Below are 57,671 nucleotides of genomic sequence, written 5' to 3' on the forward strand. Positions count from 1 at the left end.
TTACTGCATTTTTATACCAAAGGTCTTCGATCATTTTGCTATCGTTTTTTCAGTGGTTCTAAAAAAGCAGTGCCATTAAATGCATTTTTTCGATGCAATGCGCGATTCAGCCGATATCCAGGTGCACCCACTCAGCAATATCGGCGCTGTTATGCGTCACGATTTCAGGACTGTATATTTCGATAAACAACTGATTTTCCTGATCAAATTCGCCTTCACGCCATTCTTCTTCGTCACCGCGCCTGAACTTGACCTGTGCACCGTTTTCGGGTAATTCTGTATGTTTTTCCATAAAAAAGCTGGCAAATGCGGAACAACCGTCCCGCTCTGCCAGCTTCCCTACAAAATCTTGCCGGATCACTATTCCTGACTATACATATTGAATGCAAGCAAATGTTTTTTAAATATCGCCTCATATTGTGCGGCTTCCGGCTCCTGCTTCGCACGCTTGCATTCCTGAACGATCGTTTGCAGAATGAACAGGTCTACATTCACATCCCGATTTCGCTGACCATCCTTTTTCTTAACCCAGGTAAGATTATCGTCCGATCTCACTGCCATGATCCGCGCAGAATCAAGCGCTTTCTTATTCTCTCCCACATCAAACAAGGCACCTACAAAACCGACCGATACCTGATCAAACGGAATGGTATCGTCGGGCATCACGGCCATCGCCTTGTCGATCACCTGTCGGGCTTTATCCACGCGCTTTTCGGCGATCAGCTGCTGGGCAAGGCGCAAAAAGGATAGGCGGGCCGTGACCACGGGCGAGCCGCGGTAGGTATCGTCGTAATACACTTCGGGATTATTCATTTCCCGCCAGAAGGTTTTTTTCATTAAATTTTCAAACATAATATCTGAATTCACGTAGCCATCGTCCGCGCCAGGCACGCGCACGGGCAGCAGGCGGAAAGCATAACCTTCCATTTGTAAGTGCTCCTGTAAACCCAGATTCTGGGAAGATCCCATCGTAGAGGAGAAATACACGGGCCTTTTCCAATTGTTGCTAGCGATGATATCCAATATCACCAGGTCTCCTTTCAGTAAGTCCTTATTCCCGATCTTCCAGCTCATCGATTCGCTCAATAAGGGGTTCAGCTCCTCCTTAATAATGTTCATCGCCTTAACCTCGGCCACATTTACCGGCAAAAACAGATTTGATGAAGGCAGAATGGAAGTAACATCCCCACTGGTAAGCGGCACCTGGATCGCCTTGTTATCCTGCTGCACCAGTTCCAGGTATTCTTTCAGGTTAATACCATTTTTGACTGACGGTATTTCGTAAAACGGGATATACTCATTTTTACCCTTCGCATACGCATTACTATCCAGCGAAAGCGGCAATGCATCGGATTTGTTTATTTTCCGTTTTAACTGACTGATATACCAGTCGCTGCTCAGGAATGTCTGCACACAAACACGCACATCGGTTCTGAAACCCTCCACTTCCTGCACGTACCAAAGCGGGAATGTATCGTTATCTCCGCCCGTAAAAAGGATCGCATTCGGGGCGCAGGAGTTGAGCAGGTTCCGGGCGAAATCGACGGAATGATAGCGGTTGCTCCGGTCGTGGTCATCCCAGCCTTTGCCAACCAGGATCAACGGGACTGACAGGCTTGCTGCCACGGCAATTCCCGCCCGCGCCACATTGTTTTTGATCAGTTGCGCCAGCAAGCCAGCGATGGCCAGCACGCCCACGCCGATCCACATACAGAAAATATAAAACGACCCCACATATATATAGTCCCTTTCGCGCGGCTCGGTGGGTGGCGAATTGAGGTAAATAACAAGCGCGACACCGGTAAGCGCAAACAAAAAACCCAGCACGAGCAGATCCTTGCGGCTGCGGTAGTACATATATAGTAGCCCCGAAATCCCCAATAAGAAAGGTAGCATCAAAAAGTTGTTGTGTCCCCTGTTGCTCAGGATCGACTGCGGATACGACGATGCATTCCAGGGCAGCAAAGTGCCTGCTCCTTCGTGGTCACTTTCGCGGCCAACGAAATTCCAGAGAAAATAACGCCAGTACATGTGTCCGAGCTGGTGAGAGAACAAATAGGAGATATTGTGCTGCAGCGTTGGTTTTTCGCCTTCTGCAAGTCCCGTCATTTGCTTGTAAAGTTCAGGGTGGCCAGGCAGGGAACTGTACATTCTGGGCAGTATCATTTTACTTCCTGGCTCGTATTCATAAATCGGGCGGTAGTCGGTCACCACATATTTACCGTCCTTTTTTGTGTAAACGGGCTCTCCCCTTTTCTGGTTGATCGCATTGGAAACAAACGAAGGGCCGTACAGCAGCGGCCTGCTTTCATACTGTTCCCTTTTCAGATAGGAGACAAAACGTAGTACATTACTCGGATCATTTTCATTAATAGGCGGATTGTACCCCGACCGCACCAGCACCAGCATATAGGAAGAATACCCAACCAATACGAATGCGAGGGACAAAAGCGCCGTATTGAGGAGCACTTTTTCGCTTTTATGCGAATACCTGGTCCCCCATGCCAGCGAGCCGATAAATAGGATTACAAAAAATGCGATACCCACATTATAAGGCGTACCAAGCGTATTGACAAAGAAAATCTCAAACTTACCCGCCAGCTCCGGCAGCCCCGGGATAATGCCCGCATTGATAATACCTAATATTAAAAGCCCTGTCAGAAAGGCAATTGTACCGCCGAGCATACCGGGGTTGGGATATTTTTTGAAATAATAAACAAGTGCGAGCGCCGGGATAGTAACGAGGTTGAGCAAATGCACGCCGATAGACAACCCGACGAGGTAGGCGGTAAAGATCATCCACCGGTTTTCGGTAGCGGGATCTTCTGTCCGTTCCCACTGAAATACGGCCCAGATCACGATTGCGGTAAAAAAGGAGGACATTCCGTACACCTCCGCCTCAACTGCCGAAAACCAGAATGAGTCGGACCAGGCGTAGGCCAGCGCGCCGGTTACCCCTGATCCCAGTACCAGAACCGTTTCAGACACGCCCAGCTCCTGTTCCTTCTTGCCTACCAGTTTTACAGTCAGCAATACGATGGTTTTAAACAAAAAGAAAACAGTGAATGCGCTGCTCAATACCGCGACCATATTGACCCAATAGGCAACTTTGGTAAGATCCCCGAATGCAAGCAGAGAGAAAATACGGCCGACCAAAAGAAAAAACGGCGCGCCCGGCGGGTGCGGGACCTGCAATTTAAATGCACAGGCTATGAATTCGCCACAGTCCCAGAAGCTGGCTGTGCGCTCCATCGTCATTACATAGGTGATCAGCGCGAGCAAGAACACGCTCCAACTGGTTACCAGGTTGAGTTTGCGGAAAGATGTCATAATGAACAGTTTTGGATCAAGGTCAGACGAGATCCAAAACTATTCAATGGCTTCGGGGAAGCTGTCGGCGGGAATCTTAAAAAAAGTTAACCGGCGGCGCAAACAGGTGTTCTTTAACTTTCTTTAACAACACCGGTCCATCCCGGACCGAAGCGCCGGAAACTGCGTGACTTATCTGCTGACAATGTAATGGATACTATAAATGATAGAAGTCCATAGAATCGATCCGGCAATGACGGTGAAGATTACCGCGCCGACGATAGAAAAATCCTTTGCGTTAGAGTGGGTTATCAAGGTTCTCATCTCGGTAATAGCTGCTTTTTATATATTTCTACCTTTTTGAATAATTCGAGAATGTTGTTGACTTCGAGCTTGTCGAAGATTCTTGCTTTATAGGTACTTACTGTGCTTTCCTTGATATTAAGCTCGGTCGCAATGTCTTTGGTCCACTTCCCGATCAGCAGCATATCCATGATTTCGAGCTCCCTGTTGGATAAAGTTTCAACCGGGCTTTGCTTACTGTCTTTCTCCAGCAAGCTGTTACTGACAAGCTGATGCTGGATCACGTTGCTGATATACGTTCCGCCTCCGAGAACAGATGTGATCGCCTTTTCTAATTCTTCATTGGAAGCATCCTTCGGCAAATAGCCGTTTGCTCCTGCCTTAAAATAATGCAAGGCGTACAATTCTTCATCCTGAGATGAAAACACTAAAACCTTTACGCGCGACTGAATATCCTTGATCTTGCCGATCATATCGAACCCTTCGCCTCCCGGAATTTTTATATCCAATATGACCAGATCAAAAAATCGGGTCTGCAATTGTTTTAGCGTTTCATTGAAAGTAGCGGCCTCTACAATCGTGACATTCGAAATAAAATCCTCGATCAGCAACCGCACGCCCATTCTGACAATCGAATGATCCTCAACTAGTAAAACTGTTTTCATCAATAATATCTTTCATATTAACTCAGTTTTAAAGTTAATGGAATGCTACGAATTCTGTTTGTAGAAAATTAGCTACCTGGATTATTTTTGGAAAAAATGATATGTATCGCTGTGCCCCTGGGTTCAAACGGGACCGCCAGTAGTTTGACCCTGATCAGTGTGCTGATTTCCTTGACGATCAGCAACCCCATTCCGAAGCTTTGCGGATTATCATCAGGCCCCGGAACCTTCGCCTGGCTGTTGATCCAGTTCCTGATCTCCGGGTTCATTCCCTGCCCGTCGTCACATACGATCAGGTGCAGCTCATTGCGATGATCTTCGACTTTTACAATAATATTCCCGTGCGACGTAACCTTGTTTGCATTGTCGATCAGGTTATGCAATATGATACCGACAAGCTGTAAGTTACTTTTCACGATCACACCCGGGCTCACTTCGTTGACCAGCGTATTGGACTGGTTGACAGCCTGCGCGGAAAAGATCTCGAATTTCTGCGCAACCAGTTCATTCAGATCCATATATGAGAAAGTGATCCCGGTATTCTTGTACCTGAACTCGGTATATTCGAGAAGATTTTTCATGAAATTATACAGCCTGTAACTCGACTGGCTGATCGCCCGGACCGTAGGCAGGTCGGGATAGCTTGTTGCCAGCCGCCCGGTTGTGATCATTAAAAAGCGCAGCGGGCTTTTGATATCATGCGAAATACTGGCCAGTAAATGCATTTGATGGATCATTTCCTCCTTTTGCTTTTGCTGTAAATCCTGCTGCAACCCAAGGTTTGCCGTCAGCTCCACGGTTCGCGCATCAAGCGTACGGATGGTTTCATTAAATGAACTGAAAAAGTAATAATGGATCAGGATGAGGAAGATCAGGTCATTAATAAGCAGCAGACCAACCGCAATTTTGACCGACCCGGCCGCGCCCAGTGGAATTGAAGAACCGACTGTGTGACCGGTGAGCAAAAAGGTTAAGAATGCCAGCAACACAATGAAAGAATAGATGACGCCCCATCGGCTCCCAAGTCCATAAAAAGCGCAAACGATCAGGATTACAGCATATTGCAGCGTAACAAGGCTGATAAAATTGTCGACCAGGAGCAAATTCCCCCAGATGATCAACATGAATATCATCACGGCCGTATGAATAGCCTTTTTCCATGGCAGCCCCATTGAAAGCGCCACATAAAACAGAATAGAAGTAACGAGAAGCCCCGCGACGCGGATTGTTTGCTGTGAATAGTCACCAGAGAGATAAAATACCAGTAATATCGCCATCGAAAGTATTCTCAGATGAAGAATATAAGCCAGTACTTTTATACGAAGACGGTTTAGTGTGTTTGTTTCAGTCGCCAGTTGCTTTCGGACCGGCCATTCTAAAAATGCTAAACTCATGCGCGGGGTTTTATGTGATCGCACTGTTGTACCCTTATGCCTATACGGAAGACAATGCATAAGGTACAGAAATAGGCTGACTGATGTTAAATCGATATAACGTCAATTTGAATTCATATCAATACGCTTTGTCAGCTAAATCTACTTGCCCGACACACGTTGATAACTGACAAGCGCACTCGATGTCAAGAAACGAAACTATCAGAAATATAAAAAACGAAACATGAATTGTAGAGAAATTACTACAAGATAAAAAAGGGTGACCGACACCGAAAAATGAACGGGTGTCGTATAATTGTGACTAATTATTGGTCTTAATTAAGAAATCGTCATTCAAACGACTATAATCTGATCCGGGGCCGAATCGAAATTTGTTATAAACGTTGAGTATATCTTACACCTTCCGGTAGCTACCGCGAAGGTGTTTTGTTATATAGCGTTGAATCACAGATATAAAAATGAGGAACGAGAGCGGATAGTGTTGCGCCAGGTTGAGCGCGGTATTAATTTTTCGAAGAGACGCTTGGCAGACAGGGCAATGCTATTAAACTGTTTTGTCAGGATTTTCCCGCTGCATTTTTTTCGCTTTTTTCACTTCGCCCGGCGTAAATTCTCCATTGATCCACCTTACGAAATTTTTTGATTGAACCTGATATACCTGAGCTGACAAAGGTTTCAGATCCGATTTCTCAATTTCTAACAGATAGTCCGCGAGGAGTCTCTTAATTTCTTCCAAATACTTACTCTGTGTTTTCATGCTGAATTATTATGGGGTTTACTGACAAAAAGAATTTTTCCAATGCGGAAGTTGGCATTTCAGTGATCCAACCAGCTGCAATTATAATTTATTCGTTTTATTCAGTTTTGCTTTTTGTGGTGACCTCGGCAAAATCAAGGGTTAAGCCGGCGGTTCATGGGGCGGTTTGCACACCCCATATCAACAAAAAGCGGTACCGCCAGCGCAAAGCCCGGCAGTACCGCAAATTTCTGGCTAATAGTATGGTTACTTCTTCTGACGTAAATACACGTTGTTACTGATCGATTCAAGTCGCACGTCCGGCCCGCCGCCTTGAATGGTACCTTCGAGCAGGTAGCCCACAATCGGATTCTTCTCTTTTTTGTTCTTAAAATCAATATTTAAATCTGAATATACCTCACCGGTAATCGTTTTCATGGCGATATTCGCGCCTTTGGTACCCGGCCAGTTCATATCCACGTAACCGCTGATGGTTTTGGCAGATACCGGCGAACTCGCACCTTCAATGTCAATATTGCCGTCGATCGTTTCCAGTTTGAGCTGCGCATTTTTTGGCAGGAATACCTGATAGTGAATGGTTTTGCACAAATAGCGTGACTTGCCTTCTTTATTGGTCCAGCGACCCTTTTTCGTTTCCGGACAGTCTGATTCCAAGCTACCGTCGAGTATTTTCTCATCGAGATCAGTACTCAATTTTACCTCGTCGGAAGTTTGACTTTCCCTGATCACCAGCGCGTCATTAAGCCGGCCACCGTTGATGGTAATATCCATTTTTACGAGCGCCTCGTCTTTGTCCCAGTAACGCACCTTGATGCTGTCAGCGAATTTCAGTTCGAGATTTACGATCTGTCCGCTTTTGTAAGGCAAAGTCTTGTCAATCTTTTTCTGGGCAAATAATGTGGTAGTAAACAAGCAGATGCAGATTATTCTGAAAAGATTTTTCATGTTCATGGCGGTTTATTTCTGTTTACGGATATAGATATTGCTGCTGATCGAGTTGAGCTGTAATTCAACCCCTCCTCCATTGGTACTACCCTCAATGTTGCTCGCGCCGCCCAGCCGGGAAAGCCCGTCTTTCGAATTTTTCACACCCAGCTCAAAGTCCGTGTACATTTCGCCGTTGATCGACCTCAGCTTCATGTTCGACTTCGTTGCAGCTGGCAGCGACACATCAATCTCACCGCTGATACACGAAATGGCGGTTGGCTTCGCCTGGCTCAGGTTGGAGAATACCACATTGATATTTCCGTTTGTACTGTTTGCCACCACCGGTCCCGTCACTTTGTTCAAATTGATATTCGCCCCGTTCGTGCGGATTTCCAGGTCGCCGTCCATATTGTTGATAACCAGATTAGAAGTCCCCTGCCAGCTCGTCTCCTGAAATAACACAGCGACCTGCTTTGGTACGCGGATCGTATATTTGGCTTCCTTGCGCGCCACCTTTTCGATCTTGAGGCCGTTGCTTTCATTGGTAACCGCCAGCCCTATTCCGGTGTTGTCCACACTGGTGTGATACAATGGTTTCAGCCCTTTCGCCCGCTCAGGCGGCGCCTCGTAACCCGCTGAGGCCTGGATCACGATCTCGTCGGTATTGCTTCCTTCGATCTTCACGTCGGCAGCCGCCATTTCTATCACCACTCTTTTGTCCTTCGAGTTGGCTAGTTTGGCCTTAAATTCGTGGGTCTGCGCGCTGGCGCCGGTAAGGCACAGCAATACACCCACACTCACTAACAGTGCTTTTTTCATGGTTTTTGATAAAATTATTTACTTAAATCGATTGGAAACTAATTCTTACAAGCTCTGGACGTGCGTATTACTGAGCTCTCCTATTCCCTGCTCCGCTCTGAGGCGGACCACCTCCATATTCTTCCCATTTCGGGCAAGTTGCTGAAACTGCTCGCTGGCGCGTTTTTCCCGGATAGCAACCAGCGCCTCGATCAGCAATATCTGGATATTGGGATCAGTCTGGATAGATAACGAGTGGATCAGTGCCTCGTTTACCTGCGGCTCATTTTCGAAATGTACCAGCGCCTGGCAGGCTGCGAGCCTGACATTTATATTCGGGTCAAAATTGAGGGTATTGATTAAAAGCTGGGTGGTTTCCGTATCCACATTCGTTAGTTCATAACTTTGGTTTACTGCCTGAATCCGCTCGCTGGCTGAGGTAGAAGCCATTTTTTCGAATGCCAGCGCATTCTTTATCGCGTGCCGCGGTACTTCGTCGGCTGATCCTGCGACGCGATCACCGCTTCTGTCAGAGCCCTTTTGCAAAACATACCCGCCCGCAAAACCGACCAGCAACAAGGCTAATCCAGCCGCTATTTGCACGATCCAGCTTGTAAACCTCCGCACCGGCCCCTGCTGCGGCGGGTCCAGCCGGGCAGCCAGCGCACCTGTGAAAGTAAGCGACGGGTATTCTTCACGTGCCGCCGCAAAATAGCCGAATTGCGCCGCGTGACTTTCCAGATCTTTCGGTACATTTTCCTCCCTGAAAAATCTTTTCAATTCTTTTTCTTCCTCCGTGCTGGTTTCTCCTTCGTAGTATTTTTCCAGCAATTTTTCAATGCTCATTTTCATAATTACTTGCTTTAAGATAGCTCTCCCTCAGTTTCTGCCTCGCTCTTGAAAGGATCACCCGAATGTTGGCATTCGTCAAACCCGTCACTTCTTCAATCTCTTCGAAAGAATACTCTTCTACATCGCGCAAATGCAACACCAGCTTGTGTTGCTCCGGCAGTCCGCCGATCAGCTGGTGGATAAGACGGGAACTGTCGCTGCTTTCGAGCAGCGCATAAGGCGACTGTTCCTTCGCGTGCACTTCCGAAATGTCAGTGCCGCCTTCCGTTTTCTGGTTTCGATGCGATTTTAACCTGTCCAGACAAAGGTTTTTGGTCATCTGCACTGCCAGCGCATCGATGCTTTGGTAAGTTTCGAGCTGCTGCCTGTTAGTCCACAACCTGAGCAACACATCCTGGATCGCGTCCTCTGCCTCTTCGCGGTTACGAAGAAACATTTGCGCCAGTCGGAACAGGCGCCCCTGAACGGGCAAAATGCGTTGGTTGAAGGTTTGTAAATCCATTTCAATGACAAAGACGACCGGGCACCGGATTCGTTACAGCAAGACTGCATATTTTTTTCCGGCCCGTTCCGTCACGAACAGAAAGCGTCCATTTAGAGACAGGATATCTTTGAGAAAGTGCTATTTTAATGCAGGAATTGAAGGTTTATCAGCGAATTTTTATTTCTGCCATTATCCCGCCATTGTTGGTCTTGTCACCAACAAACGTGCGACTGAGATGCCGGTGACAACACCGGCATTGGCTTTTAAAGTAACACCCTATAATTTGACGAAAGCTATGAAACTCTTTACTCTCGCACTCTTCACGTTCAGTATCGCAAATGCTTTTGCGCAAAACCGGGCAGACTGTTCGTCACAAGCTGTCCGCGATAGTTTATTTGGTATTTATTCTGAGAGAGCTGAAAATTACCCCATCGAGCATCCTAGCAGGGTGCAGATTTTCGATTCACTGATTTCAATTTGCCCGAATATCTCAGAGGCTTACCAGGAAAAAGCGTTTTCCTTTATCGCTACCAAAGATTTTGAAAAGCTTTTTGAGAATATTGACAAAGCCGTCGAGCTTGAACCCAATCGCTGGCTACCCTACCGTGGCTATTTGCATTGTATTTTGGCAAAAAACTATGACAAGGCAATCGCCGATTTTGAAGCCGCCGAGCAAATGATGCCGCACGCATTTACGATGGACCACACATTTTCGTTTTTCATCGCGATGGCCTATTTGCAGTCAGGTGAGCTTGAAAAGGCCGAGGTGTATTTTCAAAAAGATATGGCGACGCAAAAAAGAGGCGAAGGCAGGAATGACATTCACTACAATACCCTGCTCTATTCCGGAATTGCGTATTACCTGGGCAATGAACTGGACAAAGCGCAGGCCAGGTTCAGCGAGTGTTTACAGCAATACGAGCAGCACCCGACGGCCAATTATTACATGGGGCTCGTGCTAAAAGTGACAGGTAACAAACAGTACCAGGTCTATTTTCAGAAATCCCGACAATATTTGGAAGACGGTTATAAGATCAATGAGCCCAATTCTCATTTTGTACCCTATCCCAGCCAAGTTACTCTCGCCGACCTGGACGCAAACTGATCATGAAAATTTCGCTTCTACCCAAAGTGCCGTGAAGCAAATGAGTATCAAAGCGAACCAAAACCAATCCGGAAGTCGGGTATGAATACTCTTCAATTTTCCATCTTTCCGTTCCAGCCCGGAAAGTTGCTTTTCATAAGCAGCTACAAAATCCCTAACCTGCGCCGTTTTAACATAATCCGACGATTTTTCGACAAAGAGTTCTGTATTTAAAGAATCCTCCAAGCCAACCCAGCCTCCCGCGGAAGGAATAAATATGCCATTTTTTGTTTTTTCGTTAAATGGAGAGCCCCTTGTAAAAAGTGAGTCACTACCCCATTTTACCAGTTTATTTATTTTTGAGTTACTGATCTTAATGTGGTTTTTGGCGCCGGCGATCACCGGTGCGACGATATTCACATTGTTTTCCTGGGGTGGGCGCAGATATGCGAATATTTTGTTCCAAACATTTTGATAACCTACACTATCGCCGGCCAGTTGCATCGGAAAAGTCTCATTAAGCAGACTTACCGCCACTTTTCCACCCCGCTTCTCCACTGCAACAGGATAATCCGGGATCTGCAACTGGTTTCCCGACGGGCTTAAACTGTAAGGAAGCGCGCTGAGTGTATTCGAGATGTTGATCGCAGATTCATTAGAAACCTTACGAACCTGAAAATGAGTGCCCAAGGCAGCATTGATCAACTGCATTTCGCTTGAAGGATCCTGAAATCCCATAAACAAAACACTCGCGCCGTTTTCCACAGCTTTTTTTATAGCAGCATTCTTCGCGTTATCAGGACTGGTTATGAAAAGGTCGGGAGCCGCCGCATTGTTGATCCGGACCGAAGCGGTCAGATCTTTTGAAATCCTCGCATCGTAGCTTACTGCATTACCATTCTTACCCAGCCACGAAGCAAGGTTACGCGACTCAAAATCAGGACTGTCCAGTATAAAACGAACCGTTAATGAATCTGCTTTCCGAGCAAAGAAGCGCAGTGTATCGACTGTTGTGTTGGCCAGATGAAGTACGACCGCAGTTCGCCCCTCGGCAAATGCAGGAAAACTTAGTTTGAAATCGTTTATCCCCGGATTCAGAACCACACTGTCCACTGCATTCGCTCCGAAAGAAACCTTTAAAACCTGATTTTTAGAAGATTCGACACTTCCCCTCAGCACCTGCATTTCGCCTTTATTCAAAACACCTTTCCAACTCAACTGTCGAAGTTGATCCGATTTGAAATAGGGAATCCATTTCACAAAAGGATGCCGGCCCGACTTCTGCAAATCGCTGAATATAAGATCAGGAATATCCTGTCCTAAAAGCACGAGGGTATCTAAAACCTTCTTTCTAAGTAACTTGGGAGCGACCAATTCGCTATTTGGCAGACTATCGGTCAATCTCCGCGCCACTTCGTATGGTACATCTTTTCCCGCGATAATCCCGGTAAGTGATTGCACGGGCCGGTTGAAATAGGGCTGCAAAACAAATGCAAGCAGAGAAAACCAAAGCAATACATTCAATGCAACTTTCAGAACACTCCTGCTACCCGACAAGCGCACATTATTCCTGAATAACAGCCACAATTGCAGCGGCAGCAGCGCAACCACAACAACCAGCAAAACCAGGCTCAACGTATCCGACCAGTCAAAATCAAATTGGATCATTCACAACGGGTTAGTCCGCTAACGCATTTTATTCCAGAAAGCCTCTTCCAGTTTTTTGCTGGCAGAGTAGCCATTTCTGGTCTGCATGGTGCGATTGGCGTATTTATAAAGTTCGGTTTTTAGCTGTTGTTTTTCGGTTTGAGAAAGTGCTTTCCCGCCTGTCAGTTTTTGCAAGGCAGCGAGCGTGGGCCAAAATCGGCTCGCATTACCCGAGGGTCCGCTATCCGCCAACCGGTTACTCAATTCATTCCCAGCAAGTTGCATTTGCGCCTGCTTTATTCTTATTCCCGGATGTTCCAGAAAACCGAGCACCTCCGCGGCAAGTTGCGCCGTCGTTTTCTGATCATATTGTTTTTTGGTGTTAAAATCGGCGGCCAGTTCTTTCAGTTCACCAGTGAGCCGCTTTTCGTTTTCCTTGATTGGCGGCGGATCGTAGCCACTTTTTTTCACATAAGTACGCGCTTTCTGCTGTGCCGATTTCAGGTATTCAAGCGCCTTATTTTCGAATGGGATTGCCTTTTCCGGCTCAAAAGTCCGCAAATGCAGCTCCGATTGCCACATTTGTTCCAAAGCCATCTTTAGCAAACTGCGCGTAGAAGCTTCGTAAAAAGTATTGGTTTCCGCGTCGTCGTGCGAGTGGGTATATTGCTCCATCAATGCGGCCAGCGGATCTTTTGATTCGGTATCAGAATGTGCCTTTCCGTGATCGTGGCCGTGATTTTCTCCCACTGCTTCTATCGAACGCTGCTCCGCGCCTTCGCCGGTACCGTCGGAATGATGTGTAAATGCATCGACAATATCGCCACCTTCTTCAGGCGCTGCGCCGCCGCCGATATTGGTTTCGAACTCTTCGCCGAGATACTGTCCGTACCGCAGCCGCAGCAATTTCTGATCAAACCCGATTTCGTTGGAAGCTGAATTAAATGCCTGTTTTGAAAGCTTTTTCCGGCGAGCCAGTAACTTTTCAGTGTCAATGATAATCTGGCGCTGACTTCGGAAATACTCGGGCATAATGTTCACCGCCATTGTCGCCAATTCCGCTTCTTCAATTTGCGCAGTATCCTTATATACAATGAAATAAGTATCCGATTTGGTGAAATTCGCTTCGGGCTGCCTGTTATCTGCGGCTGCCCAATAGTAATACAATTCGTCGCCCGGGCTAAAATTCAGCGCATTCAGATCAATCGTTTTCTGAATAGTCGCTTCCCTGAACTGCGCAGGCGTAAGCGGATATTTGATCTCACGAAACTTCACATTCTCACCGGCACCCCGCGCCACCGTAGCCACGATATATGCCTGACTAACCTGAAAATCATCTGATATTGTCGCCGAAACGCGGATTGACTTGCTGTCTTTCAGCAAATGATACTTGTAAAGTTCTTTGGAAGCGGGCTCTATTTTAGGCGCAAGATCGGGGATCGCTTCCAGCTTATAGAACTCCGACTGGTAGAAAAGTGAATCTTTGAGATAAGCTTTGATCGTGTACAAACCGGAGCCGGTTATCTTATCAGCATATTCAAAATCGCCAGCTTTCTTTTTAAATGCAACTTCCTCCCCGCGCATATTTGCCAGCTTGACAGTTATCTCCGCTGCATTACTAAATTGAATATTCCACCTCAGTCGCGAGCCGGCAATTGTGCTTAAATTGAGGTCAGCAGACTCGCGGGCGGGTAAGTGGGTATAAACTGGCGGCTGCACAAAAACACGCGCAGAAGCGAGCTTGGGCACTTTTTCAGGGTTTGATTTTAGATTTTTTTTACTTTGAATGTACGTACTGTTTGCGGTGTTTGCTCTGTTTTTTATTTGAGGTATAAAAAAATAAACTGCTGTCGCTGCTAGTAAAATCGCTGCGTAAGGTCTCAGTTCAATATATAATTTGGAGTATGGAAACGTAGCTTCCCGCACACTGATCCTTTCCAACTGCATTTGCTCTGCTATATTCAGCTCCTCTTTTTCAAGCAAATGCAAACTATATTCCGAATCTCCGGTGTATCTGTGGATCAGACTGATCGCAGCATGTTTTTTGTTTTGATAAATACCTGTTTTCCAAACACCAAAACAGAGCGCCACCCAACCGGCGATGCCCGCATAAATGCCGGGTGCAAAGGCAGCTACAAGCAAATATGCCGAAACCGCCAGCAGTACGCAACGGATCGCGGCAGCTGTATAAAGCTGGTTTCTTACCGACAATACAAGTTTTCGCAGTTTACCCATAGGTCGGCAAAGTTGTTTTCCGCAATGCCAGCCACCTTTCCAGCATTATTAGCAAGATAAAAAACAGCAGCAGCCAGCGTCTGAGATGGGTTGCTTCAAATTCCCCCGCTGGTTTTGCCTCCACGAAAATACTGCGCAACTGTTGTGTACTCAGCATTCCGTTGTTCGCGGCCAACCCAAAATGAGCCGCCATTTTCTCGCCAAGAAACTCGGGCAGCCTCCCGTTTTGTACTAGTTCGGAGGCAGGTAACCTTAGCGAATCTGGCAGATAATGCACATTACTTTTCCTCTGGACCGGCTCTTGCTTACCTGAGATCACATAAATGGTTTGCGGATTTATAGTGGCTGGAAGCTGGTCTGCCAGTATCCAATCGTATTTCCGACTTGCATTTTCACTTTCATCAATACCAAAAGGAATCTTATAAACCGTTTCCAGCGTCGCAATAGCCGCTTTTACAGTCTGCCTTTCCAGGCTATTTTTAAATTTCACCAAAACATAAATCGGTCCTGAATGCTCAGGTGCAGACGCAAAACGATAACCCGCCGGCTCAGACTCAAATGCTTCTAAAATATCAGTTTCAGGACGAATAGCTAGCTTCTTTCCGTCACTGGTCAGTAAATATGAAAGAGGCTTGCGGCCGGTGGTATCGAATGCAGGATACAAATCGAATGCGCCGGGCACATAGATTTTGGGCTGATTCAACATTCCTTGTCTTGAAGCCAAATAGATCTTGAACTTAACACCTGCTGCTGGAATATCATTTATCGTGTTTTGAAGGTATTGAGTAGGATTATTCACTTTCGGTATGCTAGTGACACGCTCCATTTCCACAGCTTGCTTGTCTACCCAAACCACTTTCTCACCTTCTTTCAATGCATTTTCGAGTTCAAAACGATATTCGTTCACCACAGCCGCATTCGGCTCGACGATATGGATGGTCTTGTCTGCAATGTTATTTTCCCGGAGATTGAATATAGGCTGGCTCAGGATCAAGGCCAGTAACAGGATCAATGCACAGCGAACCACCAGGAGCAAAATTTCATGCAATCGGATACCGCGGTGTTTCAGGGAGGTTTTTTCAAATAGCCAGCGTGAAGCCGCCCATTCCAGCACCTTTCCCTTTTTTTGATACCAAAAATGGATTGCAATAGGCATTACTATACCGGTGGCGCCCCATAACATCCACGGTTGCAGCAATTCCATCAGCCTTTTCTTTTGGTTAAAAATGCTTTCAATACCATTCCGATCGGGTCTGTCAGTTTAACGGTGATCAACTGAACCTGCGGCAATTGCAACTCCATTTTGAGGTTTTCAAAATATTCACTCAGCGATGCCCTGAACTTCTCCCGCACCGAACTTGCATCCAATTCCACTTCCTGACCGGTTTCCAGATCTTTGAAACGATAGAAACCTTCCAAAGAAAAATCGGCCTCCTGCGCGCCCAGGATCTGAAAAATAACGATCTCACGATGTGGATTCGCAAGCGAGCGGATCATTTGCAGCCATTCATTATCAACCTGTAAAAAGTCGCTTACGAAAATGAGCTGCTCTTTCTTCTTCGATTGCAGCTCCAAAAATTTGCTACCCCGCTCCCCGTCCAAACGCCACTCACCGGAAGCAACCGTTTTTTCCAGTCCAACCAATATCTTTTGAAACGCCTGCCGACCAGAAGCACCTGATCCAGTTGCACTTAACGTTTCCACCGAGCCGTTTTTCAAAGTATACAAACTCATTTGGTCATTCTGAATGTAGCCAAGATAAGCAAGTGAAGCGAGCAGGATCTGCGCATAGTGCAGTCGGCTCACACCATTTTCGCTATAATTCATCGACCCGGAAAGGTCGAGCACAAACCGGATCTGCCGGTCACTTTCGGTAGCAGATTCGCGCACCAAATGCTTGTCTGTCCGCGCAAACAGCTTCCAGTCAATGCGTTTCGGATCGTCGCCGGGCTCGTAATGCCGGTATTGCTCAAACTCAATCCCAATCCCCGACCGCTTACTCGAATGCACCCCCAGCATCAACTCTTCACTAACCAGCCTCCCGGTCAGTTGCAGGTTTTTGAGCTTTATCAAATTGGATGCCAGTAAGTTGGGTTGCTTTTGCATTGGTTTGTTTGGTTTACCCTCATCGTTGAACTCAACCCCCTGCCTCGTTGAGCTCTTACCCCCTGCCTCGTTGAGCTATTACCCCCTGCCCCCTGGGAGGGGGTTCTAAATTGTTGCTGCTCTTCCCAATTACCCCCTACCCAATTTGCCCCCTGCCCCCTAAAGGGGTTTATTGCGAGCTCCAAAGGAACCCCCTCACAGGGGGCAGGGGGTATTGCTAGAACCCGCAGGGGGTACTGCTAGAACCCCCTTTCAGGGGGCAGGGGGTATTGCTAGAACCCGCAGGGGGTACTGCTAGAACCCCCCTTTCAGGGGGCAGGGGGTACCCCTTTCAACAACTCCCTCACTACCTGATCACTACTGATATTCTCCGCTTCTGCCCGGAAATTCATGGCGATTCGGTGGCGGAAAACGGGGTATGCCAGTGTTTGAATATCCTCCGGGATCACTGCAAAACGCTCATTCAGAACAGCCCTGGCTTTGGCACAAAGTACCAGCGCCTGGCCTGCGCGAGGGCCGGCGCCCCAATCGCACCATTCTTTTACGAACTCCGAAGAAGTACTTTCCGGTCTGGTAGCGCGCACCAGTTTGTTGATCCACACGATCAGCTCGTCGCTGATATGCACCTGCCTGACCAGATTTTGCAGGTCGCGGATATCTGCATCAGACAATATCCGATCGACTTTTGCTTTGAAAGAACCCGTCGTACTTTTCAGTACATCCAGCTCTTCCTGCTCGCTCGGATAATTCAATTTTATATACAATAAAAACCGGTCGAGCTGGGCTTCGGGCAATGGATAAGTGCCGGCTTGCTCGATCGGATTTTGGGTGGCGATGATCAGAAAAGGATCCGGCAGCTGGTAATTGTCGCCAGCGTAGGTGACGCTTTTTTCCTGCATCGCTTCCAGTAATGCAGCCTGGGTTTTGGGCGGAGTCCGGTTAATTTCATCAGCCAGTACCACATTTGCGAATATAGGTCCGCGGTTGAACTTGAAAAATTTCTTCCCAGTTTCATGGTCCTCCTCCAATATCTCGGTACCGACAATATCCCCCGGCATCAGATCCGGCGTAAATTGGATCCGCTTGAAACTCATATCCAGCGCCTCCGACATCGTTTTGACCATCAAAGTCTTCGCCAGCCCGGGCACACCTTCCAGCAAACAATGCCCCGAAGCCAGCAGCGAAATCAGTATCTCATCAATAGCCTCCCGCTGCCCGACAATAACCTTGGCAATCTCCTTTTTGAGTAATGGAAGCTTTGCAACTAGTGATTTGTAATGGGTTAGGTCGTTGTTGGTAGTCATTTTTGGTCATTTTTGGTCATTTTTGGTCATTAGGTCATTTGTTGTTGGGGTCGGAATGGTTCGACTTAGTTCGGGATTGTTCAGGATCGTGTGTCTCGTAATCAATAAAAACATCAATGACTACTAATGACAACAAATGACCAAATGACAATCCGAACCACCTCGAACAATCCCATCCTCCCATCCTCCCTTTCCTCCCTTTCCTCCATCCTCCCCCCTACCCCCCCATCAAAGCATACATCACAATATTAACCCCGAACCTCGTATTATCAACAGCCAGAAAACGCTTGTTCCGGAAATCGTAATCCCATTCGCAGCCGTAATCTTTGTTGCTGTACAATACGCCGATGCGGCCGTTAATGGTGATTGCTTTGAGGTAATCGTGTACCAGGTCGTCGCCCCAGCCGTTTAGCTCGAATGAGGTGGTTGGGGGGCCGTCTTCAAATTTGAAGAAGGCTGAGTAAATAGGATGATTGTTTGGGATTTTCTGTAAAGCTTTCGGACCGAATGTCCGCTCCATTTCCTGCTCGAAGGATTTGGCAAAAAGCCCGTCAATATCGTGGTTGCAATCGTCGACAAACACGAAGCCGCCGTTTTGCACATACCGCCGGAAATGGTCGCGCTCCTGGGCCGAGAACTCTACCAGTTTGTGCCCGCTCAGGTAACAGAATGGACTTTTAAATATTTCATTACCATTGAGTTGTACAATCTTTTCTTTTTCGTCAATAGGTATCGTGGTATATTCAACCAGCGAATGCAACAGGTTGGAAGGCATTCGCTGGTCGGTGTCCCAGTTTCCCGAAGTGTATTGAATACGTGTGAAAAAGAAAGGCTTCAATACTTAAACCGCGTCCGAAAGTGATGAAAATGTAAATTCCCTGATCTTCATAGGTGGTATCAGGTAGTTCCGCTCGGATTCGGTACTCACCACCCGTTCTGCTTTGCCCAAAGTTTCCAGGTTGTTCAGCATGATCACAGGACTTTCATTAAAACGGAAGTTCTTGACCGGATGTTTGATCACCCCGTTTTCAATATAAAAGGTACCGTCGCGGGTAAGTCCTGTCAACAGTAAAGTTTGCGGGTCCACTTCACGAATATACCAGAGCTTTGTAACCAGAATACCTTGCTTCGTCGATTTGATCATTTCCTCCATCGTAGCCGTGCCGCCTTCCATAATTACATTGCTCGGAAAAGGAACGGGCTTTACATTGTTCTTTTGCGCCCAATAGCGAGAATAGACCATATTTTTGACCACTCCCTTCTCGATCCAGTTCATCTTGTTAATAGGTAACCCCTCGCCCGACCACGGTGAACCGGGCAAATCCGGATGCGATGGATCGGAATAGATATTAACCCTTTCGTCGACGATCTTTTCGTTCAGTTTGGTCTTGCCGCCGGGCTTGCTCAGAAACGACCTGCCTTCGTCAGCACTTCTCGCATCGAAATTGAAAAAGATATTTTCCAGTAAAACGGCAGCCGCCGTCGGTTCGAGGATTACCGTGTATTTGCCTGGCTCCAAAGCCTTTGCGCCCACCGAGCCTTTCGATTTTTGTACTGCAATTTTAGTCGCAGCAATTGTGTCCAGCTTTTTAGCATCACTATAACCTCTTGCTACATAACCCGAGCCTGTTCCATCAGGTGTTCTCACAGTGAGTGAAAAATTGACGCCGGTACTCGGGTAATAGGCAAATAATCCTTTCGAATTCATCATCGCGGAATAACCTTTCTGATTATCCAGGAAACCGGCGGCGGTCAGGTTTTGGGAACGCGTGATATCGAGGCTGTTACCTACCGCCGCAGCGCGGAAATCTGCATTGATCGCGGCCGTTGAGTCAAAATACCCCTGACTTTTTTGATAGGTCTGCGGTTCAAGTACACTGATATATTCCGGATTTTCAGGAGCCAGCTGCGCGAGCTCTTCGGATCTTCTTACTACTTTTTGCAGGGATTCCTCGCTGAATTCGTCGATGGTGGCCACACCCACCTTCTTACCAAATGCGGATTGTACGGACAAATTCTGGTTGATCAGCGAGCCGCTGGTGGACACTTCGTTTCTTGCGTAGCGAATGTTGCCCCTTTCCTCCCCGAGAATATTCACTTCGCATTCATCCGCTTTGGAGTAACTCATCACTTTTTGCAATAATGCCTTGGCTTCTGATTCCGATAAAATGATTGACATGGCTGAAACGGTTATATTTTTCTGGCAGTATTGATCACATTGACTCCATTGAAACGCGCTGTCGAGCTCCCGTGAGAAACCGCGCTGGACTGCGACGGCTGGCCTTTTCCATCAAAGAAAGAGCCTCCCAAACGGTAATCCTTTTCATCACAAACCTGCACACAAGAATTCCAAAATTCCTGCGTATTGGACTGATAAGCCACATCTTTCAGCATCCCAACGATTTTACCATCCTTAATTTCGTAAAAAAGCTGACCGCCGAACTGGAAATTATAACGCTGCTGATCGATTGAAAACGATCCGTCACCAATGATATAAATGCCTTTTTTGACATCTTTAATCATTTCATCCACCGACAGTGGCGCTTTTCCGGCTGCAAGCGAAACGTTCGGCATTCTTTGGAATTGGACAGAACTCCAGCTGTCCGCATAACAGCAGCCGTGCGATTCTTTTTCACCAATTATATGCGCCTGATCGCGGATAGCCTGATAATTGACGAGCACGCCGTCTTTCACCAGATCCCATTTCTTAGTATTTACACCCTCATCATCCCAACCTACCGCACCCAGTGAACCTACCTGCAATTTGTCGGCGATCAGGTTAACCTGCTTGCTGCCGTATTGGAAGTTTTTGGATTGCCATTTGTCGAGCGTCGCGAAGGAAGTACCTGCAAAATTGGCCTCGTAACCGAGTACGCGATCCAGTTCCAGCGGGTGACCAACCGATTCGTGAATGGTCAGCCACAAGTGCGACGGATCGAGAATCAGATCATATTTGCCCGCCTCAACCGATTTGGCCGTCAGTTTTTCCTTGGCCTGTTTGGCAGCCGCGGTGGCATCTTCCAGCATATCATAACCCATATTATAACGGGTCGTAATGCCAGTTACCTTGTCGGCCGGGTTGGACTGTAAATAGTCGTAACCCATTCCCATTGGGGAACTTAGCGCATTCCTGGTTTCAAATTTTCCACTTTTTGGGTCAATGCTTGTGATATTGAATATCGGCCAGATCCTGTGGACATCCTGATCAATATACGATCCGTCGGTTGACGCGAAATATTTTTGTTCGTTTACTAAAAAAAGCACCGAATTCACATAATTGGCGCCATTTTTCATCGCCGCGTCGTTCACAGACAGCAACAGATCTACTTTTTCTTTAATTGGTACCTCAAAACCGTTTTTTTTGATCGGCGCTTTCCAGCTTACTTCTCCAAAACCCTTCTGAGGAGCGAGCTGAACGGGTTCTTTCATAAGCCTGGAATTGGCTTTCGCGATTGCGACGGCATCTTCGGCCGCTTTTGCCATTTGCGCTTCGTTGTTCACATCCACGACCGCCGCAAAACCCCAGCAACCATTGGCGATCACGCGCACACCTACCCCATAAGATTCGGTATTGACGATATTCTGGACTTTATCTTCCCGCGTCACCACATATTGATTGAGGTACCGGCCAATGCGGACGTCGGCATAGGAAGCGCCTTTGGATTTGGCTGCATTGAGAGCCGCGTCTGCCAGCCTTTTCTTGACAGCCACGTCGGCGCCCGGTTCCAGAAATGCTTCCGGGGAAACGGTTCTGCCCATTGCCAGGCCGGGTAACATGAACGCTCCGGTCCCTAACCCAGCCATTTGAATGAAATCTCGTCTTTTCAAGGTATGTATTGTTTGCTAATAGTGACTCAAGAATGCAATTCTACACTGCGTCGGACAAGCTTGTAAATGTAAAGTCCCTGATTTTCAGCGGAGGTACGAGGCTTCCACTCGCGCGCACCGGCTTTCCGATCGCCTCTACATTGTTCAGCATAATCACCGGACTTTCATTAAAGCGGAAGTTTTTGACCGGATATTTGATCTGCCCGTTTTCGATATAAAATGTCCCGTCGCGGGTGAGACCGGTATATAGCAAAGTTTGCGGATCCACAGCCCGGATATACCAGAACCGGGTTACCAGAATGCCTTTTTCTGTTCCTTTTATCAAATCCGCAATCGATTCGTTTCCACCTTCGAAAATAAAACCTCCTGCCGGCGGGGTGGCTTTAACACCTTGTTTCTCAGCCCAGAAACGGGAATATGACATATTTTTCACAACTCCTTTGTCAACCCAAACCACCTTTTCCTGCGGCCTTCCGTCGAAGCTGTAAGGTGCGCCAGGAATTTCGGCATTCATTGGGTCAGAGTAAATGGTAATGCGTTCGTCGAACAGCTTCTCGCCCAGCCGGGTTCCTCCTCCTTTTTTACCTAAAAAACTTCTTCCCTCGTCCGCACTTCGTGCGTCCATACTGCGCATCATATTGAGCAGCAGGTCTGCGGCGGCGGTCGGTTCCAGGATAACGGTGTATTTCCCCGGCTCCAATGCTTTGGTATTGGCGGAGGCCAGCGCTTTCTGCATCGCGATCTCGGTAGCCGCTGAGGTATTCAGTTTGGACGCATCGTTATAATCCCGGGTCACGTAACCCGACCCTTTTCCATCAGCAGTGCGGACCGTGATCGAAAAGTCTACCGACGTACTTTTGTTGTATCCAAAAAGGCCCTTATTATTTCCCATTGCTGAAAAACCCGCGCTGTCTTCCATATATCCGGCCGCCGTCAGGTTCTTTTTCACGCACGGATCAATACTGTTGAATGCTGCCTGGGCGCGGTATTCCGGGTTAATGTCAGCTGTGCTTTGCGCAAATGCTTTGCCTTCTGCATATTGCTGGGCTCCCAGCATCGGTACATATTCAGGATTATCGGGGGCGAGTTTCGCTATCTCCTCGGCGCGACGCACCGTTTTTTCCAGCGACGCGTCGTCAAACTCATTGATCGTAGCTGTGCCCGATTTTTTCCCGTAAACAGAAGTCACCGAAAGTGAAAGATCCGAAGTTTCCCCACTCGTAGAAACCGAATTCCTAGCATACCTGATATTTCCGGTCCTGTCCCCCGACAGCCCGACACTGACCTCGTCAGCCTTCGAAAACGCCAGGACCTTATCTATAATTTTCTTCGCTTCTTCTCGTGTAAGTATCGCCATTTTTCATTGATGGTCATTGATGGTCATTTTTCTGATTTACCCCCAACCCCCTGGGAGGGGGCTTTCTAGTTCAGTAGTAGCCCCCTTCCAGGGGGTTGGGGGTTGAACCCTTTCCAGGGGGTTGGGGGTACCTTCCTCCGTTCCTCCTTCCTCCCTTTCCTCCCCCTCCCTAAATCTTCCTCCCCGTATTAATCACATTCACCCCGTCAAACCTTGTTGTGGAACTGCCGTGGGAGACTGCGCTTACCTGGCCGGGTTGCCCTTTTCCGTCGAAAAATGAGCCGAAGGTGCGGTAATCGTCTTTGTCGCAGAGCTGGGTGCAGGAGTTCCAGAATTCCTGGGTATTGGATTGATAAGCGACATCGTCGAGCATTCCGGCGAGTTCGCCATTTTTAATCTCGTAAAAAACCTGACCGCCAAACTGGAAGTTATAACGCTGCTGGTCAATGGAATACGAACCTCTGCCGATAATGTAAATACCCTTTTCCACACCTTTGATCATATCCATCACGCTGCGCTTTTCACTGCCGGGTTTCAGGGAGATATTCGGCATGCGCTGGAACTGCACCGAAGACCAGTTATCCGCATAGCAGCATCCGTGCGACTCTTTTTCTCCTATTATTTTTGCCTGATCACGGATCGCCTGGTAATTCACCAGGATACCGTCTTTGATAATATCCCACTCTTTGCAAGGCACGCCTTCGTCGTCGAAGCCGACCGCGCCAAGCGTGTGCGCCTGCGTTTTATCCGCTACTATATTGACCAGCTTGCTTCCGTAAGCGAAATTTTTCGATTGCCATTTATCCAGCGTCGCAAAGCTTGTCCCGGCGTAATTGGCTTCATAGCCCAGCACACGATCAAGCTCGGTCGGGTGACCTACCGATTCGTGAATGGTCAGTCCAAGGTGATTTGGGTCTAAAACGAGATCATATTTGCCAGCCTGTACCGACTTAGCAGTCATTTTTTCCTTTGCCTGTTTCGCTGCAACGATCGCATCTTCCACCATATCGTACGAATTGCGATAGCCCACCAGCCCGTTTGGCCCGGCGATTTTCTCTGACGCGATTCCGTCCAGGTATTCGTATCCCATTCCCATCGGAGAGCTGATCGCGTCGCGGGTTTTGAATTTCCCGGCGGCTTTATCAGTCACAGTTACTGTGAAAGTTGGCCAGATCCGGTGAATATCCTGGTCTATAAATGAACCGTCGGAGGAAGCGAAGTACTTTTGCTCGTTGACGAAAAAGAGATTGGAAGTGACGAAACTGGCGCCATTTTCCATCGCTTTCCCGTTCACATTCATCAACAGGTCGATCTTCTCCCGGCTCGGAATTTCAAAGGCATTTTTGACAATGGGCGTTTTCCACGTTTTGTCCCCTACTCCTTTTTGCGGCGCAAGTTCAACGGGTTCTTTCTGAAATTTAGAATTGGCTTTTGCAATCGCCACAGCCGTTTCGGCGCATTTAGCGATTCCGTCTGGGGTAACGTCGCTGGTGGCCGAAAACCCCCAGGTACCATTTGCAATTACGCGGATCCCGATCCCGTACGATTCTGCATTGACGATATTCTGCACCTGCTTTTCACGCGTGAACAGATATTGTTGCAAGTATCTTCCAATCCGAACGTCGGTATAGGAAGCTCCCTTACTTTTCGCCGCATTGAGCGCCACTTCGGTAAGTTTCTTCTTCGCAGCAGCGTCGATCCAGGGTTCAAGGAGTTGCAGTTCATTGATAGAGCTGCCTGTAACCGGTATCTGGGGCAGCATCATAGCGCCGATTCCCATTCCGGACATCTGCATGAAATCTCTTCGTTTCATTTGATAAAGTTTGGTCTTTCCGGGTAAAGATGAAGGATAATTTTGTACAGGAAAGGCTTCACAATGTAATGAATATATTTTTTTGCCAAATGTTGCTTTGGCAATTTTTTATCGGAGAACAAAAAACGCCGATTATTGCACAGGCTGGATAAAGAGATGGCGCAGCTCCTGCTCGTCCCAGGGCTTATTGATATATCTGTGAAAGTACCCTTTACTGGCTGCGAGCATAATTTCGTCGGTGTAGGCATTGCCAGTCATCAGCACACGCACACTGGAAGGGTATTTGAGCGAGGCTAGCCGGAGAAATTCAAGCCCCGTCATTTCAGGCATTTGATGATCGGCAAATATGACATCAATTTCCTCTTCTTCCAGGATACGAAAACCCTCAACGGTTGAATCGGCAAGAAAGATCTGCGCGTCGCGTCGGAATGCTGCCTTGAAAGAATTCAGATTATTAACTTCATGATCGATGTAGAGTATACTCATGGGGCTTTTTAAAGAAGGGGTGACACTGGCGCAAAATTCTCAAAATATCCTTTCCGATAACAAGCATTCAAACCTGTACTAGTAAAAAAATTCAAAAAAACGATGGATCAGTAGTCTAATTTAAAACCGTTGGATCATATCTTATTTATAGTCAGCTATATAAAAGCCGGTGACTTATTTAACGGTAACGTTAAATGGGTGTCACCGGCCATTCTGCCTACCGGCCAATAGCGGTTCCTGCTAACCTGGGAAGTACATTTTTACCAAAAAACTCAATATACTCTGCCTGGTTGCGGCCCACATTATGTACGAATATTCCATCGAAACCGAGGTCGGAAAGGCGCTGTAAATAATCGATATAAACTTCTGCTTTCTCGGAAATCAGCAGGTGCTCGTCCATATCCGAGGGTTTCATATCGTTGGTAGCATTTTCAAAATCGGCAACCTTGCGGAAATTTGCGCATTTTTCAGGGGCTAGTGTATTAACCCGCCATTGTTCAAAAGCATTTTGCCGCGCAATATCCATCGTGTCCGCCCAGCTGATATGGACCTGAACATATTTAGGTTTGTTGGCCCCGCCGCCTTCGTTGAAGGCCTGCATGACCTGCTTCAATACGTCGATGGACTTGTTGACAGTCACCAATCCGTCCGCCCAGGAGCCCATCCAGTGTGCGGTTTGGGTAGTAAGTGCAGCACCGAAGATCTGCGGAGGCGTTTCGGGCAGCGACCATATTTTAGCCTCGTCGGTATAATGGTACCCTTCCTTGCTGGTCACCGTTTCGCCGCGCCACAATGCCCGGATAATATCCGCAGCCTCCTTAATCCGCTCATTTCTTTCTTTTTTATCAGGCCAAACCGGCGATACCACCATTTCATTCAGCGCCTCGCCACTTCCCAGAGCGATCCACTGAAAACGGTTGGGAGACATCTGTGCCAATGTAGCCGCTGCGTGTGCGACCACAACGGGATGAAAACGCCAGCCGCCCGGAATACTGAGCGAACCAAAAGGGATACTGTGCGTAGCTTGAAGCGCGGCACCCAGCCACGACCAGCAATGCCCGGAATGCCCCTGTTCGCGGCTCCATGGATTCAAATGGTCGGAACTCATAGCGGCCCGAAAACCGCTTTCTTCGGCCATTTTTGCAAACCGCAGTAATTCAGATGGTGAAAATTGTTCGTGTGAAGCGTGGTATCCTATCTTGGTCATAGCCGGCTGAATTGTTGAATATCGCTGCCGCTCACAAATTTTATGCCGGGTGCCGGTCAATAACCTGGACAGACAGCGAAAAACGCATTCTGACTTCCGTCGGGAGCATTTGAATGTCAGCACCTTATAAAAAAGCAGTGAAATTTGAATAAAAAATGCTTGCGAAGGAGAATATTAATACTAGTTTTGCACCACGTTTTTCAGAAAAGCACTGGAAAATAAATTACGGTTTGGTAGTTCAGTTGGTTAGAATACATGCCTGTCACGCATGGGGTCGCGGGTTCGAGTCCCGTCCAGACCGCAAAAGCTCAGAGAAATCTGGGCTTTTGTTGTTTTAATTCACAATTTTTTTTGTTGTGATTAAAAAATTGGAAGATATGTGCGAAAGGATTGGCTTGCGGGGATTTTGGCTATTATGGATGAGAGCGGGCATATTGTTCCTCTTACTGACCTGCCATATCGTTCGCGCAGCCGAAACCGGCCGCATTCTTCGCTATTCGCTCAAAGAAGGTCTTTCTTTCGGCATCGTCAACAGCATTGTACAGGATACTACCGGCCTGATGTGGTTCGGTACCGGCGACGGGCTCAACCGCTTCGACGGAACTTCATTTAAAGTATTCAAACACGACCCGAACGATCCTCAAAGCATTTCGGGCAACTATATCAAAGCCGTCTTCCGAGACCGCGACGGCGGTATCTGGACTACTTCGCGCAATGGTATCAATGAATATCTGGCCGAAAAAGAAGCGTTTCGACGCCACGCACCCCGACCGGCCAAAAACGGTTTGCCGAGTGACGTCAGTGACATTGCCCAGGCGCGCGACGGAAACCTCTGGCTCTCGCTTAATGGCGCAGGAATCGCGCTTTTCAACAAAAAAACGGCACAATTTACCTATTACAATCAAAGTACTCTCCTAGATCTCCGGACAAATTCTATATTGAATACCTTCGAAGATTCGCACGGTTTGCTGTGGCTCGGCTCGCGGGAAGCGGGCGTTGATGTGTTTCAGGTGGGTAGAAATCGCAGGCTGACAAAAGCCAGGATCGACCTGAGCAGCATTCCCAAAACGCGTATCAACCAGATTTTCGAAGATCATCTTCATAATGTCTGGATAGCATCGGCGAGCGGACTTATCGTTTACACACGCAGCGACGGTAAGTTTTACAACCTCCGCATCCCCAATCTCCGGCAAAGCGAGATTTACCTTTCCCTTCGCGAAAACCGGCAACAGAAATTGCTGATTGGCGTGCAGGATGGGGGCATTTACAGTATTGACCTGGCAAAATTTAAAGGTCGCAACCCGGCGGAATTTACATTTGACAAAGTAGCGAATGCGCAGAATCAGGGCATTACGCAGCGATCGGTTCAGGCTATTTATGTCGACAGGGACGCGAATACCTGGCTCGGCACCTACGGCGAAGGCATTTATCTGATCAGCAGCATTGCGGAGAAGTTCAGGAATTTTGAGAAAAAGATCAGGGATTACCGCGCCGAAAGTTACCTGCGATATTACGGAATGTGCGTGGACGAAAATGGTGATCTTTGGCTCGGGAGCGACGGTGACGGCATTTATAAAACCAAAAATACAGGCGAGCCGATCAAACATTATGCGGTCGACGGAAAGCCCGGCAGCCTTACCGACGGAGCGATTATCGCCGCGCTTCGCGACCGGGACAATAACCTCTGGTTCGGTTCCTATTCGAAGGGACTTTTCCTTTATAACCGCGAAACTGACTCTTTCAAGAACTATTCAAACCGGTCCAATGACCCGCAGAGTCTGGGGCGAAATGATGTGCGTGTGATTTTCGAGGATTCGAAAAGAAACATCTGGATCGGTACTAACGGGGGCGGGCTCGCACGTTTTGACCGAAAAACCGAAAAATTCAAGAACTACATTCCATCCAACAGCAGCATTAATTCAAATGATGTGCGGGCGATTGCGGAAGATCAAAAGGGAAACCTGTGGATCGGTACTTACGGAGGTGGGCTCAATTACCTCGATGTAGCTTCCGGCCAGTTCACTTCCTTTTTCAACGATCCGAAAAAGCCCGATTTCCTGTCAAATCACATTGTTTTTTCCTTATTGTTTGATGCAAAACAAAGGCTTTGGATCGGCTCGGAGGGAAATGGCCTGCTGATGTACGATACCGTGAAGAAAACGACGCGGCGATATCACGAGAAAAACGGTTTGCCCAACGACGTGATCAATGCGATCCTGGCTGAAACTCCCGATAAGATATGGCTTAGTACGAATGAAGGTATTTCGAGTATTGACCTCATACATAACAAGATAGAAAACTACGATCAGAGTAATGGTTTGCAAGCGGGGCAGTTCAATCCCAATTCCGCTTTATATGATCCCAAGACCGGGATCATGTGTTTTGGCGGCACGGAGGGTTGGAGTTTGTTTTACCCAAAACTGATAAAGCCTTCCCCCTACCGGCCCAAAGTGATGATTACTGGCTTGCAGCTGTTTGATACTAATGTAGAAGTAGGCGCTGAGATTGACGGAAATACGATCCTTTCACGCAGTCTGGCCGACCAGAATAAGATCGTTTTGCAGCCCAAGCAATCTGTTTTTTCAATCCAGTATACTTCCCTGAATTACTCTTTTCCTGAGCGGAATAGTTTTGCCTATAAACTGGAAGGTCTGGACGAGCGCTGGAACTACGTCGAAAATGAGCGTTCGGCGACTTACCGTTATCTCCCGGCGGGTACCTACCATTTTAAGGTGAAAGCGGCGAATCAGGATGGGATTTGGTTTGAGAATGCGGCTGAACTTGAAATCCGCATTCTGCCTCCGTGGTACCAGACCTGGTGGGCATATTTACTTTATATAGCTGCGATCGTGGGACTTATCTATTCCTACCAGCTTTACAAACTCCGGCAGGCTAAGCTGAAATACGAGATCCAGCTCGCACACGTGGAAACGCAAAAGGAAAAGGAGCTGAATGAGAAAAAGCTGCAATTCTTTACCAATGTTTCTCACGAGTTCAGAACACCTTTGACCCTAATTATCAATCCCGTGCGCGCACTTTTGAAGGATCAGACCAGACAGTCGGAAGGGAATCTGGAAATTGTGTACCGCAATGCAAAACGGCTGCTGAGCCTGGTAGACCAGCTGCTGCTATTCAGAAAAGCGGACTTGAAAGCGGATAAATTGAAACTGGCTACTTATAATCTGCGCGAATTAGCTTTTGAAGTATTTCAATGTTTCATTCATCAGGCTGAGGAAAAGCACATTACATACGAGTTTTTGTGTAAAAATGAAGAGCTGCTTTTGAACTGCGACCGGGAAAAGCTTGAAATTGCATTGTTCAATCTGGTTTCGAATGCATTGAAATTTACTCCACATAATGGAAAAGTGAGCTTGGAACTGATTGATAATGAGGGTGAAGTTCAGATTTTGGTAAGAGACTCGGGGCCAGGTATTCCGCCGGAAGCGAGTGAACAGATCTTCAAGGTCTTCCACCAGTTCAAAAGCGGCCGCTCCGCTTCGAAAGGCGGATTCGGTATTGGTCTTTTCCTGACTAAAACGTTCATAGAGAGCCATTTCGGTGAATTGACTTACGAATCTGTTCTGGATAAAGGTACTGTTTTTAATATTAAACTACCCAAAAATCACCCGCAGCTGGTACCCGAATTTGAATCCGAAAATGTCACCAGCGGAAGCTCGGTATTTCTCGAAGAGCTTTCCGGCAACTATACGGTTCCCGCACCGGCTGTGAAATCTCGCCAGCAAATCGTGGTTGATGAGCTGAGTTCGGGTGAAAAAACGATGCTGATCGTGGACGACGACGCGGATATCCGGCAATATATAGGTCAGATTTTCAAGGATAACTTCAAACTTTTGCAGGCAGATAATGCGGAGGAAGGCATTGTGCTTGCGCGGAAGCATATTCCCGATATTATCATTTGCGATGTAATGATGAGCGGAATGAGCGGCATTGAAATGTGCCGCCTGATCAAATCCGACCTTTCTGTAAGCCACATTCCGGTGATATTGCTCACGGCGAGTACGTCCCAGCAGGTGCGGCTGCAAGGCATTGAAGGCGGTGCGGACGATTATATCAGCAAACCGTTCGATCAGGAATTGCTAGTTGCCCGCGTGGCCGCGATTCTGAAAAATCGCAACGATCTGCAACGTTACTTCTATAACGAGATCACTTTGCAGGCCAACGATTTCAAAATTTCTTCCGAATACAAGGATTTTCTTAAAAACTGTATTCAAATTGTGGAGAGTCACCTGACCGACCCGGGCTTTACAATCAAGGTACTGGCGGCCGAAATCGGGATGAGCCACTCGACGCTTTATAACCGCATCAAATCCATCTCAGGACAGTCGACCAACAGCTTTATCCGTTTCATACGCCTCCGTCGCGCCGCGCAGATTTTGATCACGACCGACATCACGATTTCCGAAGTTGCATACCAGGTTGGGATCAATGATATCAAGTATTTCAGGGAGAATTTTTATAAACTTTTTGGAATGAAGCCTTCGGAATATGTCAAAAAATTCCGCCGCCCGTTCCACGAGAATTTCCAGGTCGACAAGGGGATTTTCCAGAACAAATTGGACAATTAGATTACCCTATTATAATATTCCTCAACAAAAGGGCGCGATTCTTACCGGATCACGCCCTTTTTATTGAATTACCCCCTTTTTAATGTGAGAATGTCCCCCGTCCCAGGCATTCAAATAATCCTACTTTTGATTGTTCGATTCATAAAAGTCGACCGCCTGATTTAAGACCCAATTATTATCATTATTCAACCATTTCTGTATGAAAAAAACTTTTCATCTAAGGTCCGTTTTTCACGAGCTGCGCATTGACAACGTTGCAGCGGTGTGGAAAAACGGATTTTTCGCATTCCTGTTCGTGACGCTTTCCTCTTTAAGTTTCGGTCAGTCTTTTAATGTTAAAGGGACCGTTACTGCCGAAAACGGGGAGAGTTTGCCGGGTGCCAGTGTCATATTGAAAGGCACTTCTACTGGTACTACCACCGATGTTGACGGTAAATATTCGCTCGACGTGGCCGACGCCAGCGGGACACTTGTATACACGTACATTGGTTACGTGGCGCAGGAGATTCCGATCGCAAACAAAAGCCAGATCGATGTGAAACTGCTGAACAATGACAAAACGCTCGACGAGATCGTGGTTGTTGGTTATGGTACTCAAAAGAAAGCGACGTTAACTGGTTCTGTTTCAGAGGTTAAAGGGGCTGATATTGTAAAAAGTCCTCAGCCTAACCTTTCCAACTCGCTGGCTGGCCGGTTTTCCGGTTTTGTAGCCAACAACCGGGGCGGTGAGCCGGGTTATGATGGATCAAGCTACACGATCCGTGGTTTTGCTTCGACAGGTAATAACGACGTTTTGATCGTTGTGGACGGTATTCCTGGCCAGGTTGGCGGATTGGAACGTCTTGATCCTAACGATATTGAGAGCATATCGATCCTGAAAGATGCTTCTGCGGCCGTTTACGGTAGCCGCGCTGCGAACGGGGTTATTCTGGTAACAACTAAGAGAGGTACTACCGGAAAGCCGGTGATCTCGTATAGTTTCAACCAGGGTTTTTCTTCCCCTACCCGCCTGCCCAAGCTGGCCGACTCGCCTACTTACGCGACGATTTTGAATGAGATCGATTACTACAACAACCCTGCGGGCGGTATGAACCAGTTTTATACAGCTGAGGAAATCGAGAAATTCAGAAACGGTTCTGATCCTTTAAATTATCCAAATACCGACTGGCAGCGCGAGACTTTGAAGAATTTCGCTCCGCAAAACCAGCATAATCTGGGGATAAACGGCGGTACTGATAACGTAAAATACTACGTTTCACTGGGTACGATCTACCAGGATGCATTGTATAAAAATGGCGCTACGAAATACAAGCAGTACAATTTCCGCTCGAATATCGACGCGAATGTTACCAAAGATTTCAAAGTAAGCCTTTCGTTATCAGGTCGCCAGGAAAACCGGCAGTTCCCGGTTTCTTCTGCGGGCAACACATTCCGCTCTATTTACCGCGCCTACCCTACTGTGATCGCGAGATATCCGAATGGATATTACTCAACAGGTGTTGAAAACAGCAATCCGGTGGTTTTGGGAACGGATATGGGCGGTACTACGAGCAACCCAACTTCTGTTTTCAACGGAATCGTGCGGGCAAGCTACAATATGCCTTTTGTAGAAGGTTTGTCTGTGGATGGTTTCTATTCTGCTGATAAGTCTTTCAATTTTACCAAGACTTTTGCCATTCCGTACACGCTTTACAACTACGATGGCGCAAATGATGTGTACAGCCGCGTGGTTACCGGTGGTTCTGCGGGAGCGGCTTCGCTTAACCAGACCCAGGTCAATATCACTAACATTACGCAGAATATCCGGTTGAGCTACCTGCGCAGTTTTGGCAAGCATAATGTGAATACATTCGTTGCATACGAGCAGAACAAGCGGAACGAAATCACTTTCGGCGCGTCGCGGATTAATTTCCCGACGGCTTCTACTCCTGAACTTTCACAGGGAGGAGCGGCTGCAACGGACAGAAACAACTCAGGAAAGAGCTACAATTTCACGAGAAAAAGCTTCATCGGTCGGCTTGCTTATGATTTTGATGAAAAATACCTGGCCGAAGTTCAGGCGCGTATCGACGGATCTTCTGTATTCCCGAAAGGCAAACAATTTGGTTTCTTCCCTTCTGTTTCAGCTGGTTACCGTATTTCGCAGGAAGATTGGTTTAAAAGCAGCGTCGGTTTTATCGACGATCTAAAAATCCGTGCTTCTTACGGTTCGCTGGGTAACGACAATGTGGGTCAATTCCAATATTACAACAACTACTCTTTTGTAAACCAATATGTTACAGGTGCTAATGTGATTACGCCGGGTATTGATTTGACCAAGCTGGCTAATCCAAACATCACTTGGGAAACTTCCCGGAAAATGGATATTGGTCTGAATGCAGTGTTCTTGAAGAATTTCAACCTGGAAGTGATCTATTTCAGTCAGAAAAGATCGGATATCCTTGCAGCCAGAAACGCTTCTATCCCGAATACTTCGGGTATTGTGAACCCGCATAAAACGGATGACAACACGCCTTTGGTACCGGACGAAAATCTTGGAAAAGTAAACAGTAACGGTTTTGAAGCTACATTGGGTTACAACCACGCGGGAACATTCAGATACAACATTTCAGGTAATGTTACTTATGCCAAAAGCAAGGTAGTGTTCATCGACGAAGCTCCGGGAGTACTTGATTATCAGCGTCAAACAGGCGGCGCATTGTACCGCGACCTGTATTACCGGACACTCGGTATTTTCCGTAGCCAGGCTGATCTTGATAAATATCCCCACCTGAAAGACGCGCAGCTCGGTGACCTGATCCTGGAAGATTACAATCAGGACGGAGCGATCACGGCCGATGACCAGATCCGTTCAGATTATGGAAATGTGCCTTTGCTGACTTATGGTGTTGTATTCAACGCCGGCTATAAGGCATTTGACCTTGCTGTGGTATTTGCGGGACAAGGTATGGTGAGCCAATATGTATTGCCGGAATCTGGCCAGGTTGGTAACTTTTACAGCAGCTGGGCTGATAACCGGTGGAGCCCGACCAATCCCGAAGGAAGCTTCCCAAGAGTGGATACACGCTCGTCTTCCTCAGTGAACGGCGGTCTTTACAAAAATGATTTCTGGCTTAACAACGCTTCTTTCCTGCGGTTGAAAAATGTAGAATTTGGTTATACGCTTCCGAAAGAGACTTTATCCAAATTCAAAATTTCTACGTTGCGCGTTTATGCGAGCGCTTTCAACCTGTTTACGATCACGGGCGTGAAGGATTATGATCCGGAAGGAAACAACCAGAGCGGACAATTTTACCCGCAACAGAGAATCCTGAACCTGGGTGTGAACATTAAGTTTTAATTGTTAAAATATTGAATATGAAACGAATAAAAAATATAACCACGCTTGCCGTCGCAGCATTGATGGTCTCAATGGGATCGGTGATGACGAGCTGCCAGGAGAACTTCCTGGACGTGGTACCTACCGACCGGGTTTCGGATGCGTCGATCTTGTCAGATTCCGTTCTTTTTGAATCTTATATCCTGAACCGGTATATGGGGACACGGCTTACTGATAAAGAAGCCGAGGGTACTAACCCAGGTTTTGGCCGCGGATTTGAATATGCGATGTGGTCGTCACTTACCGACGAGTCGATTTACAACAATGACGACAATACCTGGCTTATCCAACGGGGACAGATCGCGCCTGAGAATACGGGTATTGCGGGTACCTTTTGGGGAAGAAGTTACAGGAGCATTCGCGAGATCAATTACGCATTGGCGAATGTAGACAAGGTGCCGATGAGCGAAGGTAAAAAGAGTCAGCTAAGAGGCGAAATGCAGTTTATCCGCGCGTTCCGCTACCATGATCTGATCCGAAATTATGGTAAGGTGGTTTTGCTGGGAGATAAAGTTTACGAGATCAGCGACGATCTTACTGCCGACGAACTTTTCCAGCGCTCGGACATCAAAACGGCGATCGATTACGCAGTGGCACAGCTAGATGAAGCGGCTGCATTGCTTCCGGCTTCCAATGACAATAACTGGAAATTGGGCAGAGCGACGAAAGGCGCGGCAATGGCTTTGAAAGCTAGATTACTACTTTACGGAGCGAGTCCATTGTACAATGCAGCTACCTGGCAACAAGCAGCAGCGGCATCAAAAGCGGTGATGGATTTGAACAAATACACTCTCTATACGGGCGGTTACCGCAATTTGTTTTTGACAAATGATAATCCTGAGATCATTTTCAGCCGCATTTACGCACAGGGAGCACGCCACGTGACTTTGGAAATTGCAAACGGCCCGAATAGCTATAATGCATGGGGCGGCAATGTGCCTGTTCAAAATCTGGTCGATGACTATGAAATGATGGATGGTACCAAGATCACGGAAACCGGAACGAGCTACGATCCCACTCAGCCTTATAAAAACCGGGACCCACGGTTCTACGAAACGATCCTGTACAATGGCGCACCTTACCGTGGCAGCACGATCGAGACTTTTACGCCGGGCGGCAAGGATAGCAAAGACGGTCCTTCGAACTGGAATACCTCGAAGACGGGCTATTACCTGAAAAAATTCATGAACGACGCGCTGCCGATCGATAATCCGTGGGATATTGCCGGAACGCAAACGTGGATCTATTTCAGATATGCGGAGATTTTGCTAAGTTACGCAGAGGCTCAGAATGAGGCTGTCGGCCCCGACGCATCGGTTTATGCGGCTGTAAATGCAGTTCGCCAGCGTACCGGCGTAGCGATGCCAGCGTTGAAAACAGGATTGACACAGGCGCAAATGCGTGAAAAGATCAGAAACGAGAGACGTATTGAACTTGCATTTGAAGAGCACCGCTATTACGATGTGAGAAGGTGGAAAATCGCCGACAGAACCGAGAATGTACCCGCCTACGGTATTGAGATCGGGAAGGCCGGCAATGCATTTACCTACACTAAAAAAGAAGCGCTGACCGGTAAGAGCTTTGCCGAAAAGCAGTACTGGCTGCCGATCCCACGGGCGGAAATCCAGGCTTCGAACAATAAGCTGGAACAAAATCCGGGATATTAATTCTTCCAAAGCCGCCTTTTCTAACCGGAGAGGCGGCTTTTTTATTTACCTAAAACCAAAAACGGATAGCGATGCATAAATACCGTAAGCTACTTTTTTCCCTCGGTCTTCTCTCCTCTTTGTCCGCCTGCGCAGGCAGTGAGCCCGCCAGCCAAAATGTGCCGGATACGCGTGCGGCTATAAAAATTACAATTGACCCTTCCAAAACTTACCAAACCATTTCACATTTCGGCGCTTCGGACGCATGGTCCGCGCAGTTTGTCGGGAAATGGCCGGATGCGAAGAAAAATGGCATTGCCGATCTGCTTTTCAGTCAGGATACGCTGGCCGACGGGCGCCTGAAAGGGATCGGACTTTCGATGTGGCGCTTTAATATCGGCGCAGGAACTGCCGAGCAGGGCGAAAACAGTGGTATCAAAGACGAGTGGCGGCGCGCGGAATCGTTTCTCAATAATGATGGAACATATAACTGGGAGAAACAAGCGGGGCAGGTCTGGTTTCTGAATGCGGCCAAAACGCGTGGTGTCAGCAGCTTTCTGGCGTTTCCGAATAGTCCGCCGGTACAGTTTACAAATAACAAAAAGGGTTATGCGGATAACGGTAAGTCGAACCTTTCTGCGGGGAAGTTTGAGCAGTTCGCCGGGTTCATGTCGGATGTAGTTGCCGGAATTCAGAAGAAAACGGGCATTTTGTTCGATTATATCAGCCCTGTCAATGAGCCGCAATGGGATTGGAGCGACGGCGGCCAGGAAGGAACGCCGTTTTATAACAATGAAATCGCGGGTATTACCAGGTCTCTCAGCAAGGCGCTTTTAAGCAAAAACCTTTCAACCAAAATCAATATCGCCGAAGCCGGGCAAATTGATTATTTATATTCTCAAAGTAATAAACCGGGCCGCGGAGATCAGATCAAGGCATTTTTTGATAAAAGCTCAGCGGAATATGTTGGGGATATGTCGAATATAACTCCCGTAATCTCTGGTCACAGCTATTTCACAACTTCCACTTACAAGAATGCGGTGATGAAAAGGCAGCAGGTTTCGGCTGCATTGAAAACTGTTCCCGGGTTACAATACTGGATGTCGGAGTACTGTATTTTGGGAGATAATGAGGGAGAGATCAAGGGCGGAGGTAAAGATCTGGGCATTGATCCTGGACTTTACGTTGCGAAAGTAATTCATAATGACCTTGTTAACGCCAACGCAACTGCCTGGCACTGGTGGATCGCAATCTCGCCTTACGATTACAAGGACGGGTTGGTTTATATTGATAAAAACAAAAGTGACGGTGAATATAAGTCCTCCAAAATGCTCTGGGCATTGGGAAATTTCAGTCAGTTCATTCGCCCGGGCGCGACGCGGGTTGCCGTTTCCGGTATTTCTGAAAACGAGAAATTGCTGATTTCTTCTTATAAAAATGCGGACAACAAGCTGGTAACCGTGATCATCAACTCTGACTCTGCTCCTGCCGAGATCGAATTGAATATCCCCGGAAACGAGCCCACAAAACGCAAAACCTACACTACCTCCGCCTCCGCTGACCTGCAACCCGGCAATAAGCCAGGTAACGGGTCAGCAGTGACGGTTCCTGCGCGGAGTGTGGTGACTGTTGTGGATTTAGTGAAGTAACTGTTTTCAAAGGCGGGTAAGGTCTTACTTTGGGTCTGTGAGCTTGATTTGTGCAGCATTATAAGCCCCAAAGCAGCCCAGCCCGCCTTTTACATTGGTATAGACCAGTGTCGGCTCCGCAAAAGGGTTATCCGAACTGTTCCTGATTTCCAGCGAGCGTTGATATTTATAGTAGTTGATATCAATATTAAATACGCTCATCAGCACTTCCTTAATTTTGGTGTTGGGGTAAACTATGACCTTACTCCCATCTTTGTTTGTTCGTTCACTTTGCTGCGGTAAATTAACTTTTCCGACGGGCGAATTAAGTATTGCGCCATTCAAATGGTTGTCACTCAAAATTTCATTTTTCTCCGTTCGCCATCTCCAATTGAATTTATGTTGTACAACAATCCTTTTCTCAACGAATACCCCATTTAATTTTGGTGCGGCAACGTTGTAGTCAAAATCAATAAGCGCATGCACTTTGTAATTGTTGGTATCTGAGGGGATATCCTGCCAGGCTATATTCAAAGTAATGGCCGAGTCCTTATTGAGGGGATCGATATTTTGATATATAGAGCTTAAAATCAGCAATGTGTCAAATGCATACGATTTAATAACTGGTACTTTGCCCGGAACCGTGCATTCGGCGGATACATTTCTTTTCCCATCCGAAACAGTAAGTACATATTTCTTCGACGGAACAATAGGAAACTGTGACTGCGGAAGACTATAAATCTTGTTGGCCGAATCGTATGGAATCTGCATTTCATTGATCCCGTCGGAAATCAGGACCGTCGCATTATCCAGACTTTTTTCCACTGCCCCTGCACCATTGAACATCGGTGCAGATTCAGAGACTATCACGTTAATAAAAGGCAGCTGAGGCGAAATAATCGAGTTTATAACCAGCTTTGATTCAATCTGCGGAAGCTTCGAAGGCGGAATGTCGGTGACCAGCGACTCGCAGGATGTCAGATAAATGGTCAGCAGAACAATGCAGGAAATCGTTTTTAGTGTGTTCATGACTTAAAATTTGAAGTTGTAACTAACAGAAGGAATTACCGGAAACAGCGAGTACTTATTGAGATAAGTTTTGCGCTCCCCGCCTGGCAGGATATCTTGTGAAATGTCATAGAAGAAGACGTTTTTCCGGTTATAGACATTATATACGCTAATTTCCCAGGTGCGCTCGTACCGCTTTTTCTTTTTATGAAACTGTATGGCGAGATCCATCCGATGAAATGCTTCTGCCCGGAAGTCATTCTTCCCCTTATATTCCGTAACCCGGTATCCTCCCTTGGTTTTGTTCAGGGAATGTTCATTTGGATTGTAGCTGCTGAAAAAGCTGTTATCGATTGCATCGTACGTGGCGGCGGGAATCGTAAGTGCATTCCCGGTCCCGTAAACCCAGCTCGCAGACAACGAGACCCTCTTGTTAAACTCATAAATACTGACAATAGAAAGATCGTGGCGGCGATCGTACCTTGGATAAAATGTCTGTCCGTTATTCAGCTCGGGAAACTTCCAGTAGATCCACGAAAGCGTATAACCAACCCAGCCCGAAAGTTTGCCCCGCTTTTTTTGCAGAAGAAATTCTGATCCGTAAGACCAGCCATTTCCCACCGTCACATTATCCTGCCACTTCACATCATTTGCATTGGCTCCGCTGAGACCCAGGAAAGTAGCGCCTTCCTTGTAGCTGAGGATATTGTTCATATTCTTGTAAAAACCCTCCAATGTAAATGTAAGTCCACGGTTTGGCAGATCTTTGGCAAATCCGAATGCGATTTGACTTGACTGCTGCGGTGCGATTTGATCCGTGCTGGTTACCCAAAGATCAGTGGGAAGCCCCATTCCGGTATTTGAAAGCAGGTGAACATATTGGTTCATCTTTGCATACGAAACCTTGGCCGAGAAGTCAGTAGCTAGTTTTAGTGCCGCTGAAAAGCGTGGCTCGGGATTGATATAACTCTTTTTTTCCGACTTGAAATGACTCAACCGAAAACCCAGATTCATTTTTAATGCATCAAAAGGCTGCCAGGTATCTTCTACATAAATAGCCGATTCCAGTGAACGAACAGGGTTTTCAACCGGATTTATAGCTTGTTCACTATTAAAACCTTTTATTGCAATAGCAGAGGGAACAGATTTGTGCAGTGTGGCCTGGCCGCCGAATTTGATCGAATGGGAAGCCGTCGGGTAGTAATCAAAATCTGCTTTTAAACTAAAATCCCTGATGTGTGAATCGTAGCGCATGTTCGATTCCGTGGGTTCCTGCTCTTTATCGAAAGATTCCTTCGTGTAGCTTGTTGTCGCAAAATTGAAATCAGTAAAGACGAGGGAAGTATTTACAAAAAGCTTCGAATTCAAAATGTGGTTCCAACGCATTGTGGCGGTTGCATTGCCCCAATCCAGACCGGCCCGCATCTGGAAATCATCACGGTTTTCTTTAATGTAAAATTTGTCCTGCCCGAGGTATCCGCTCAGGTACAGCTTGTCTTTCGGCCCCAGATCAAAGTTTATCTTTGCATTCATATCGTAGAAATAATAGCCGGGCCGGACTTTGCTTTGCCCCGGTTTCTGCGGTTTTCCAAGAAAAGGTGCAGCAAGCAGATCAATATATGTTCTTCTTCCCGAGATCAGAAAAGATGATTTTCCTTTGGAAAGAGGTCCTTCCAGCGTCAGCCGGGAAGCAATAAGTCCGATCCCACCCTCTCCGTGCAGTTTATCCTTGCTCCCCTCCTTCATATTCAATTCTACGACGGATGAAAGCCGGCCGCCATAACGTGCAGGAAAGCCTCCCTTTGTCAGCTCGACATTCCTGATCGCGTCGCTATTGAATACCGAGAAAAAACCGAAAAGGTGACTTGCATTGTAAACGACCGCATCATCCAGGATAATCAGATTCTGATCGGGCCCGCCTCCACGGACATACAGCCCGGTTTGCCCCTCCGAACCCTTCTGAACACCCGGCATCAGTTGGAGCCCTTTTATCACATCCTTTTCCCCAAATAGCGAAGGCATTTTTTTGATTTGTTCAATAGGGATTTCAAGGACACTCATTTGTACCGAGCCGCTCACATTTTCTTCCTGCCTGCGTGCGGAAACGGTTACTTCCTCTAACTGTCGGGCGGAAGGTAAAAGAATATTCAGTTGGGCGTTGTTCCGCGCGCTGATAGTACGTTGAATTGTTTCATAACCCACAAGCGAGCAAGAAATGGTTACTGAATCCGAAGCGGGTATGGTTAGCGAGTAGAAACCGTAATTGTTGGTCGCTATACCAGTTGAAGTACCAGGAATGTAAACGTTTACACCGGCAAGCAACTCCTGGCTCCCTTTTTCTTTGACCACTCCGCTGATCGTTATACGTTCCTGCCCGCATACGGAGAATATGATCAGGCAGAACAAAATTGTTGCTGATAATCTCATAATTTTGAAGATTGGCGCATCAGCGGGACGCAATTTCTCCGGCTCTGTATAAGAGGAAATCGCTAGGTCCGGTCGCCCGAATGGAATAAGTAATCCCGCTGAATGCGATGGTGAATGGAAAGAAAAACTGCTACTTTTTGACGGTTCCTGATTTGAAAGGAATCAAACTGGATCTTTTCATGGGTGATATCGTTTTTAGGTTTCTTGATTGAAATTCAAATCAACCGTCACGAAATCCATGCCTTTCGGGTCGCGAAATGTTTCGTAGCTTTTTAAAGGTATTGCCGCGATGATTTAACGGTAGTACAGTGGTGACTTGCTGACTGGGCTTTCAGCTTTAATGCGCTATGTGGGGATTTCGTGGACAGGTTAGGTCGCTAACAACTATTGGACGAGCTCCTGATAAGCCAGATCTAACCAGCTGTTGTACCAGTCAAAAAAGGAAAAACGCTCTTTTTCAGGCATTGAGAAGGGAATCATACCCTGATCGGTTACTGAACCATCGAACCACACATTGTTCGTTTCCTTACCTGCGGCGATCAGCAGATGATTATAGCCGTCGCCCTCCTCACAGATACTGATCGTGCCGAAAACGCTTTGTTGTATCATGTCCCTGGTAATGCGAGTTTCGGCTTCGTTAAGCCAGTAATGCGCGGGGAAGGGTTGTTGAAGATATACCGCTGGTGGCTCCACTTCGTGATGAATGTAATGCGCATTGAAGTCTTGCAATGGTCTCAAACCATAATATGGCCCCGCACCTCCGTTCCCTATTTGCGTGATGAAAAATCTATAGTCAGGAGGAAGCTGTATTTGGTGCGTTTTTTCAAATAAATCAGCCTCTTCCAAAGAGAGCGGCGGGTTGAAGGAATATTTGTGCGTTTTTGCGCCGAAGAATTTCAATTTCTTGTCGGTCCGTTTTAATTCGGCCACTTTCGTAATCACTGCTTCGCGCCACTCAGCAAACTGATTTGCCATCACAAGGTATTTTGAGTTAAATGATAGATTGGGGAGATTGTTACTTTCCTTAATGATAATCCTTATTTCCAAGATAAGCAGATCAATAATGGATAGAATTATCTATCGGTAGGTACCATTTATTTGGCTCGCTTACAGCTTATTGGAATAATTTTTATAAGTGGTGCGGCTTCATCAAATACGCTTTGTCATGGAAAATCTGACGATATTAAAAGCAAACGAAGCTATTAAGAATTCAAAGCAGCTGATTGAAGAAGCCAAAGAGCTGCGGGCGAAACAGAGGGAGCTCTTTCGACAGATCACGCAACTGTATCAAGAAATTTCTATAATCACTCAACGAATGAAGCAACAGAATCAATGATCCTATTTACTATAAACTGCCAAACAAAAAAGCACCTACAAGTGTTATCTCGTAAGTGCTGATATTCAAGTGATCCGGATGTGATTCGAACCGCCCGGCGGCCCGGACATGACCTGCTGCTTAGAAGCGGACGCTGCGGGCAGTGCCGAATGTCAAAAATACTATCAAATAAAAAAGCACCTACAAGTTTTATCTCGTAAGTGCTTTATATTCAAGTGATCCGGATGTGATTCGAACACATGACCTGCTGCTTAGAAGGCAGCTGCTCTATCCAGCTGAGCTACCGGACCAAAGAAAAAAGGCAGTTAGCAGTATCTGCATACGGCTGACTGCCTTTTTGTCGGGGAGACAGGATTCGAACCTGCGACCCTCTGGTCCCAAACCAGATGCGCTACCGGGCTGCGCCACTCCCCGCGGTATTGACCTTCATCTATTTGATTTCGGTCTTCTTAACTTTCATTCCCAGATCGAGTGTAGAGGAAGCGGGATTCGAACCCGCGGTACCCTTGCGAGTACGGCAGTTTAGCAAACTACTGGTTTCAGCCACTCACCCATCCCTCCTTCTTTCCGTTCTGGGTTGCAAATATAGAGGGTTGCGTTTCAGAAAAGCAAACATTCGGCTAAAAAAACTTTATCAGAAGCCGCAAATGCCTATTTTTGGCGAAAGTTTTAATTACCCAAGCCGTTCATTATGAACTGGAATTATCCATTTGGAACCACAGAATATTTTTTTGTCTTTTTATTTATTTTCCTCTACACCGCCTACATTATCCGTACCGTGCGGGTCGCAAGGCAGTTACAGACCACCGCTCGGACACTTATCATCAAGCTCTTTTTAAGAAGTATTACCTTCTCACTTTTGATCGTCAGTCTGCTCGGACCTTCGTTCGGAGAGGCGGAACGGGATATCAAGGCAAAAGGAAAAGATATTTTTCTTGTAGTGGATTTGTCGAAATCAATGGACGCAGCAGATGTGACGCCTTCGCGGCTGGAAAAGGTGAAGTACGAAATCAACAGATTTGTGCAGAATGAAGTCGCGAACAGAATAGGGATCATTATTTTTTCAAATGATGCATTCATCCACGTGCCGCTCACTTACGACAGAGCCGCATTGGAGCTTTTTATTCAGTCACTCCAAACGGATTTGCTGCCCACCAGCGGCACCAATGTCTGCTCTGCGATAGAGCTTGCATTCAATAAGCTGACCGGTGCAAATGACCCCACCGGGCGCTCCAAAATGGTGGTGCTTTTTAGCGACGGCGAAAATAACTCGGGATGCAGCAGTACGCTTTATAATAATCTGAGAAGATTCGGGATCGGTTTTTACGCCGTGGCAGTAGGCACCAAGGTTGGGATCAGCATTCAGCAGGACGGGAAGCCGTTGATGGACAATAACGACAAACTGGTGATCAGCCAGCTTGACGAAAGCTTCCTGCAAACGATGGCCAGCGCAACCAGAGGCACTTATTACGAGCTTAATAATTCCAAAAACGAAATGTCCAAGCTCACGAATGATATCGATGTTGCAGAAGGTACGCTCGTTGATTCAAGGACAATCACGGTGGTTAGTAATAAGTACTATTACTTCCTCGGCGCGGCGCTGATCCTGATTTTGCTCGACATTTTAATTACCATCGGAACGTTCCGACTATAAAGATCAATTCCTATTTTTGGGCTTCCAATATCAAAATCGATATGACGGCACTTATTCTTTATGTCCTTCTCTGGCTTTGGGATAACCGGACTTTCGATTCAATTACCAAAGCAAATCAGCGAAAAGTCGACGCTGAGCAAGCCTACCAGAGTAAAGAATACAAACGTTCGGCTGAGCTGTACAACCAAATTACTTACGGTTCGCTGTTTTCAGCTCCTGCCGCGCGCCTTAACCTGGCACATTCCCTTTACCTGACCAAAAACTACAAGCAGGCAATGAAACATTACCGCCTGCTCAGTGATATTGACGATAGCGCGATTGCGTCGGTCGCTAACAGCCAGATTGCATTGATACTGGTCGCGGGAAAAGATACCGCAGGCGCTCTTGGGAACCTTCGTACCGCACTTCGACTTGAACCGGGCAACCAGCTTGCCAGACAGAATTATATTGTTTTGAAGAAAAACTTCTCGGGAGAGGAAAGTCCGTCCGATATTCATACCGAAAAAAAGAAATCCACCCAGCAGACGAAGGCTGAACAAGACAGGCCAGCCGAACCGCTTCCAAATACCCAAGGCCGCGAGTTGACGAATGATGCGAAAAAGGAGGAATTGCTAAAAAGTCTGAAACAAATGAATATGTCTGAGGACCAGGCGCGTGCGATTTTGGATGCCATGAAATCGAACGAAAGCCAATATATTTACCAGCTCCGCAGAAAGCAATACAATACGCAGGCGAAGAAGACAGATGAAATCGAATGGTAATTTTTAATATAAACTAATGAACAGCATTTCAGGAACCAACTTCCAGTTTCCCGGACAAACAGGGTTTTACAAAGGAAAAGTAAGGGATGTTTACTCTTTTGAAAAAAAGCTGGTAATGGTCGCTACCGACCGCATTTCGGCCTTTGACGTGATTCTTCCCCGCGCGATTCCCTACAAGGGGCAGGTTTTGAACCAGATCGCAGCGCACTTCTTGAATGCAACTTCCGGTATTGTTCCCAACTGGCTCCTGGAAGTGCCGGACCCGAATGTGAGTATTGGTCTGAAATGCCAGGCTTACCCTGTGGAAATGGTCGTGCGAGGTTACCTGGCTGGTCACGCCTGGCGGGAATATGCTGCGGGAAAAAGGTCGGTTTGCGGTGTTTCTTTACCAGAAGGTCTTAAAGAAAACGATAAGCTGCCAGAGCCGATCATCACGCCGACTACCAAGGCGCACGAAGGACACGACGAGGATATTTCGAGGGAGGAGATACTGGCCCAGGGACTGGTAAGTGAGGATGAATATGAGCACCTGGAACGCTATACGCTGGCATTGTTTGCAAAAGGAACTGAAATGGCGGCCGATCAGGGGTTGATCCTGGTAGATACCAAATATGAGTTCGGACAACTCGACGGGACCATTTACCTGATCGATGAAATCCACACGCCCGACTCTTCCCGGTATTTTTATCAGGACGTATATGCGGAAAATCAGGAGGCGGGATTGCCCCAGAAACAGCTTAGCAAGGAATTTGTAAGGGAATGGCTCATTCAGAATGGTTTCCAGGGTAAAGACGGGCAGGATGTACCGGAAATGACAGACCAGCGCGTTGAACTGATCTCGGCCAGATATATCGAGCTATTCGAAAAAGTGACCGGGAACAAATTTCAGAAAAATAACCTGGATAACCCTGTGAAGCGGATTGAGGAAGCAATTCTCAGAACTTTACAAACAAACTGATTTAGAAAAATTCATTCAAACTATTGTTTTGACGAAACAACACAACAATGAACTTTAAACTGGAAAAGAAAGAACAATACGTATATATCGAACTGGAAGAGCCTGCTTTTGGCGGAGAAGTGCCCGCTGCATTTGAGGAAACCGCCAGGGGCCTTTTCAAAGAAGGTTATCATAGTCTGATCGTGAACATGCAGTCCGTCAAATCGGTCGACGCGCCGGGAACTGTGACCCTGAAAAAGGTGAACTGGCTTTGTGCAAACGATCTGGGTATGCTGGCGATCGTCACCCGCGACGACGATTTTATGGATTTGCTGGAAAGTTTGAAAATTCCGGATCTGACGATTTTACCAACTAAAGAAGAAGCGATCGACGCTGTTTTTATGCATAAACTTGAAAACGAATTTGGCGCAGGAGATGATGATTACGATGACGAAGATTACGAAGGTGTGAGCGAATCAAAAGAACCCTGATATTCAAAGCCTTAATACAGAACAGCCACTTCGAGTTCAAGATCGGGGTGGCTTTTTTGTCTTTTACCCAGAGCAAATTTATAATCTTCCAAGATGGCGAATTGTGGAAATTTGATTTCCATTTTCCTAACAATTGAACGCTCTCCTTACATTTCTAGCAATATTTTTATAATAATTGTAACTAAATAATCAAAAAACACCGACTAGTAGAAAATTTTGCCATTCGCGTAATAAGCCAAATATTTTTTATGATTATCTTGCGTGGCTTTACCCTATCCATACTACAAAAGCGGTTTAGCACTTTTTTTAAATTGGTTATTTAAACAAATTCTAATTACGAATTTGGTAATTACCCTACAATCTTCGATAAATGTCGCAAATGTCTGAATCAATGGTAGAAAATCAGGGACTGTACCGTCCGGAATTTGAGCATGATGCCTGTGGGATCGGTTTCCGGGCTAACATCAAAGGCCGAAAGTCACACCAAATTGTGGCCGACGCTATTCACATGTTAGAGAGAATGGAACATAGGGGTGCTACCGGTTTTGACCCTAATACTGGTGACGGTGCCGGAATCCTCATTCAAATACCACATGAATTCTTTGTTGAAGAATCTATAAAACTGGGTTTCCACCTTCCTGCTGCCGGCGAATATGGCGTGGGTATGATCTTCTTTCCGGGCAACGAAACGATCCGGGAAGAGTGCCGCGACATTTTAAACCGCAAGATTAAAAAGCTTGGCCTGCAATTGCTGGGTTACCGCAGCGTGCCTACCCTGAACAATACATTGGGAGAAGGATCACTTTCGGTTGAACCTTGTGTGGAGCAGGTTTTCATCAAGCGTCCGGACGATATTACTGAGGATACCGCATTCGAAAGAAAGCTTTTTATCCTTCGTCAGGTTTCTACCCGATTGATTAAAGACACTGTAAAAGGTGGTGCAAAAAGCTTCTATTATTCGTCGCTTTCGTGCCGCACGATTTCATATAAAGGCCAGCTTACCACTGCCCAGCTGAAATATTATTTCCCTGATCTCGAAAACGAATCTGTGGTTTCTGCGCTTGCAGTTGTCCATTCGCGTTTTTCTACCAATACTTTCCCATCGTGGGAACTGGCGCAACCTTTCCGGTACATTGCGCATAATGGTGAGATCAATACGGTAAAAGGGAATGTGAACTGGATCCGCGCCGGAGAGAAATCTTTCCAGTCTGACCTTTTCACCAAAGAAGAAATGGATATGCTCCTGCCGATTTGCGACAGGAACCAGTCCGACTCCGCTAACCTGGACAATGCGATCGAAATGCTGCATTTGTCGGGCCGCTCGTTGCCGCACGTGATGATGATGCTGATCCCGGAAGCCTGGGACGGAAACGAACAAATGGACCCCGACCGTCGCGCATTCTACGAATACCACGCCGCGATCATGGAACCGTGGGACGGACCTGCTTCTATTTCATTCACGGATGGAAAAATGGTAGGCGCTACCCTCGATAGAAATGGACTTCGCCCGTCGAGATATTGGGTTTTGGACGATGATACCATCATTATGGCTTCCGAAGCCGGGGTTTTGGAAGTAGACCAGTCACGCGTAGTGACCAAAGGCCGCCTGCAACCGGGACGGATGTTTGTCGTGGATATGGAGCAGGGACGCATTATTCCTGACGAAGAAATTAAAGCTTCTGTATGCAAGGCGCAGCCTTATCAGAAATGGCTGGACGAAAATAAACTGCACGTAGACCAGCTCGATCACCCGATCCGCACTTACCGTGCTTATGATGAAAATGCATTGCTGAAACGTCAGGTTGCATTCGGATATACTTCGGAAGATCTGCGGATGATTCTGGCGCCGATGGCGCAAACGGGACTGGAAGCGATCGGCTCGATGGGAACGGATTCTCCTTTGGCGGTACTTTCCGAGCAGAGCCAGCATTTATCGACTTACTTCAAACAACTTTTCGCGCAGGTTACCAACCCGCCGATCGACTCGATCCGCGAGCGTGCGATCATGTCGCTGATCTCGTTTGTAGGCAGCACTGAAAATATTTTAACCGAAACCCCAAAACACTGCCGCCAGATCGCATTACCTCACCCGATCCTTTCGGTGCAGGAATTTGACAAGCTGCGTTTTGTGGATAAAGACGGTTTCCAGGCGAAAACGATCAATACCTATTTCCGCGCCGACGAAGGTGGAAAAGCGCTTGAAAGAGCACTGGAACGCATTTGCCGTTACGCAACCGACGCGATTGAAGATGGTTTCGAAATATTGATCCTTTCCGACCGCGCGATCGATTCAGACCACGCGCCTATTCCTTCGCTGCTTGCTACTGCCACTATTCACCACCATTTGATCCGCGAAGGATTAAGAGGTAAGGTTGGACTTTTGGTTGAAGCAGGTGACGTTTGGGAAACGCACCACGTGGCCACATTGATCGGTTATGGTGCAGCGGGTATTTGTCCGTACATGGCTTTCGAAACGCTTTCTTACATGAATAAGAAAAGCATGATCGACGGCGAGTTTACAGACGAAAAACTGCATTACAACTACATTAAAGCGGTTAATAAGGAGCTTTTGAAGATATTCTCGAAAATGGGTATCTCCACCTTGCAATCGTACCAGGGCGCGCAGATTTTTGAATGCGTCGGTTTGAATAAGGATGTAGTTGACAAATATTTCACCGGTACTATTTCTCGAATTAGTGGAATGGGTATCTCTGAAATCGCGCGTGAAATTCTGGTTCGTCACAAAGTGGCTTACCACGAAACGCCGGATCAGAAACCAAGGCTGGAAGTAGGTGGTGTATATCAATGGAAACAACGCGGCGAGGCACACATTTTCAATCCACAGTCTGTGCATTTGCTGCAACAGTCGACAAGGACCAATAGCTACGAACAATTCAAAAAATACTCGAAACTGATTGACGATCAGTCACATAAAGCATTAACATTACGCGGCCTGCTTCGTTTCAAGAAAGGAACTTCCATTCCGATCGAGCAGGTGGAACCCGTAGAAAGCATATTCAAACGTTTCGCAACCGGCGCTATGTCATTCGGTTCGATCTCCTGGGAAGCACATACTACCCTGGCGATCGCGATGAACCGCATTGGTGGAAAGTCCAATTCCGGTGAAGGTGGTGAAGATGAGCTGCGGTACAACCGGTTGCCAAATGGCGACAGCATGAACTCCCAGATCAAGCAAGTTGCTTCCGGCCGTTTCGGGGTTACGAGCCACTATCTGAGCAATGCGGGCGAGTTGCAGATCAAAACCGCGCAAGGTGCGAAACCTGGCGAAGGCGGGCAATTACCTGGGTTTAAAGTAGACGACTGGATCGGACGTACGCGTCACTCAACTCCGGGAGTAGGCTTGATATCTCCCCCGCCCCACCACGATATTTACTCGATCGAGGATTTGGCGCAGCTGATATTTGACCTTAAAAATGCCAACCGCGCCGCCAGGATCAGTGTCAAGCTGGTTTCCGAAGCTGGTGTAGGTACCGTTGCGTCGGGAGTAGCGAAAGCACACGCAGACCATATTCTGATCTCAGGTTATGATGGCGGAACAGGCGCTTCTCCATTGAGCTCGATCAGGCACGCAGGTTTACCCTGGGAGCTTGGACTGGCTGAAACGCACCAGACTTTGGTGAAAAATAAATTGCGCGGAAGGGTTACCGTTCAGGCTGACGGACAATTGCGTACCGGTCGTGATTTGGCGATCGCTGCAATGCTGGGTGCAGAAGAATGGGGTGTGGCTACTGCTGCACTGGTTGCCGCAGGTTGTATTATGATGCGTAAATGTCACCTCAATACCTGTCCGGTAGGTGTGGCTACGCAAAATAAAGAACTGCGTGCATTGTTCTCGGGTAAGCCGGAACACGTGGTAAATATGTTCACATTCATGGCGCAGGAATTGCGGGAAATTATGGCGCAGCTTGGTTTCCGCACTGTTAATGAAATGGTTGGACAGGCGCAGTACCTTGAAATTCGCAACGATATCAAGCATTGGAAATATAAAAACCTGAATTTCGACGCGATCCTTTACAAAGAAGGAGACTTGTCCGTGGCGCAGTTCAAGCAGGAAGAGCAGGATCACGGTATTGACAGTATTCTCGATATAGATTTGATCAAAGCGGCGCAGCCTGCATTGGAAAGTAAGGAAGAGATATACGGGGAGTTTCCGGTGAACAACCTGAACCGCTCGCTCGGAACCATGCTTTCTAATGAAATCTCTAAAAAACACGGCGGCAGCGGACTTCCGAAAGGAAATATCCACTTCAAATTCCGCGGAACAGCGGGACAAAGTTTCGGTGCATTCAATACTGCCGGTGTGCGCCTGGAATTGGAAGGTGACGCAAATGACTACTTCGGAAAAGGACTTTGCGGCGCTGAACTGATCGTGTACCCGGATCGTGACTCGAAATTTAAACCGGAAGAAAATATCATCATCGGTAACGTGGCATTCTACGGAGCTACCTCCGGCGACGCGTACATCCGCGGAACTGCCGGCGAGCGTTTCTGTGTGCGTAACTCGGGTGCGAAGGTAGTAGTGGAAGGTGTAGGAGACCACGGACTGGAATATATGACCGGCGGATTGGCGATCATTCTCGGATCGACCGGCCGCAACTTTGCAGCAGGTATGTCGGGCGGGGTAGCTTATGTTTTGGATAAAACAGGAGACTTCCGCGAAAAAGTTAATATGGAAATGGTTTCGCTTGAAGCGCTGAACGAAGAAGATCAGGGAATTTTGCGCGAATATCTTGACAAACATTTCCAATACACAACCAGCAACGTCGCATTCCAGCTGATCCAGAACTGGGAACAGTCTGTGAAGCGTTTTGTGAAAGTGATGCCTTCTGATTTCAAAAAGGCTTTGGAAGGTCGTGGTATCACGCTGGCACAGCAGATAGCAGACAAGAATGTGGTGTACAAAGACATCGTTGTAGATGTGGTTCACCAGTAACAATGTATTCTCTATCAGTTAGTTAATCTATTCGAATAACGATTTAATAAGAAGTTAATAATGGGAAAACCAACCGGATTTTTAGAGTTTGAACGGGAATTGCCTAAGAAGAGAAGTGTGGATGAGCGCTTGAAAGATTACAGCGAGATTGAAACGGCACCTACTGACTCTCATTCCAAACAGCAGGCAGCGCGCTGCATGGATTGCGGCATTCCTTTTTGCCACAATGGCTGCCCTCTTGGAAATATAATCCCGGAATTCAACGACGCGGTTTACGACGAAAACTGGGCATTGGCCTACGAAATTCTGGCTTCTACCAACAATTTTCCTGAGTTTACCGGCCGCATTTGTCCTGCACCTTGCGAAGCTTCCTGCGTTTTGGGGATCAACAAGCCGCCGGTTGCAATCGAATATATTGAGAAGGCAATTATTGAAAAAGCGTTTGAACTGGGACTTGTTGTACCAAAACCACCTAAAACCCGCACGGGTAAAAAAGTGGCGGTAGTAGGTTCAGGACCAGCGGGATTGGCAGCTGCATACCAGCTCAATCAGGCAGGCCACTCGGTAGTTTTGCTGGAAAGAGCAGATCAGATCGGCGGGCTTGTTCGCTATGGTATCCCCGATTTCAAATTGGCTAAGTCCGTGATCGACCGCCGTTTGGCAGTTATGGAAGCAGAAGGTGTGGAATTCCGTACTAATGTAAATGTGGGTGTGGATATAACCGCCGACGAGCTGACGAACGAATACGACGCGGTTGTACTGACAATGGGTTCCACGGTTCCGAGGGACGTAAAAATCCAGGGCCGGCAATTGAAAGGTGTTCACTTCGCGATGGAATTTTTGAGCCAGCAAAACAAAAGAGTAGCTGGTATCAATCCAGAAGTTGACCACCGCGGAGCAGCTTATGTTAATGGACAAATCATTGCAAAAGATAAAAATGTAGTGGTAATAGGTGGTGGCGATACTGGTTCTGACTGTGTGGGAACATCCGGCCGTCACGGAGCTGCTTCTGTCACCCAGATCGAATTAATGCCTATTCCGCCGAAAGAACGGGATTCGAGCACGCCCTGGCCAAACTGGCCAATGATGCTGCGGACTTCCACTTCGCACGAAGAAGGCTGCGACAGACACTGGTCGATCAATACCAAAGAATTTGTAGGCGACGAAAACGGTAATCTGAAAGCATTGAAGATCGTTGACCTCGACTGGCAGAAAGATCCGGAAACCGGCCGTATGCAAATGGCGGAGGTTCCTGGCAGCGAAAGGAATATCCCTTGCGAACTGGCATTCCTGGCAGCAGGTTTTCTTCACCCGCAACAGGAAGGTTTACTAAACGACCTGGAACTTGAATTTGACGAAAGAGGAAATATCAAAACCAATGGATATCAGTCTACCAGTAACGAAAAAGTGTTTGCAGCAGGTGACTGCCGCCGCGGACAATCGCTCGTGGTTTGGGCGATCAGCGAAGGTCGTGAGGCTGCAAGATCGGTGGATGAATTTTTAATGGGACAATCTTTCCTGGAAGCAAAAGCGGTATCTATGTTCAACCCGATATTCGCGCATGCATAACCTCAGGCTAGTTTTTTGACCTGAATTAATATTATTTTTGATGAGAAAGCTGCTCGTATCGGGCAGCTTCTTATTTTTTGAGCCTCTATATTTAGCAAAATATTTAAAGTCCGCACCGAATCGCAGTTCATGTTTTTACACCACTCCCCTTTCTGGCTCAGAGCATTTTTTCCTGGCTTTACCTGGCGAATTCCCACCAATGAGAAGAAACTTTTCATCACCTTCGACGATGGCCCAATCCCGGATATAACAGAATTTGTGCTTGAAACTTTGAAGGATTTCAATGCAAAAGCAACGTTTTTTTGCATTGGAGATAATGTCCGGAAACATCCCGATATTTTTCACAAAGTTTTAAAATCTGGACATTCCGTTGGTAATCACACCTTTAACCACATGAATGGCTGGAAAACGGAAGATGAGATTTATTTAGATAATATAAAAAAATGCGACGGGCAGCTAAACCTGCAAACTGTACTTTTTCGGCCGCCTTACGGAAGGATCAAGAAAACACAATCAAAAAAAGTGCTTGAGAACAGGCAGATCATGATGTGGGATGTGCTGAGCGGAGATTTCTCAACGGAGCTTTCGCCTGAAAAATGTTTAAAAAAGAGCATTCAATATTCTCGAAATGGCTCGATTGTTTTGTTCCACGACAGCCTCAAAGCTTCAAAGAATATGCAATACACACTTCCAAGATACCTGGCACATTTTTCTCAAAAGGGTTATACTTTTGAGTCCTTACCCATGCAATAATGCTATCCATGCCAAGCCCCGACAATCCGGTCCGAATAAGCATATTGGTAGCGGCGCGCAATGAAGAGCAGAATATTGAAAGATGCCTTCGTTCGCTCGACTTGCTTGATTTCCCCAAAGAACAGCTCGAAATCATCATTGGCGACGATGATTCGGAAGACAATACCGCTTGGATTACACAGCAATTCAGTGCTGGAAAACCAGAATTTAAATACGTAAAAATCACCAGTCGCATTTCAGGATTGAAGGGAAAGGCCAATGTACTCGCACAGCTTGCACACATAGCGCGGGGTGAATATTTCTTTTACTGTGACGCGGATATAGAAGTGCAGCCAGGCTGGGCATCGCAAATGCTTTCGCATTTCAAGCAGAAAACCGGCGTGGTTGTGGGTGTGACGAGAATGAAGAAGAACAGACATTTACTGGCAGATATGCTTTCGATGGAATGGCTGTTCGCATTGACAGCAATGCGTTTTTTCTCGCATTTCAAGATCCCGATCACGGGAATGGGGAATAATATGGCGGTGACGCGGGAAGCGTATTTCAAGATTGGCGGCTATGAAAAGATCGGATTTTCAATTGTTGAAGATTACGCCCTTTTTATGGGAATAGTGCGCGGCGGTTTTGATTTTGAAATGGCCTACAAAACAGAAGTGATCAGTATCTCGGAACCTGTAAATACATTTCCTGAGCTATTGAGGCAGCGGAAAAGATGGATGCACGGGGTGATGGAATCTTACTGGGTAACTCGGCTGAGCCTTTTCGTATCGTCGCTCATCGTGCCTATCTTGTTTCTGTTGTCGATCTGGTTCCCTATTAATCCCGTCAGCAGTATTGTTCAATATTATGTATTAGTAACTGCTATTTCCCTGACGGCCGTTGTATTATTAAAACAACCAGACCTCTGGAAAGCCGCCCTGCTTTTCTGGTTTTATATGGTCAGTATCGGTTTAATTATGCTGGTAAATTACTATTTGCCAAGCAGAACGGTCTGGAAAGGCAGGGAGTATTGACCCAAAGTTATAGAAGGGCCTTTTTAATACAACCCTAAATCCCTGAAGGGACTTTTTTGATTTAACCCTAAATCCCTGAAGGGACTTTTTGATTTAAACCCTAAATCCCTAAAGGGACTTTCTAATTTAGACATTCAATCATTCAATCATTCATTCATTCATTCATTCATTCATTCATTCATTCATTCAATCATTCAATCATTCAATCATTCCCTCTCATGATCGAAACGCACGCACATATATATAGCGACGATTACGCGGACGACCGCCAAGAAATGCTGACCCGCGCCTGGAATGCAGGTGTGGAGCAAATTTGGATGCCGAATTGCGATTCTGGAACGATTGCCGGGATGATGGAACTGGCGGCTGCTTATCCGGAAAAATGTCTGCCGATGATCGGCCTTCACCCTACTTATGTGAAAGAAGATTTTGAGAAAGAGCTGCAAATTATGGAAGAGTGGCTTGACAAATATCCTTTTATTGCGGTTGGAGAAATTGGCATGGACCTGTTTTGGGACGTTACCTATAAAGAGCAGCAGGCGGAGGCATTTTTGTATCAATGCAAACTGGCGCGCAAACACAATCTTTGGATTGATATTCACAGCCGGAATGCGTTTCAGGAAACCGTCGGTTTAATTGAGCAGTTTGCAGATCCTGGGCTGAAAGGTATCTTTCATTGCTTCACAGGTACACTGGAAGAAGCGAATCGGGCGATCGAACTGGGTTTTAAACTGGGTATCGGGGGGGTCGCAACTTTCAAGAACGGCGGACTAGATAAGGTTATTCCTTATGTCGATCTGGAATATCTTGTATTGGAAACCGATGCACCTTACCTCGCACCAGTTCCCTATCGCGGCAAACGCAATGAAGTCTCTTATATTGAAATCGTTGCACAGCGCGTGGCTGACTTAAAACAAATATCAAAACAGGAAGTGATCGACGTTACTACCGAGTCGGCGCGTAAGTTGCTACAAATCTAACAAGCATGAATTATTCTAAAATCAACATCAATCCCATTTCGCCTGAACCGACTTCGGGTTCTGTGCTGGTGATCTATACCGGTGGAACTTTGGGAATGGTTTATGAGGCAAAAGGCAGGCAACTTGTTCCGTTTAATTTTGAGCAAATCATTGAAAGAGTGCCTGAAATCGGCCGGTTTGACTTTGCTATTACTTTCCTTTCACTCGCTGAGCCCATCGATTCGTCAAATATGAATCCTCAGATATGGCTTGAATTGGCGGAGATTATCGGTTCGCATTACGATCAGTTTGACAGTTTTGTGATCCTCCATGGGACTGACACGATGGCTTATACTGCCTCTGCATTAAGTTATTTGCTGGAAAACCTGAATAAACCCGTGATTCTCACCGGCGCGCAGTTGCCGATTGGTGTGGCACGGTCGGATGCGAGGGAAAATGTGATCACGGCGCTGGAACTGGCGGCGGCCAAAAATGAGGAAGGTAACCCGATCATCAGCGAAGTATGCATTTACTTCAATTCCGTTTTACTTCGCGGAAACCGTTCCAAGAAGAAAGAAAGTTCGGATTTTAATGCATTTCACTCTGAAAATTACCCCGCGCTGGCCACGGCCGGAGTTCGCATTGAATATAATTTGCCTTATATCAAAACCTTTGACCGGGACAGTCAACTGGTTGTACATAAGTCATTTAACACGCAAGTCGCATTCTTGAAAATGTTTCCTGGCATTAGTGCGGAAGTAGTAAAGGCTGTGATGAATATCCCGAATCTGCGCGGCATCGTGCTGGAAACTTTCGGCGCCGGTAATGCCACTACCGACACCTGGTTTTTGGATGCGATCAGCGATGCGATCCAGCGGGGAATCGTGATTTTTAACGTATCCCAATGCGACGGTGGCCGCGTGGCGCAGGGACATTACGAAACCAGCAGGTATATGCAGCAAGCCGGCGTAGTAAGCGGCTCGGACATCACGGCCGAAGCCGCGATAACAAAAATGATGTATGTTTTCGGCCAGGAAAGCGACCATCTCAAATGCACAAAAATGCTCGGGAAACCAATACGGGGAGAAATGAGCATTTGATTTGATGCCGGATTTGCATTACAAACCAGCTTTACTATCTTTGCACCCTCAATAACCACACAGAGAGGTGTCCGAGTGGTTGAAGGAGCTACCCTGGAAAGGTAGTATGTGGGTAACTGCATCGAGAGCGGCCGCCGCGCGGTTCGAATCTCTTCCTCTCTGCAATGTGTTGGGAATACGTTTAAAATAGAGAGGTGCCCGAGCGGTTGAAGGGGCCACCCTGGAAAGGTGGTATGTGGGTAACTGCATCGTGAGTTCGAATCTCATCCTCTCTGCAAATCCTGTAAGTGATGAACTTACAGGATTTTACTTTTTAACCCTGGAAAGGTAATATGTGGGTAACTGCATCGAGAGCGGCCGCCGCGCGGTTCGAATCTCTTCCTCTCTGCATCGCGCTGGTTTTCAGATGAAAATCGGCGCTTTTTTTGTACCCGAGCGGTTGAAGGAGCTACCCTGGAAAGGTAGTATGTGGGTAACTGCATCGAGAGCGGCCGCCGCGCGGTTCGAATCTCATTCTCTCTGCAAGTCAGAATAACAAAAAGCATCAAAAGCCTGTAAATCAAACATTTACAGGCTTTTTTGTTTTTCAGATTGAACCAAATTTTGCAAATATTCGCAATGTCTAGGTGAGCATCGGGTGAGCGTTTTCACATAACTGAAAATTTGCTCACCTAAATTGCTCTAACGATCTAAATAACAACCTGTTCATCAGCTAAACATCTTGATTTTTTGGAAGCATCGGTAGAAGCCAGATTCTCTTGAAGAGCTAAGTGTTGATAAATTGATGCATAATCTCAATTGGATTGGCACGACGGTTCGGCATGATAATATGGGGATGACCTACTAAGAACTTATCTGGGATCACTGAAACAATACTAATAGCCTTTATCATATACGGTTTTTATCGTTCATAG

At 46.9% G+C, this 57,671-nt stretch carries 42 protein-coding genes and 6 tRNA genes (1 of these 48 only partly in view); 20 read left to right on the forward strand and 28 right to left on the reverse strand.

All coding sequences use genetic code 11. The features are described 5' to 3' along the window. The 10 genes from KOD92_RS02190 to KOD92_RS02235 form a co-directional block, all read right to left on the reverse strand. Positions 1-34, reverse strand: partial view of an alpha-amylase family protein gene (locus KOD92_RS02190; RefSeq protein ID WP_215231880.1) — the beginning only. The gene continues 1,595 nt to the left of window position 1, outside the view; the window shows 34 of its 1,629 coding nt (coding positions 1-34); it begins with the start codon at positions 32-34; the stop codon falls past the left edge of the window. A 72-nt stretch (positions 35-106) separates the two neighbouring features. Continuing rightward, complete coding sequence (locus KOD92_RS02195; protein WP_215231881.1) at positions 107-292, reverse strand: hypothetical protein; 186 nt, start codon at positions 290-292, stop codon at positions 107-109. A gap of 68 nt (positions 293-360) precedes the next feature. Next, complete coding sequence (locus KOD92_RS02200) at positions 361-3,330, reverse strand: glycosyltransferase family 117 protein (protein WP_215231882.1); 2,970 nt, start codon at positions 3,328-3,330, stop codon at positions 361-363. Between the two features lie 299 nt (positions 3,331-3,629). Continuing rightward, on the reverse strand, positions 3,630-4,277 hold the full coding sequence (locus KOD92_RS02205) for a response regulator (protein WP_215231883.1): 648 nt from the start codon (positions 4,275-4,277) through the stop codon (positions 3,630-3,632). Between the two features lie 68 nt (positions 4,278-4,345). After that, positions 4,346-5,671 (reverse strand): sensor histidine kinase, encoded by a 1,326-nt coding sequence (locus KOD92_RS02210; protein ID WP_215231884.1) that lies wholly within the window; start codon positions 5,669-5,671, stop codon positions 4,346-4,348. A 544-nt stretch (positions 5,672-6,215) separates the two neighbouring features. Next, entirely contained in the window at positions 6,216-6,428 is a 213-nt protein-coding gene (locus KOD92_RS02215; protein ID WP_215231885.1) for a hypothetical protein, read from the reverse strand. A 246-nt stretch (positions 6,429-6,674) separates the two neighbouring features. Beyond that, positions 6,675-7,373 (reverse strand): DUF4097 domain-containing protein, encoded by a 699-nt coding sequence (locus KOD92_RS02220; protein WP_215231886.1) that lies wholly within the window; start codon positions 7,371-7,373, stop codon positions 6,675-6,677. 12 nt (positions 7,374-7,385) lie between these two features. Further along, positions 7,386-8,174, reverse strand: a complete 789-nt coding sequence (locus KOD92_RS02225) for a DUF4097 family beta strand repeat-containing protein (protein ID WP_215231887.1) — start codon at positions 8,172-8,174, stop codon at positions 7,386-7,388. A gap of 45 nt (positions 8,175-8,219) precedes the next feature. Next, the gene (locus KOD92_RS02230; RefSeq protein ID WP_215231888.1) at positions 8,220-9,005 is read right to left on the reverse strand and encodes a HEAT repeat domain-containing protein; all 786 of its coding nucleotides are present in this window, start codon (positions 9,003-9,005) and stop codon (positions 8,220-8,222) included. After that, positions 8,989-9,507 (reverse strand): RNA polymerase sigma factor, encoded by a 519-nt coding sequence (locus tag KOD92_RS02235; RefSeq protein ID WP_215231889.1) that lies wholly within the window; start codon positions 9,505-9,507, stop codon positions 8,989-8,991. The genes KOD92_RS02230 and KOD92_RS02235 overlap by 17 nt, the downstream gene beginning before the upstream one ends. A 4-nt stretch (positions 9,508-9,511) precedes the next feature. Here KOD92_RS02235 and KOD92_RS02240 point away from each other — a divergent pair, with 4 nt between their 5' ends. Further along, positions 9,512-10,594, forward strand: a complete 1,083-nt coding sequence (locus tag KOD92_RS02240; protein WP_215231890.1) for a tetratricopeptide repeat protein — start codon at positions 9,512-9,514, stop codon at positions 10,592-10,594. Here KOD92_RS02240 and KOD92_RS02245 read toward each other — a convergent pair whose 3' ends face one another. The 12 genes from KOD92_RS02245 to KOD92_RS02300 all read right to left on the reverse strand — a co-directional run bounded on the left by KOD92_RS02245 (position 10,595) and on the right by KOD92_RS02300 (position 26,556). Beyond that, positions 10,595-12,241, reverse strand: a complete 1,647-nt coding sequence (locus tag KOD92_RS02245) for a hypothetical protein (RefSeq protein WP_215231891.1) — start codon at positions 12,239-12,241, stop codon at positions 10,595-10,597. An 18-nt stretch (positions 12,242-12,259) separates the two neighbouring features. Further along, positions 12,260-14,455 carry a DUF4175 family protein gene (locus tag KOD92_RS02250; protein WP_215231892.1) on the reverse strand — a complete coding sequence of 732 codons (2,196 nt, stop codon included), beginning with the start codon at positions 14,453-14,455 and terminating at the stop codon, positions 12,260-12,262. Further along, the gene (locus KOD92_RS02255) at positions 14,448-15,659 is read right to left on the reverse strand and encodes a BatA domain-containing protein (RefSeq protein ID WP_215231893.1); all 1,212 of its coding nucleotides are present in this window, start codon (positions 15,657-15,659) and stop codon (positions 14,448-14,450) included. Before KOD92_RS02255 ends, KOD92_RS02250 begins: the two co-directional genes overlap by 8 nt. Then, positions 15,659-16,561 (reverse strand): DUF58 domain-containing protein, encoded by a 903-nt coding sequence (locus KOD92_RS02260; RefSeq protein ID WP_215231894.1) that lies wholly within the window; start codon positions 16,559-16,561, stop codon positions 15,659-15,661. Before KOD92_RS02260 ends, KOD92_RS02255 begins: the two co-directional genes overlap by 1 nt. A 308-nt stretch (positions 16,562-16,869) precedes the next feature. Beyond that, the gene (locus tag KOD92_RS02265) at positions 16,870-17,865 is read right to left on the reverse strand and encodes an AAA family ATPase (RefSeq protein WP_215231895.1); all 996 of its coding nucleotides are present in this window, start codon (positions 17,863-17,865) and stop codon (positions 16,870-16,872) included. 217 nt (positions 17,866-18,082) lie between these two features. After that, on the reverse strand, positions 18,083-18,703 hold the full coding sequence (locus tag KOD92_RS02270; protein WP_215231896.1) for a DUF4159 domain-containing protein: 621 nt from the start codon (positions 18,701-18,703) through the stop codon (positions 18,083-18,085). A gap of 3 nt (positions 18,704-18,706) precedes the next feature. Continuing rightward, the gene (locus KOD92_RS02275; protein ID WP_215231897.1) at positions 18,707-20,044 is read right to left on the reverse strand and encodes a TldD/PmbA family protein; all 1,338 of its coding nucleotides are present in this window, start codon (positions 20,042-20,044) and stop codon (positions 18,707-18,709) included. Positions 20,045-20,055: 11 nt separating this feature from the next. After that, positions 20,056-21,693 (reverse strand): TldD/PmbA family protein, encoded by a 1,638-nt coding sequence (locus KOD92_RS02280; protein ID WP_215231898.1) that lies wholly within the window; start codon positions 21,691-21,693, stop codon positions 20,056-20,058. A 40-nt stretch (positions 21,694-21,733) separates the two neighbouring features. Further along, positions 21,734-23,050 carry a TldD/PmbA family protein gene (locus tag KOD92_RS02285; protein WP_215231899.1) on the reverse strand — a complete coding sequence of 439 codons (1,317 nt, stop codon included), beginning with the start codon at positions 23,048-23,050 and terminating at the stop codon, positions 21,734-21,736. A 169-nt stretch (positions 23,051-23,219) separates the two neighbouring features. Further along, the gene (locus tag KOD92_RS02290) at positions 23,220-24,863 is read right to left on the reverse strand and encodes a TldD/PmbA family protein (protein WP_215231900.1); all 1,644 of its coding nucleotides are present in this window, start codon (positions 24,861-24,863) and stop codon (positions 23,220-23,222) included. Between the two features lie 132 nt (positions 24,864-24,995). Then, positions 24,996-25,349 carry a response regulator gene (locus KOD92_RS02295; RefSeq protein WP_215231901.1) on the reverse strand — a complete coding sequence of 118 codons (354 nt, stop codon included), beginning with the start codon at positions 25,347-25,349 and terminating at the stop codon, positions 24,996-24,998. Positions 25,350-25,566: 217 nt separating this feature from the next. Continuing rightward, the gene (locus KOD92_RS02300) at positions 25,567-26,556 is read right to left on the reverse strand and encodes a TIGR03885 family FMN-dependent LLM class oxidoreductase (protein WP_215231902.1); all 990 of its coding nucleotides are present in this window, start codon (positions 26,554-26,556) and stop codon (positions 25,567-25,569) included. A gap of 227 nt (positions 26,557-26,783) precedes the next feature. Between KOD92_RS02300 and KOD92_RS02305 the strand changes: the two genes are divergently transcribed. The 5 genes from KOD92_RS02305 to KOD92_RS02325 all read left to right on the forward strand — a co-directional run bounded on the left by KOD92_RS02305 (position 26,784) and on the right by KOD92_RS02325 (position 37,816). Beyond that, positions 26,784-26,857: transfer RNA gene (locus KOD92_RS02305), tRNA-Asp, on the forward strand. A 76-nt stretch (positions 26,858-26,933) separates the two neighbouring features. Next, on the forward strand, positions 26,934-31,142 hold the full coding sequence (locus tag KOD92_RS02310; protein ID WP_229254487.1) for a hybrid sensor histidine kinase/response regulator transcription factor: 4,209 nt from the start codon (positions 26,934-26,936) through the stop codon (positions 31,140-31,142). 199 nt (positions 31,143-31,341) lie between these two features. After that, positions 31,342-34,482: a SusC/RagA family TonB-linked outer membrane protein gene (locus KOD92_RS02315; RefSeq protein WP_215231903.1), complete on the forward strand. Its 3,141-nt coding sequence runs from the start codon at positions 31,342-31,344 to the stop codon at positions 34,480-34,482. Positions 34,483-34,499: 17 nt separating this feature from the next. Beyond that, entirely contained in the window at positions 34,500-36,188 is a 1,689-nt protein-coding gene (locus KOD92_RS02320) for a RagB/SusD family nutrient uptake outer membrane protein (protein WP_215231904.1), read from the forward strand. Positions 36,189-36,259: 71 nt separating this feature from the next. Further along, the gene (locus tag KOD92_RS02325; RefSeq protein WP_215231905.1) at positions 36,260-37,816 is read left to right on the forward strand and encodes a glycoside hydrolase family 30 protein; all 1,557 of its coding nucleotides are present in this window, start codon (positions 36,260-36,262) and stop codon (positions 37,814-37,816) included. Positions 37,817-37,840: 24 nt separating this feature from the next. On the opposite strand, the gene KOD92_RS02330 is transcribed toward KOD92_RS02325, so the two are convergent. The 3 genes from KOD92_RS02330 to KOD92_RS02340 all read right to left on the reverse strand — a co-directional run bounded on the left by KOD92_RS02330 (position 37,841) and on the right by KOD92_RS02340 (position 42,205). Further along, positions 37,841-38,824: a DUF4249 domain-containing protein gene (locus tag KOD92_RS02330; protein WP_215231906.1), complete on the reverse strand. Its 984-nt coding sequence runs from the start codon at positions 38,822-38,824 to the stop codon at positions 37,841-37,843. Between the two features lie 3 nt (positions 38,825-38,827). Then, the gene (locus tag KOD92_RS02335) at positions 38,828-41,230 is read right to left on the reverse strand and encodes a TonB-dependent receptor (RefSeq protein ID WP_215231907.1); all 2,403 of its coding nucleotides are present in this window, start codon (positions 41,228-41,230) and stop codon (positions 38,828-38,830) included. Positions 41,231-41,614: 384 nt separating this feature from the next. After that, positions 41,615-42,205, reverse strand: a complete 591-nt coding sequence (locus KOD92_RS02340; RefSeq protein ID WP_215231908.1) for an SMI1/KNR4 family protein — start codon at positions 42,203-42,205, stop codon at positions 41,615-41,617. A gap of 190 nt (positions 42,206-42,395) precedes the next feature. Here KOD92_RS02340 and KOD92_RS02345 point away from each other — a divergent pair, with 190 nt between their 5' ends. After that, entirely contained in the window at positions 42,396-42,566 is a 171-nt protein-coding gene (locus KOD92_RS02345; RefSeq protein WP_215231909.1) for a hypothetical protein, read from the forward strand. A gap of 216 nt (positions 42,567-42,782) precedes the next feature. On the opposite strand, the gene KOD92_RS02350 is transcribed toward KOD92_RS02345, so the two are convergent. The 3 genes from KOD92_RS02350 to KOD92_RS02360 all read right to left on the reverse strand — a co-directional run bounded on the left by KOD92_RS02350 (position 42,783) and on the right by KOD92_RS02360 (position 43,127). Then, a tRNA-Arg gene (locus tag KOD92_RS02350) sits at positions 42,783-42,856 on the reverse strand. Between the two features lie 50 nt (positions 42,857-42,906). Next, a tRNA-Pro gene (locus KOD92_RS02355) sits at positions 42,907-42,980 on the reverse strand. Between the two features lie 60 nt (positions 42,981-43,040). Then, positions 43,041-43,127, reverse strand: a tRNA-Ser gene (locus KOD92_RS02360). Positions 43,128-43,257: 130 nt separating this feature from the next. Here KOD92_RS02360 and KOD92_RS02365 point away from each other — a divergent pair. The 13 genes from KOD92_RS02365 (at position 43,258) to KOD92_RS02425 (ending at position 57,292) form a co-directional block, all read left to right on the forward strand. Further along, positions 43,258-44,220, forward strand: a complete 963-nt coding sequence (locus KOD92_RS02365; protein ID WP_215231910.1) for a vWA domain-containing protein — start codon at positions 43,258-43,260, stop codon at positions 44,218-44,220. Positions 44,221-44,261: 41 nt separating this feature from the next. After that, positions 44,262-44,981, forward strand: coding sequence for a tetratricopeptide repeat protein (locus tag KOD92_RS02370; protein ID WP_215231911.1), 720 nt, complete (start codon positions 44,262-44,264; stop codon positions 44,979-44,981). 16 nt (positions 44,982-44,997) lie between these two features. Next, positions 44,998-45,939 (forward strand): phosphoribosylaminoimidazolesuccinocarboxamide synthase, encoded by a 942-nt coding sequence (locus KOD92_RS02375; RefSeq protein WP_215231912.1) that lies wholly within the window; start codon positions 44,998-45,000, stop codon positions 45,937-45,939. 47 nt (positions 45,940-45,986) lie between these two features. Further along, the gene (locus tag KOD92_RS02380) at positions 45,987-46,409 is read left to right on the forward strand and encodes an STAS domain-containing protein (protein WP_215231913.1); all 423 of its coding nucleotides are present in this window, start codon (positions 45,987-45,989) and stop codon (positions 46,407-46,409) included. 370 nt (positions 46,410-46,779) lie between these two features. Then, positions 46,780-51,363 carry a glutamate synthase large subunit gene (gene gltB / locus KOD92_RS02385; protein ID WP_215231914.1) on the forward strand — a complete coding sequence of 1,528 codons (4,584 nt, stop codon included), beginning with the start codon at positions 46,780-46,782 and terminating at the stop codon, positions 51,361-51,363. Positions 51,364-51,423: 60 nt separating this feature from the next. Further along, positions 51,424-52,932 carry a glutamate synthase subunit beta gene (locus tag KOD92_RS02390; protein ID WP_215231915.1) on the forward strand — a complete coding sequence of 503 codons (1,509 nt, stop codon included), beginning with the start codon at positions 51,424-51,426 and terminating at the stop codon, positions 52,930-52,932. Positions 52,933-53,061: 129 nt separating this feature from the next. Next, the gene (locus tag KOD92_RS02395; protein WP_215231916.1) at positions 53,062-53,685 is read left to right on the forward strand and encodes a polysaccharide deacetylase family protein; all 624 of its coding nucleotides are present in this window, start codon (positions 53,062-53,064) and stop codon (positions 53,683-53,685) included. After that, positions 53,685-54,698, forward strand: coding sequence for a glycosyltransferase (locus KOD92_RS02400; protein WP_215231917.1), 1,014 nt, complete (start codon positions 53,685-53,687; stop codon positions 54,696-54,698). The genes KOD92_RS02395 and KOD92_RS02400 overlap by 1 nt, the downstream gene beginning before the upstream one ends. A 218-nt stretch (positions 54,699-54,916) precedes the next feature. Further along, positions 54,917-55,678, forward strand: coding sequence for a TatD family hydrolase (locus KOD92_RS02405; protein ID WP_215231918.1), 762 nt, complete (start codon positions 54,917-54,919; stop codon positions 55,676-55,678). A gap of 5 nt (positions 55,679-55,683) precedes the next feature. Next, positions 55,684-56,757, forward strand: coding sequence for an asparaginase (locus tag KOD92_RS02410; protein WP_215231919.1), 1,074 nt, complete (start codon positions 55,684-55,686; stop codon positions 56,755-56,757). Positions 56,758-56,818: 61 nt separating this feature from the next. Further along, positions 56,819-56,919, forward strand: a tRNA-Ser gene (locus KOD92_RS02415). A gap of 26 nt (positions 56,920-56,945) precedes the next feature. Then, positions 56,946-57,032, forward strand: a tRNA-Ser gene (locus tag KOD92_RS02420). A gap of 59 nt (positions 57,033-57,091) precedes the next feature. Then, complete coding sequence (locus KOD92_RS02425; protein ID WP_215231920.1) at positions 57,092-57,292, forward strand: hypothetical protein; 201 nt, start codon at positions 57,092-57,094, stop codon at positions 57,290-57,292. Positions 57,293-57,671 lie beyond the last annotated feature (379 nt).

This window comes from Dyadobacter linearis, assembly GCF_907165045.1.
GTDB classification, from domain to species: Bacteria; Bacteroidota; Bacteroidia; order Cytophagales; family Spirosomataceae; genus Dyadobacter; species Dyadobacter linearis.

Excerpts from the sequence above, each read along its gene's own strand:
- KOD92_RS02195 (WP_215231881.1), bottom strand. The coding sequence starts at position 292 with ATGGAAAAACATACAGAATTACCCGAAAACGGTGCACAGGTCAAGTTC.
- KOD92_RS02200 (WP_215231882.1), bottom strand. The coding sequence starts at position 3,330 with ATGACATCTTTCCGCAAACTCAACCTGGTAACCAGTTGGAGCGTGTTC.
- KOD92_RS02205 (WP_215231883.1), bottom strand. The coding sequence starts at position 4,277 with ATGAAAACAGTTTTACTAGTTGAGGATCATTCGATTGTCAGAATGGGC.
- KOD92_RS02210 (WP_215231884.1), bottom strand. The coding sequence starts at position 5,671 with ATGAGTTTAGCATTTTTAGAATGGCCGGTCCGAAAGCAACTGGCGACT.
- KOD92_RS02215 (WP_215231885.1), bottom strand. The coding sequence starts at position 6,428 with ATGAAAACACAGAGTAAGTATTTGGAAGAAATTAAGAGACTCCTCGCG.
- KOD92_RS02220 (WP_215231886.1), bottom strand. The coding sequence starts at position 7,373 with ATGAAAAATCTTTTCAGAATAATCTGCATCTGCTTGTTTACTACCACA.
- KOD92_RS02225 (WP_215231887.1), bottom strand. The coding sequence starts at position 8,174 with ATGAAAAAAGCACTGTTAGTGAGTGTGGGTGTATTGCTGTGCCTTACC.
- KOD92_RS02230 (WP_215231888.1), bottom strand. The coding sequence starts at position 9,005 with ATGAAAATGAGCATTGAAAAATTGCTGGAAAAATACTACGAAGGAGAA.
- KOD92_RS02235 (WP_215231889.1), bottom strand. The coding sequence starts at position 9,507 with ATGGATTTACAAACCTTCAACCAACGCATTTTGCCCGTTCAGGGGCGC.
- KOD92_RS02240 (WP_215231890.1), top strand. The coding sequence starts at position 9,512 with ATGACAAAGACGACCGGGCACCGGATTCGTTACAGCAAGACTGCATAT.
- KOD92_RS02245 (WP_215231891.1), bottom strand. The coding sequence starts at position 12,241 with ATGATCCAATTTGATTTTGACTGGTCGGATACGTTGAGCCTGGTTTTG.
- KOD92_RS02250 (WP_215231892.1), bottom strand. The coding sequence starts at position 14,455 with ATGGGTAAACTGCGAAAACTTGTATTGTCGGTAAGAAACCAGCTTTAT.
- KOD92_RS02255 (WP_215231893.1), bottom strand. The coding sequence starts at position 15,659 with ATGGAATTGCTGCAACCGTGGATGTTATGGGGCGCCACCGGTATAGTA.
- KOD92_RS02260 (WP_215231894.1), bottom strand. The coding sequence starts at position 16,561 with ATGCAAAAGCAACCCAACTTACTGGCATCCAATTTGATAAAGCTCAAA.
- KOD92_RS02265 (WP_215231895.1), bottom strand. The coding sequence starts at position 17,865 with ATGACTACCAACAACGACCTAACCCATTACAAATCACTAGTTGCAAAG.
- KOD92_RS02275 (WP_215231897.1), bottom strand. The coding sequence starts at position 20,044 with ATGTCAATCATTTTATCGGAATCAGAAGCCAAGGCATTATTGCAAAAA.
- KOD92_RS02285 (WP_215231899.1), bottom strand. The coding sequence starts at position 23,050 with ATGGCGATACTTACACGAGAAGAAGCGAAGAAAATTATAGATAAGGTC.
- KOD92_RS02290 (WP_215231900.1), bottom strand. The coding sequence starts at position 24,863 with ATGAAACGAAGAGATTTCATGCAGATGTCCGGAATGGGAATCGGCGCT.
- KOD92_RS02295 (WP_215231901.1), bottom strand. The coding sequence starts at position 25,349 with ATGAGTATACTCTACATCGATCATGAAGTTAATAATCTGAATTCTTTC.
- KOD92_RS02300 (WP_215231902.1), bottom strand. The coding sequence starts at position 26,556 with ATGACCAAGATAGGATACCACGCTTCACACGAACAATTTTCACCATCT.
- KOD92_RS02310 (WP_229254487.1), top strand. The coding sequence starts at position 26,934 with ATGTGCGAAAGGATTGGCTTGCGGGGATTTTGGCTATTATGGATGAGA.
- KOD92_RS02315 (WP_215231903.1), top strand. The coding sequence starts at position 31,342 with ATGAAAAAAACTTTTCATCTAAGGTCCGTTTTTCACGAGCTGCGCATT.
- KOD92_RS02320 (WP_215231904.1), top strand. The coding sequence starts at position 34,500 with ATGAAACGAATAAAAAATATAACCACGCTTGCCGTCGCAGCATTGATG.
- KOD92_RS02325 (WP_215231905.1), top strand. The coding sequence starts at position 36,260 with ATGCATAAATACCGTAAGCTACTTTTTTCCCTCGGTCTTCTCTCCTCT.
- KOD92_RS02330 (WP_215231906.1), bottom strand. The coding sequence starts at position 38,824 with ATGAACACACTAAAAACGATTTCCTGCATTGTTCTGCTGACCATTTAT.
- KOD92_RS02335 (WP_215231907.1), bottom strand. The coding sequence starts at position 41,230 with ATGAGATTATCAGCAACAATTTTGTTCTGCCTGATCATATTCTCCGTA.
- KOD92_RS02340 (WP_215231908.1), bottom strand. The coding sequence starts at position 42,205 with ATGGCAAATCAGTTTGCTGAGTGGCGCGAAGCAGTGATTACGAAAGTG.
- KOD92_RS02345 (WP_215231909.1), top strand. The coding sequence starts at position 42,396 with ATGGAAAATCTGACGATATTAAAAGCAAACGAAGCTATTAAGAATTCA.
- KOD92_RS02365 (WP_215231910.1), top strand. The coding sequence starts at position 43,258 with ATGAACTGGAATTATCCATTTGGAACCACAGAATATTTTTTTGTCTTT.
- KOD92_RS02370 (WP_215231911.1), top strand. The coding sequence starts at position 44,262 with ATGACGGCACTTATTCTTTATGTCCTTCTCTGGCTTTGGGATAACCGG.
- KOD92_RS02375 (WP_215231912.1), top strand. The coding sequence starts at position 44,998 with ATGAACAGCATTTCAGGAACCAACTTCCAGTTTCCCGGACAAACAGGG.
- KOD92_RS02380 (WP_215231913.1), top strand. The coding sequence starts at position 45,987 with ATGAACTTTAAACTGGAAAAGAAAGAACAATACGTATATATCGAACTG.
- gltB (WP_215231914.1), top strand. The coding sequence starts at position 46,780 with ATGTCGCAAATGTCTGAATCAATGGTAGAAAATCAGGGACTGTACCGT.
- KOD92_RS02390 (WP_215231915.1), top strand. The coding sequence starts at position 51,424 with ATGGGAAAACCAACCGGATTTTTAGAGTTTGAACGGGAATTGCCTAAG.
- KOD92_RS02395 (WP_215231916.1), top strand. The coding sequence starts at position 53,062 with ATGTTTTTACACCACTCCCCTTTCTGGCTCAGAGCATTTTTTCCTGGC.
- KOD92_RS02400 (WP_215231917.1), top strand. The coding sequence starts at position 53,685 with ATGCTATCCATGCCAAGCCCCGACAATCCGGTCCGAATAAGCATATTG.
- KOD92_RS02405 (WP_215231918.1), top strand. The coding sequence starts at position 54,917 with ATGATCGAAACGCACGCACATATATATAGCGACGATTACGCGGACGAC.
- KOD92_RS02410 (WP_215231919.1), top strand. The coding sequence starts at position 55,684 with ATGAATTATTCTAAAATCAACATCAATCCCATTTCGCCTGAACCGACT.